The following is a 57,671-nucleotide window of genomic DNA, read 5'->3' on the forward strand; positions in this document are numbered from 1 at the left end:
TCATTTCACCTTGCGCAAAAAGAGCGCTCTCACTTCGTTCGCTGTCGCTAACCTTTTGCACGATAAGCGCAAGGTGAGGGGAGCAACCTTCACAGTGTTAATTCTTTACTCCTTTTAAATATAGTCCCTCATCAGCGGTCAAAACGGCTCGTTTCACCTTGCGCGAAAAGAATGCCAGCGCTTCGCGCTGTGTCATAAACCTTTCGCACGATATTCACCTTGCGCAAAAGAACCGTACTCACTTCGTTCGCTGTCGCTAACCTTTTGCACAATAGACCCTGAAGCAAGTTCAGGGTGACGAGAAGGGGGCTTGCAGAAATAGCGGCCTTAGCAACTGTAAAATTAGTTCATTTCACCTTGCACAAATTACTTACCCAATCCACACCGGTTTATCTTCTTATTGTGTTTTATGCAATGTATAGAGCGGAAACTTTAAAATGCTTTGATATTAAGGAAAATTCAACAGCTGTTGAAAAGCGCTGTCCACTTGTTTTTGATGATGGTTTATATGAATAAAATCATATTTATAGAGGGTAAAAAGCACAATCTGTATGATTGTAAATGGATGTAACATTGAGCGGCAGATTGTTCTTTTTTTGATAGAATGTTTGTTGGTTTTGATGTATTATCCCCGCCTTGTGAACAGTGGGGCTGTTCAGATATGAAGTATTTAAGTGGAGCGTCAGATGCAGTTTGAATTAGCAATCGACGATTATTTTTTTCTTACTCCTGCGACGATAGGGACTATCGAGCTCAAGCAATTGCTTGGTGATCTTAAGCCTATGCAAAAAAGGCGTTTAAGTCATTATGCCAAATTAGCCATGGGAAGTTTGTTACAATTAGAAGAAACTTCCTTTGACTGCAATGAAGGTCAAGGTACTCCTGTGTGTGAGTTGGTATTTGCGAGTAGGCATGGTGATTTTCATAAAACCAGTGAATTGCTCGATACATTAGCTTCTAAACAAGAGATATCTCCAACAGCTTTTAGTCTGTCAGTACACAATGCGGTATCTGGTCTTTACTCAATTTTTAAAAATAAAAAAATTCCAATAACGGCTATTTCTGCTGGCAGAGACACTTTTTTATCTGCACTAATAGAAGCATATATACGGATCCATACTAAACGTTTGGATAAGGTTATTCTTATTTACGTGGACCAACCGCTTCCGGATCACTATCAGTGTTTTGCTGATGAAAATCAGCAAGGACATGCAGCTGCACTGGTGCTATCTGCAAATTCAAATAGGGCTGAAGGCAAGGTAAGGTTGTCATTCGACAATACAACAGATGCAGAAACAAGTGCTGAACAAAATACTAATCATTGCCTTATGTTTTGTGAGTGGTTTACATCTGCTGAATCACATCTTGTGCTGTCAAACCAAAGAGCAAACTGGGTTGTTAAAAAGTTATGATTAAACGTATGAGTTACCTACGTCGATTAATTTTGACTGGTGCATCATTTACTCTTTTTGGGGTTGGTGGTATTTTTCTGTCGTTTGTGGTTTTCCCTATTCAGGCATTACTTTATCGCAATGCAGAAAAACGCAAGCAAGTTGCCAGATATAGCGTACACCTCGGTTTTAAATTTTTCCTAAAAGTGATGATGGCATTCGGGTTGTGTAAAGTTGAAGCCGACATCGGAAAGAAACTACAAAATTTAGAGGGAAGTATCATCTTGGCCAATCATCCTTCATTGATTGACGTTGTTGTACTTATCTCTATGGTTCCAAATGCAGATTGTGTAGTGAAAGCACATTTACTAAAAAACCCATTTATGCGCAGAGTTATATTGGGTACTGGCTATATCAGTAACAGTGAGCCAGAGCTGTTGATCACAGACTGCCAGAGCTCTCTTAAACAGGGCAACAATCTAATCATCTTCCCTGAAGGTACGAGAACAAATAAAGATAGCAAACTCGATAGTTTCCAGCGAGGTGCTGCAAATATCGCCCTACGTTGTAATGCTTCACTGACCTTATTAAAAATTCAGGTAACGCCCACGACATTAACTAAAAAAGAAAAGTGGTACCAGATCCCAGAACAGAAAGTTAAATTCTCTCTAACGGAGCTAAATAGAGAGTTATGTATCAAAAAGTACAATCATACTTCCCTGAGCGTAGCTTCTAGAGCAATGACTAAAGATCTGTGGAATATGTATGAACAGGAGTTAAATATAAATGGCTGATGAAAACTTAAAGGCTGTGGTAAAGAAGCTAATAATCGATAGTCTCGATTTAGAAGATATCACACCTGAAGAAATTGTTGATGATGAACCTCTATTCATAGACGGTTTAGGGCTAGATAGTATAGATGCGCTTGAACTTGGACTAGCCGTTAAAAAGCAGTTCGGCGTTAAGATAGATGCAAACAGTGAAGATACAAAGCAGCACTTTGCGTCTGTTAATAGTTTATGTGATTTTATTTCGAGTAATACCGAAGGTTAAAAATGAGTTCTAGAGAAGATTTATTTAAGAAGCTAAGCGAAATTTTGGTTGAAGAATTTGAAATTGAAGAGGACTCAATCAAGCCCGATGCTAATCTTTACGATGAATTGGATTTAGACAGCATCGATGCTGTCGATTTAGTCGTGAAATTACGTGAAATGACGGGTAAGAAAATTGACCCTGAAGCATTCAAGCAAGTTAGAACAGTGAATGACGTAATTGACGAAATGGAAAAGCTATTAAGTAAGTAAGTCACTTGAAAGTTTTTGTTGGAATCATTCTCGCGATTGTAACCCTTGGTTATCCGATAATTGTTTATCAGGGGTTGAAGCACTTTGATTTTCAAGCGTTGGCGCTGTTTCTGGCAAGTGTTCTTACAGTAAAGTTAGTTCTGCAACGTAGAGCGACCTCGAAAGTATTCAATTATATTTTGGGGGTCGGGATTAGCTTCTTAGTTCTGTCATCTGTATTGAATTTACAGGTTGGAATGCTGCTTTACCCAGTCGTGATTAATGCTTGCATGTTGTTTGTATTTGGTGCGTCATTGAAATGGAAACCTTGCATCATTGAACGCTTGGCGAGGATCCGCGAACCTGATTTACCCCCTAAGGGTGTTCAATACACAGAAAAAGTAACCAAGGTATGGTGTGCTTTTTTTGTGATTAATATGCTAGTTTCTTTGTATACTGCCCTATTAGCCCCCATAGAAGTATGGACTTTATACAATGGCTTAATTGCGTACATTGCTATGGGCTTGCTGTTTTTAGGCGAGTGGTTGGTTAGAATTAAAGTCAGAAAACACCATGAATGATCTTTCCCATCTTAAACTCGCTAAGTTTTCCTTTGTGCTGGACACTGGGGAAGTTAAAACAGCTGAGTCTTTTTGGCATGACAGTTATCTTTATAGTAAAAAGCTGGGCGCAGCAATAAATAAATTAGGTATAAGAGCAACACCTAAGGCCGTTTTATTCGATAGTGATCCATATACCTTTGGCTATAAGTTATTTGCATTGCTTGCACGCGGATGTGAAATTGCACTGCCGAATAATCAACAACCCAGTACACTGGAAGATGCTGTTTCAGTTGCGGATGTTGTATGTGGAAGTGCATTTTTAGGTGTTAAGGAAACCTCGACTTGGATAGACGGCATGTCCGAAGTTGAGCTGGGTGAGCAACAAGACGAAGTTTATTGGCCAACAACCGGCACGATCGTCTTTTTTACGTCAGGTTCTACTGGCAAAAGTAAGCAAATTAGAAAAGCCTGGCAGTCTTTGCAACTGGAATTAGATATACTAGCATCGACATTTGAGTTGTCACCAGTGAGGGAGTTTGTTTCCACTGTACCTCATTATCATATTTACGGCTTGCTGTTTAGGTTGCTATTACCTATGAAATTGGGCGTGAAAATTCACCCCACAAAGGAATACCCTGAGCATGTACTACCCCTGCTAAAAACGGCTGAAAAAAATCAATTTGCGATGATTTCGAGTCCGGCATTTTTAAAACGCTTATGCAATGACAATGTACTTGCATCTAACGCTCATGCCTTCAATTGTATATTTTCTTCTGGTGGTGAGTTAAAAAGCGAAATTGCAACTAAGCTGTATTCGCAGATGCAGCTTCCCATAAGAGAGATATATGGAAGTACTGAATCTGGCGGAATTGCGCATCGACAACAAACTCAGGTGTCCGATTCTGTTTGGACGCTGTTTGAAGGGATGTCGATATCCGTAAATCCTGATAGTCAACAGTTAGTACTCTCTTCTCCATATTTAAACTTTGAGCCTCTACTAATGGGCGACAAAGTAAAGGTTTGTTCAAACGGTCAATTTAAGTTACTAGGGCGTATCGATCGAACGGTAAAGATAGAAGAAAAACGCGTGAATTTAAGTGCTTTGGAACGCACTCTAGAGGAACATGCGTGGATACAGTCTAGCAAAGTGATTTTACTTGAAGGTAAGCGAAGTACATTAGCAGCCGTCGTGGTTTTGAACATTGGAAATGCAACCTTTGAATCGAAGCACCAGCTAAACCAGACTTTACGCCAACATCTTGCTAACAAGTTTGAATTGATATGTATACCCAAAAAATGGCGGTATGTGGAAGAGTTTCCTATAAACAACCAAGGAAAAACTACGGCAGCAGCATTGGAGAAGCTTTTTGAATAATCTAACTACCCATCCTGAGATGCTTAACGTCACAAAAGACGAGGACACGGTAACTTTATTACTGAATGTAACCGAAAATATCAGCTATTTTCAGGGACATTTTCCCGACGCGCCAATTTTGGCTGGCGTGGTACAACTCGATTGGGCCGTAAATTATGCTCGAGAGCATTTTGTACTGACTTCTGCTGAAGTGGAAGAGGTTCAGGTCTTAAAGTTTCAAAATGTCATTGTACCTAATAGCCTTATTACTCTGCGGTTGATACAAAAATCACCAACAAAAGTTGTTTTTGAGTATGAATCTGATAAGGGCAGTCACGCTTCAGGGCGCATTGTTTTTGAGGGGGCTTAGGTGAGTTATTGTTTCATTATACCTAACTACAATCATATTCATGGTTTTGTTGACCTTATCAGTCAGTTAAGTGAATACTCTCTGCCTATTATCATTGTGAATGACGCCAGTACAGAATCAATTAAATCTCAACTCGTAACAATCTCACAGCAATATCCGAAGGTGGTCTTATGTCATCATCGCTTTAATCAAGGAAAAGGTGGTGCTGTGCAAACAGGGTTAAATAAGGCAATTGAGTTAGGGTTTTCGCATGCACTTCAAGTTGATGCCGATGGTCAGCACAATTTGCAGGATATAGATACATTTTTATCTCTATCCAAAGCAAACCCTGAAGCGCTTATTTCAGGGTGTCCTGTATATGATGAATCAGTGCCTAAGCACCGCTATTATGCTCGTTATATCACTCATTTTTGGGTGTGTGTCGAAACCCTTTCTAAGGAGTTAAAAGATACCATGTGTGGTTATCGAGTATACCCTCTGACGGCGTACGACCAATTGGCGAGTGGCTCATCACTAGGTAAGAGAATGGATTTTGATATTGAAGTTATGGTCAAACTCTACTGGCAAAAAACACCATTTAAATTTGTGCCTACGAAAGTTCACTACCCAGAAAACGGCATTTCTCATTTCAAAGCGTTAGATGACAATATTAGAATATCTTGGATGCACACTCGTTTGTGTTTTGGCATGTTATGGAGAAGCCCAGAACTAGTGGCTCGTTTTTTTAGAAGAAGTTTTAACTAATTATGAGTGAAAAGCACTGGTCTCAAATTGGCGAGAGAGGTTCCCTTTTAGGGTTGCGCTTTTTACTAGGTGTTTATCAAATCCTAGGTAAGTATCCCCTTTGGTTATTCCTATTCCCCGTGGTTTTTTATTTCTATTTGACAGATAAAAATGGCAGGAATGCGTCCAAACAGTTTTTGTCGAAAGTAGCTGCGGATCAAGAGCAGGGTAAGATTTCTGACAGCCAGCTCTCTGTATTAAAACACTATTGCACATTTGCAGATGCCGCTTTTGATAAGTTAGATGCTTGGCTTGGCAATATTAGCAACAAGCAAATTATTTATAGCTGCCCAGAGGCGATGGAGAATATTGCAAGAAGCGGTAAAGGTGCCATTTTTATCGGCTCACACTTAGGCAATTTAGAAGTGTGTAGAGCGATGAACCAAGATCGCTACGGAACAAAAATAAATGTACTGGTATTCACTCAGCATGCAATTAAGTTTAATCAGTTGCTCAAAGATGTTGCCGATGATGTGGACCTTAATATGATCCAAGTATCAGATGTCGGTCCCGATACTGCTATGCTCCTAAAAGATAAAGTTGAACAGGGAGAAATAGTAGTCATTGTTGGGGATAGGACCAGTCAGTCGGTTGCGGGAAGAGTGATTTATTCGCCATTTCTAGGGCAGGATGCTCCTTTTTCTCAAGGGCCATTTATTTTGGCTGCGTTGCTAGAATGTCCAATATATTGGCTGTTTTGTTTCAAAGAGGGGCGTAATTTCAAAGTTTGTATCGAGCATGTTACTGACAAATTGAAATTACCCCGCAAGCAACGCCAAGAAGTGCTTTCTGAGCTAATTGCTTGTTATGCAAAAAGGCTTGAGCACTACGCTATAAAGTACCCATACCAATGGTTTAATTTTTACGATTTCTGGCAGCGGGATAATAATGCTCAACGTGTCAGCTCTAAAGAGGATAAATAAGTGAGTACAAGTACCATCACTTTTGGTAACAACAAACTTACCATACAAAACATAGTTGATATTGCCAAAGGCAGATCGGCAGTCGCATTGAGCGGCAATGAGCAATTTGCTGAGAAGATTGACTCTGCAGTTGCCTTTTTAGAGAGCTTGCTAGATGAGGAAGGTGTAATCTATGGTGTTACAACTGGGTATGGTGATTCGGTTACGGTTGATATTCCGTTAGATTTAGTGAATGAGCTACCATTACACTTAACTCGATTTCATGGCTGTGGGCTGGGAGATTATTTTGATGAACAGCAAGGTAAAGCGATTCTAGCAGCACGTTTGGCTTCTCTTTCTCAAGGCTTTTCTGGTGTCGATTGGCCTATGTTGAAGTTGCTTTGCGAATTTATTAATCAAGATGTGACTCCTCGCATTCCTCAGGAAGGTTCTGTTGGTGCAAGTGGTGATTTGACTCCGCTTTCATACATCGCTGGGGCTTTGGTTGGAGAGCGGGATGTCCTTTATAAAGGTGAAGTAAAAAATAGTAAAGTTGTGATGCAAGAGCTTGGCTTGAAGCCTATCTCGCTTAGGCCTAAAGAAGGTTTGGCCATAATGAATGGTACTGCAGTAATGACGGCCCTTGCTTGCCTTGCTCATGACCGAGCTAGGTATTTGAGCGAGCTTGCGACAAGAGTAACATCGTTGGCAAGCATTGCTTTGCAGGGGAATTCACATCATTTCGACGAAATTCTGTTTAGTGTGAAGCCTCATCAAGGGCAACAAAAGGTTGCCGCGCGGATTCGCTCAGACCTGCGTCATGTTGAGCATCCTAGAAATTCACCACGACTTCAGGACAGGTACTCTATTCGCTGTGCCCCTCATGTAATTGGCGTGTTAGAAGATAGCCTGCCATTTTTTGAAACTACCATAGAAAATGAACTTAATTCGGCAAACGACAATCCAATCATTGATGGCAGAGGCCAACACGTCTTGCATGGCGGTCATTTCTATGGTGGCCACATCGCAATGGTGATGGACTCATTAAAAACTGCCGTGGCTAATTTAGCTGATCTAGCAGATAGACAGCTAGCTTCTTTGGTTGATACTCGATATAACAATGGGTTGCCTTCCAATTTATCAGCCAGTAGTGAGGAGCGAAAGTATATCAATCATGGATTTAAGGCTGTACAAATTGGTGCATCAGCATATACAGCTGAAGCACTGAAGCTAACTATGCCTGCGAGTGTATTTTCCCGTTCAACAGAGTGCCACAACCAAGATAAAGTGAGTATGGGGACTATCTCAGCACGAGATGCTCTGAGAGTCTTGCAACTTACAGAACAAGTAATCGCCAGTACTTTACTTGCATCAGTTCAAGGGGTAAGGCTAAGGATTGCTCAGGGGCAGTTGAGTCGTGAAGATTTAGAGGACAATGTAGGAAAGATGTTCGATGACATTGATGCGTCATTCCCTTTATTGGTCGAAGACAGGCCATTAGAGCAAACGCTTAGAGAAACAATTGCATCGATCCAAGGACAAAAATGGGAGCTCTATGAGAAATAAAAAGGTATTGCTAGAAGCACGTGTCGAAATTGAAATTCCTTTTCACGACTGTGATCCGATGAATGTCGTTTGGCATGGCAACTATGCGCGTTATTTTGAAATAGCGCGTTGCAAGTTGTTAGACAAATTCAATTTTGGATATAACAACATGGAAAAGCTAGGTTATGTGTGGCCCATTATAGACATGCAAACTAAGTTTGTTGGCGCATGTGTTTTTGGTCAAAAAATCAGTGTGGTTGCTCAGCTGATTGAATATGAGACTCGGCTCAAAATCAATTATTTAATTACGGATGTTGAGACTGGTAGCAAATTGACCAAAGGGTCAACAACACAAGTGGCTGTGGATAAGGCGACAAATGAAATGCAGTTTGGTACGCCACAGAAATTAGTAGATAAATTAAAGGCTGCGATAGATACGTGATTAAAGCAATACTCACAATTTTAATGATGCTGCTTAGCTTGAACGCTTTTGGTCAGGCTTTGACAGCGCAACAAGCCACAGATAAGTTGAACCTGGTTGCCCCAAGTTTGCCTTTTTCGGGCACTTTTGAGCAGCTGAAGTACTTCAAGGTGTTGAAGCACCCTCTAAAGTCTCACGGAACGTTTGATGTAAATAAACAGCGTTTGTTATGGCAGACACTGGCACCAGTAAAAAGTGCAGTGCTCTACGAAAATGATATGCTTTACACCATAAATAGCCGCGGAGATAAAAAGCCAACACCTCAAGGAAGCGACATGTCTACATTGATATTTGCGCTTTTACAGGGAAAGTTTAAAGAATTGGAAAAGGTCTTTAATTTATCCACTGATAAACGTCGTAATTGTATTTCAATGACGCCCACCAGTGAGCCGTTGAGTATGGCTTTGAATAATGTTGTTTTATGTGGTCAGGGTGGAATAGATAAAATCGAACTCTTTGATAGCAAGAATAACAAGACAATTATTCACTTACAGTTTGCTTCTCAAAAATGACGAAATGAGTTTGTCGTAATCTATGTTATATCTGCCAAAAAAACAGTATTTGCCACTCGGCCTTACGCAGTTAATTGTTGCATTGTCACTACTGATTTATTTATTGCTTCAAGGGAAAGTAAACCTTGAAGCAGATATTCTCTCGCTATTGCCAAATGAGGATATTGAGTTTGTAAGTGAAGCAGAAAATGCATTTTTTCAACGTTACAAAAATAATGCAATAATCGCCTTTAGTGGGGAAGATGCCCTTACAGCTCACGATAAGGTGCAAAAATACTATGCGGATAAGGGGTGGTTGCATAGAAGTGTCGGTTTTCCAGAGCTAGATGCAGTCGCAGGACTGTACGGCTCCTATCATGGTTATTTATTAGATCAGGAAGCTCGTCAAGCCCTCAAAGGGGGAAGTTCGCTGGGTGAAGCTGCACTGGCTAAATTAAACAATGCATTTGATCCCTTGACGCCATTATTTTTCCCCTTAGATCCGACGCTGACAACCGCTGCGTTTGTACAAGCGGCTTTGATGCAACAAGCGAATAGCTTGGCCATTGAAGATGGCCGTTTAGTCGTTAATGACGACGCTAAGCATTATGTGTTAATGCTGTCTCTGCCGTTAGATGAATTAAACAGCATGGATGCAGTCACACAGCTAGTGCATGCGGTTAAAGACACACTTACGAATACTCAGTTTGTATATCCAAATCTTACCATTAGCTATTCTGGGATCCCATTTCACAGTGCAGAAAATATGCATCAGGCAAACAAAGAAATGCGTTGGTTGGGCGGGTTGAGTGCCTTTTTAATTGTATTAATCGTGTTGTGGTCTTTTAAGAGTATTCGCGCTTTGCTAGCTGTGTTGGTAACTCAATTGAATGCTGTGTGTTTTGGTTTATTGGCGTTGTCACTTTTGTATGACAGTACGCATGTCATCACTTTGGTTTTTTCAATTACGTTAATTGGCATTGCAATAGACTATAGCTTTCATGTGATGTCGACAGATCAAAAAGATGCAATGGCTTACAGCAAGGTGCGTAGTGCTGTTAAGTTAGGGTGTATTTCTACTGTAAGTGGTTATTGTGCATTTATGCTATTGCCTATGGAAGCACTAGAACAAGTGGGTATATTTATTGCGTTTGGATTGGTTGGTGCACTATGTAGTGCGTTATTTATCATCCCCTATTTGTTTTCTCAGTGTACTAGTCAATCTCGTTTGAACCAGCTTGGAGAGAGAGTTAGCGTTTTTTTAGATTCGGTAAGGCGTCCTACAACAGTAATAATTTCTTTGCTTGGTTTACTGTCCACCTTGTTTATCTTGACCAATAAACAAGTATTTAATGATGATATTGCGCTGCTTAACGCAAGTAGTGAAGCACTGAGAAAAAATGAAGCAATGCATCAGCAGTGGTTTTTTGGCACCCAAAGCCAGCGATTAATATTATGGGATTCAAATTTAGAGTTGTTATTAGAAAAAGAGGAAAAATTGATTGCTGCACTTAAGTCGCAATCGCCACACATCTCAGTTCAAGCATTGAGCAATTGGCTTCCTTCTAAATCTAGACAGCAGGAAAACCTTGTACTGTTGACTGAAGCATTAAGCCGTGGTGATTTTGACATTCTAGCTGGGCTGTTAGGCCAACCGATTGAAGTCGGCGCAACTTCAAATTTAACACTAGACGTTTTATTAAAGTCTGAACTAAGTGAATTATATTCCAGCCAATACCTCGAATTAAACGGTCAACACGCCAGTTTGATTTATGTCAATGGTGCTGAAACACAGTATATCGATACTGTGTTAAAAAACTTTGCAAAGGTTGCTCGAGTGGATAAAGCTGAACAACTTTCTCGAGTGCTATTTGAAATGCGGCATAGTTTACTGATTTGGTTTGCTATTGCGTTAAGTGTGTTCTTATTGGTGTTATGCGTGCGCTTTGATCTCGTATCTGCTGTCAAGAGTGGTATTTGGCTACTCTTATCATGTCTAATTGGATTAGCTGGCGCGCTACTGCTTCAGGGGAGCTTGAATTTATTTAATTTCTTAGCCTTGGTTTTATTAGTTGCGTTGGCCATAGATTATTTTATTTTTTACCTTAAATGTGGTCAGGAACGCAGTACAGCGCTGGCAATATCTCTGTCAGCCCTTTCATCAGTATTCGTATTTGGAATGCTGTCATTTAGTCAAACACCAGCCATTTATAGTTTTGGCTATACCATCATGATAGGTATTGTAAGTATTTATTTTGTAGCGCCTTTAGTTGTAAAGAGGAAAGCATGAATCGAGAAGTATCAGACGTAATAATTATTGGCGCAGGACCTGCTGGCGCTGCGGCCGGAGCGATGTTGGCGCGTAATGGCTATCAAGTCACAATCATAGAAAAACAACATTTCCCGCGATTTTCAATCGGCGAAAGCCTTTTGCCTCAATGTATGTCGTTTCTTAAAGAAGCTGGCCTTGAGCCTCTGATCCATGATGCAGCTGAGCAACTTGGCTTTCAGTATAAAGATGGCGCAACCTTCCAAAAGTTAGATAGTTATACCAGCTTTGATTTTGAAAAAAAATTCAGTGCAGGGCCGTTCGAAACATATCAAGTAAAACGCGCTGACTTTGACCATTTACTGGCAAAAGGAGCTGCACAATTTGGCGCTGATATTCGTTTCGGCCACACAGTAGAAAAGGTTGATGTGGAATCTGAAATGCCAATATTGGACGTACGCAATGAGCAAGGTGAATTGTATCAATTACAAGGCAAGTTTTTGTTAGATGCAAGTGGCTTTGCTAGAGTGTTGCCGCGTTTGCTCGATTTAGAAAGGCCTTCTTGTTTTCCCTCAAGAAAGTCGTTTTTCACACACATCAAAGACAACATTCAATGTGAACAATTTGATCGCAACAAAATTCTAATCACCGTTCATCCAGATTCACCAGATATTTGGTTGTGGTTAATTCCCTTTTCAGATGGCACGGCAAGTATAGGTGTAGTGGGCAAAGAAGCGCAATTTTGTGAAAACTTGTCCGAACGAGAGACGCTTAAAAAGTTTGTATACTCAGCACCCAATTTAGCGTATTTGCTGAAAAATGCTGAATGGCTTAATGATGTGAATAGCATTAAGGGCTACAGCGCTGATGTAACCCATTTATCCGGTAAAAATTATGCGTTGCTTGGTAACGCTGGGGAGTTTTTGGATCCGGTATTTTCTTCTGGCGTTACAATCGCATTAAAGTCGGCGAGTCTTATTTCACCTCTTGTTGTAAAGCACTTAGAGGGTGAGCATGTGGATTTTGAAAACGAATTCGAAGTGCCGCTGCGAAAAGGCGTAGATTGCTTTAAGACATTTGTTACCGCGTGGTACAGTGCTGAGTTTCAAGATATCATTTTTTATGATGAACAAGACCCATCTGTGAAAAGTATGATTTGTTCGATTTTGGCGGGCTATGCTTGGGATGAAAAGAATCCTTATGTAGCACAGAGTGAGCGCCGTTTGAAAGTGCTGGTGGATTTATGTCGCATGTAAGCTTATTGGTTAAGAGTTTTAGCTTAGTGCTCATGATCTCAATTGTGAGTGCATGTGCTTTAATTAAGGTTCATGAGCAAGGTACTGTTCACTTAACGGGGCATGTAACCATGTCTTTAGGATCTGTAGCTAAAGAGCTTCAAGGAAAGCATTTTGCCCAGTTACTGCAGTTTAAAGTCAACGATCAGGTTAATGAATTGATTGTGCAACTAGAGTTTAAACAGCGGGAAATGTCGATGGTTGCAATGACAACAACAGGTTTGCCTATTTTTGAACAGACTTTTCGCGATGATGGCACACATCACCTACATAGTTATATTGAGCTTCCAGAGGTGAAACCAGAATATGTCATTGCTGACATTCAATTGGTGCATTGGCCTATTGAGCTGCTTCAACAAAACCTACACGGTGCTAGAATTACCGAAGAATATGTGGGCAGCGAACTAAAGCGAGTTGTCTTGGTAGATGAGCGACCAATCATTGAAATCAGCAAGTCTCCTGAAAAAACCATCTATGTCAATTTAGAACGCAATTATAAAATAGAGCTTAGCGGCTTAGACTAATGAGTTGAGATTATGACTTCATTTATAAATGATTTGGGTATTGTTTGCTCATTGGGTTGTGGCCAGAGTGAAATTAAACAAGCGTTGAAAAATCCTGAGCAAGAATATTTGAGCTTAGACTCTGAATTACACACCTCAGGAAGGCCGGTTTATGTTGGTAAAGTGCGAGGCAAGTTGCCGTCATTGGAGCCATTTCCTAGCCACTATCAGACTAGAAACAACGCCTTGGCCAAGCTGGCTTATTCTCAAATTGAAAGTGCTTTTCTGACGTTAAGTCAGGGGGTAGAAAAAAAGCGCATCGCTGTTGTGATAGGTACTAGTACATCAGGCGTTGCGACTGGTGAAGAAGCCGCTTTGCATTTTAAAGAGCAAGGTGGCTTCCCTAAAGAATATGATTACCAGTGCCAAGAGCTTGTAGCGCCAGCACAGTTTATTGCAGACCTTGCAGGTGCTTTAGGCCCTGTATATGCGATATCAACAGCATGTAGCTCTAGTGCAAAAGCAATGATGACCGCTCATATGTTACTAGACAGCGACTTAGCCGATATTGTGATATGTGGTGGTGTAGATTCTTTGTGTCGACTCACCGTGAATGGATTTGACGCTTTAGAATCGGTATCAGCTTCTTTATGTGAACCGTTTGCACAGGAGCGTGACGGGATTAATATTGGAGAAGCGGCAGCGTTATTTATCATGTCCAACCAAGTGAGCAAAATTGCATTGTTTGGTGTTGGTGAAAGCTCCGATGCCTATCATATATCAGCGCCCGATCCCTGCGGGGCTGGAGCTATATCTGCGATGCAGCAAGCTTTAGAGATGGCTGGGTGCGATGTATCTGACATAGATTATGTAAACTTGCATGGCACGGGTACTGTGAAAAATGATGAGATGGAATCAAAAGCGGTGTTTGATGTGTTTGCTGATAACGTTAATGCGAGTTCAACTAAGCGTTTTACCGGTCATACACTTGGAGCTGCGGGCGCTTTGGAAGCTGGGCTTTGCTGGCTACTTCTCGATGATCACCAAACACCTTTGCCAATGCATAAAATGACAAAACCAAGAGATATGAGTTTACCCCAAATTTCATTGGTAAATGCCACAAATTATACTAAGCCTAAGCTATGTTTGAGTAATTCTTTTGCATTTGGTGGAAACAATATCAGCCTTATTCTAGGAACTAGAAATGAAGAAGAATAGCTATGGCATTGAGCAGCTAATCGCACATCGCGATCCGATGATACTTATCACTGAGTTGACTGCATACGATGACAACCACGCCCAAGGAACAGTGTGTGTTACGGCGGAATCCCCGTTTATGTCTGAAAAAGGTGTACCGAGTTACGTCGGGATTGAGTACATGGCACAGATGGTCGCGGCTTATGCTGGTGCTAAGGCATTGGATAATGGTGGCACTATTGATATTGGCTTTTTATTAGGCTCGAGAAAATATAAGACGCACACCCCTTACTTCAAAGCCGCTCAAAACCTCGTTGTAAGTGTAGAGGAATTGCACAAAGAAGAAAGTGGTCTTGGTGTATTTGATTGTAAAATTAAGTACAATGACGAATTGTTGGCTGAAGCTAAAGTAAATGTCTTTCAGCCTGACGATCCACAAGGTTTTATCAAGGGGCAATAATGCAAAAAAGAATTTTAGTTACGGGCTCTAGCCGAGGTATTGGCAAGGCTATCGCATTTGAATTAGCACAGCAAGGGTATGATATTGCACTACATTGTCGTAGCAACGTGGCCATGGCTGAGGCGTTCAAAAGTGAGCTAGAAGCGTTGGGGCGCCATGTAACTGTATTGCAATTTGATGTGTGCGATCGTCAAGCCGCCAAAGAAGCGTTGTTAAACGATATCGAAGAGTTTGGTGCTTACTATGGTGTTGTTTGTAATGCAGGCATAACTCGCGATGGTGCTTTTCCTGCATTGACTGATGATGATTGGGACAGCGTGATCCGTACGGGGCTAGACGGTTTCTATAATGTCGTTCATCCCGTCTTGATGCCAATGATCCAAATGCGAAAAGGTGGTCGAATTATCACCGTAACCTCTGTTTCGGGTATTGCTGGCAATCGAGGACAGGTTAACTATAGTGCTGCAAAAGGCGGTGTTATTAGTGCAACAAAGGCGCTGTCTTTAGAGCTTGCAAAAAGAAAGATAACCGTCAATAGCGTTGCTCCAGGGTTGATTGAAACAGATATGACGGAAGGGGCGGAGATCGATGAAATTAAAAAGCTGATCCCTATGCGTAGAGCGGGGCAACCCAAAGAAGTCGCAGCGACAGTGGCCTTTTTGATGTCTGATGGAGCTGGTTACATTACTCGTCAAGTTATTTCTGTAAATGGTGGGTTGGTATAATGAAGCGTGTTGTTGTTACAGGCATGTCTGCGATCACTGCTCTAGGTCAAGATTGGGAAAGTTTTAAAGCCAATCTGCAAAATGGCCAAAGTGCGATTAAGCAGATGCCTGAATGGGCAGATGTTGCTGAATTAAACACTCAAGTTGCAGCTCCTGTTGAAGACTTTGAAAAGCCAAAACACTATAAACGTAAAATGATCCGTTCTATGGGCCGTGTTGCATTGATGTCAACGGTTGCCACAGAAAAGGCGCTGGCACAAGCTGGGTTGTTGCAACACGAAAGCTTGACCAATGGCGACACAGGTGTTTCTTATGGTTCATCTTCTGGCTCGACTGCTCCGACCGTTGAATTTGGCAAGTTATTGAGTAACAAAGACATGTCAGGTATTACCGCGACAAGCTATATTCAAATGATGGCACATACAACAGCGGTTAACATCGGAGTATTCTTTGGTGCTAAAGGCCGAGTTGTGACAACAAGTTCGGCATGTACATCCGGTTCACAGGGAATTGGTTATGCTTACGAAGCAATACAGTCTGGACGTCAAAAGGTTATGATTGCTGGTGGTGCAGAGGAGTTATGTGTCTCTGGTGCCGCTGTATTTGACACTTTATATGCAACTTCAACAAAACTTGCGCCAGAAAATACACCTCGACCATTTGACAAAGCCAGAGACGGTTTAGTGATAGGTGAAGGGGCAGGTACGCTTATTCTTGAAGAGCTAGAGTTTGCCAAAGCAAGGGGGGCCACTATACTCGCTGAAGTAGTTGGTTTTGGTACTAATTCAGATGGTCAGCATATTACTCAACCGACGTCGGTGACAATGGAAGAGGCGATGCGTTTAGCTTTGCGGGATGCACAATTACAACCAGAACAGATCAGCTATGTGAATGCCCATGGTACAGCAACAGATCGCGGAGATATTGCAGAGTCACATGCGACATTTTCAGTATTTGGTGAAAAGCCAATTAGCTCGTTAAAGAGCTACCTAGGGCATACTCTAGGAGCGTGTGGAGCGATAGAAGCGTGGGCATGTATTAATATGCTTAATTCAAATTGGTGTGCACCCACACTGAACCTCACCGAAGTAGATCCAGAGTGTGCGCCACTGCACTATGTAACCGGTCAAGGTGAGCAAAGAAATATGGATTATGTTATGTCGAATAATTTTGCTTTTGGTGGAATTAATACTTCTTTGATCTTTAAAAAATACAACGCCTAGTTAGTCAGCACCTCTCAGGTATAGCCCGTGCAATCGCATTTATACACGGGCTCTTCAATGTAGAACCACAATTGTTATGTCAGCGCTTTTACAGCTTGAGCAATACCTTCCAATGTCAGTGGGTACATCCTTCTCTCCATGAGCCCATCAATTTGCTCAATAGACTGATAATAATTCCAATAGTTTTTTGGCTGCGGGTTTAGCCAAGCGACTTTGTCAAAGTGGTCGGTAAGGCGTTGCAACCAAACACGGCCAGGCTCTTGATTCCAATGCTCGACACTTCCACCTGGGTAGGTGATTTCATACGGGCCCATCGTTGCATCACCAACAAATATTAAGCGGTAATCTTTGCCGAATTTATTAATGAGCTGGTAGGTGTCAAGCAGTGAGTCGTTTAATCGTTCATTATCTTTCCAAACATGCTCATATACACAGTTGTGAAAATAGAAAAACTCTAAGTGTTTAAACTCGCTGTGAGCAGCACTAAAAAGCTGTTCGCAAATTTGGATATGATCGTCCATCGAACCGCCAATATCAAACAACATGAGAACGCTGATGGCATTGTGTCTTTGCGGTGCCATCTTAACATCTAAGAGTCCGCCTTGTTTTGCTGTCGCTTCAATCGTATTGTTTAAATCAAGCTCCTCCCCCTCATGACTGCGAGCAAACTTTCTCAGTTGTTTAATTGCTAGCTTCATATTTCGGGTACTGAGATCTGCATCTTTATCGAGGTTTTTGTATTGTCGTTTGTCCCACACTTTCACCGCTTTTCGGTGGCGGCTCTCATGTTGACCAATACGAACTCCTTCGGGGTTATATCCGTATGCCCCAAATGGAGACGTGCCACCAGTACCAACCCATTTGTTGCCACCAGCGTGTCTTTTTTGCTGCTTTTCAAGGCGGTTCTTAAGTGCTTCCATAAGCTTATCTAAACCACCTAAGGCTTTGAGCTTGGCTTTTTCTTCATCGCTAAGGTGTTTCTCGAACTCTTTTCTCAACCAGTCTGCGGGCAAGGCTTGTTGTTGAAGTGCATTGGCAATATTTACTTGTTCTACACCTTGGAAGTAGTCAGCAAACGCGCGATCGAACTTATCAAATAAGGTTTCGTCCTTTACGAAGATGACCTTACTAAGTGTATAAAAGTCATCGAGACTGCCAAAACATAGCCCTTTCTCAAGCGCGGCTAAGCAATCTAACAACTCTCTTAGACTTGCTTTAATACCGTGCCGTCTCAGAGTAAACAGGAACTCGATGAGCATTATCTTTTACTCATAAATGCGAGTTTTTCAATTAAGGTGACATCTTGCTCATTTTTCAACAAAGCACCAAATAAAGGCATCAGGCCACCTTGATGTGTCTTATCATGCAGTGTTGCTGCGTCAATATCTTCAGCAAGGAGTAACTTTAGCCAGTCTAATAGCTCACTGGTGCTGGGCTTTTTCTTTAGGCCTCTAATGTCTCGTAAATTGAAGAATACTTCCAATGCTTGATTTAACAACGTTGTTTTTAAATTTGGAAAATGGACATCCACAATGGCTTTCATTTCTTCAAGTGATGGAAAATCGATGTAATGGAAGAAGCATCTGCGCAAAAACGCGTCGGGCAGCTCTTTTTCGTTATTTGACGTAATGATGACGATAGGTCGAATATCTGCTTTTACCTGCTGCTGTGTTTCATAGACATGAAACTCCATTTTATCGAGTTCGAGCAGGAGGTCATTTGGAAACTCGATGTCGGCTTTGTCTATTTCATCGATGAGAAGAACTGGGCGTTTTTTTGCCGAAAATGCCTGCCACAATTTCCCCTTTATGATGTAGTTATTGACATCATGAACACGTTCATCGCCCAATTGGCTATCGCGCAGACGCGAGACCGCGTCGTATTCATAGAGGCCCTGCTGAGCTTTGGTTGTAGACTTGATGTGCCATTGAATCAATTCGGTGTCTAAACTTTGTGCTAGCTCTTCTGCTAACAGAGTTTTACCTGTACCAGGTTCACCTTTGATAAGCAGTGGTTTCTCCAAAAGAATGGCGGCATTAACCGCCTGCTGTAGTGCCGCTGTCGCGATATATGTACTTGTGCCTTTGAACATTATTTATTGTGGTCTGAGGAGATCATGGTATCAGTTTGCCACACTTCTATTTTCACTATCAAATTTCATTCTTCACGTACAAATTGAAATCTAGGCTGTGTTTCGCCATCGACAATGACATTTTCAATAAACATGCTAAGTGGCCTTGCCCAGTGGTCATAGTTTCCATATAGAGTTTGATAGATCACAAGGGGTTCTTCGCTTTCACTGTGGGTTGCAACAAACAACACTTGGTATTCTTTACCCTTGTAATGTCGGTATATCCCTTTTTTAACTTGGTTAGGCATTGTTGAGTCCTCATATGACTGGGTATAATTGGCTTATTCAATAGCGAGAGAGTATGCTCGTTTATCTATGAAATAAGGTTTTAATACATGAATTATATTGCGCTTGGCGATTTCAAGAAAGCATGGGTTTTTAGACATAAGGACCTCCCGATTGACGAGTTGGATTTGGCCCAAATAAAACCTATGACGGCACAGCGCGCTGCTGTTCTTTGGAGCACAATGGTTAGCCGGGAGCAAGATCATCCTGACTTTTTTACCCCCACTGATTGGGCTGGTAAAGAAGATAATTGGGAGGAGGTTGTCGATTGGGAGGGCAAGTGGGAGGAAGGTGAGCCACTATTACCTTCTGAGATCACAGAATATTTGCAGTGGGAAGACAATACAACCGTTTATTTTTGCTTGTCGAGAGATCATGTTATTGAGACACAGTTTGGAGTGTTCAAACGCTGCTGGCAAAACTTTATGTTTTTAGTCGATGGCAGTTTGTTACTCGGTAAAAAACGTGATGCGGCTGTACAGTTTTTAGAGTCAGGTGAAGCAAAGCTTGGGCAGCGACCTAAAGGAAATTAAATCATCGCCTTGTTATTTTGCTGGATTGGCTGTATTTAGAAGTGATGCCATGATATAAAATCCTCATATAGGAGGGGCTTTGGAAGAGTGTAACACTAGCAAGCAGCAAACAACGATCTGGCAAGATGAGGCTTCACGGCTTGTCTTTGCAGAGCTTGTTAATGTGTTTTATACAAGAGAAATCAACACTCTGTCCAATGAGTCTGATCCGGGAAGGCTAAAAAGATTGCTTGCAAGCTTACCCTACTATGTAGAGCGGGCTGCAACGCACATTGTATTGGGTGAAGTTCCATTGCAATTAGACAGCCACAATGGTTGCTGGGTTGCGTCCCAGAAAAAAATACCATCACAAGAGCAAACCGTGGTGCAACGGTACTATGAGCAGCATGCAGAAGTTGGGCTGGTTGTACCTGTGATGTTGACGGTAGAACATGAGACGCGACTCTGCATTGACATGATTGATCAAATAAAGCCTTCGCAAATTCACTGCAATCAGTATGGATGGTTTGAGCTTTCAGGGAGTGGTGAAGAGGATAAAAACGCCTCTTTATTGAAGCCAAGTAAAGCTTTAATGACGGCAGCCTGTTGTGGTCACCGTTGGCAATATCATAAAATAGCAACTCCGAGATTACTTGGCCTAAGAGAGATGCTACTGGCTAGCAGCATTAATTGGCGCAATGTAACGAAAAAGAAAATAGTATCTAGTTAACACTCTCGCAATTGGCGACATGACTACAGCGTTTATATATTAGGGTATGTTTTATGCGTTTATTTCAATTAGCGCTGTTTTGCCTATGTGCTTACATTCAATATAAGCTATGGTTTGGTCATCATGGCTTGCAAGACTATAGAAGAATAACTGAGACAGTAAGTACTCACCAACAGATGAACGCTGAACTACTCAAAAGAAATAAATTACTGAAAGCGGATATTGAGGATCTCAAGTTGGGTTTGGAGGGTGTGGAAGAGCGCGCGCGCCATGAGTTGGGTATGATCAAACCTGATGAAACTTTTATCCGTGTATTACCAAAGAAGCACTATGAATAAAGCAATATCATTAGCGGCAGTTGTCCCTGCGGCCGGTGTAGGCTCCAGAATGGGGCTAAACCATCCAAAACAGTATTTGAAAATCGGTGACAAGACCATCTTAGAGCATACATTGAGCAAGTTGTCGCAAGTCGACACTATTAATCAAATAATTGTTGCTGTTAGTGATGAAGATGGTTATTTCGAGAATTTAAACTTGGATAATTTGAATGTTACTCGAGTATCTGGGGGAAAAGAGCGTGCTGATTCTGTGCTCAATGCTCTCAAATCGTTGCGAAGTAACCCACCAGAGTGGGTGTTGGTGCATGATGCAGCCAGACCACTAGTTGATATTGCCGATATCGACAACTTGATTTCTAGCTGCATTAATGCGGGAGAAGGTGGCATATTAGCCTGTCGGGTTAAGGACACAATTAAAAAAGGTAACACACACAGTGAACACACAGTACCAAGAGATCAGCTGTGGCAGGCCTTGACACCCCAGTTATTTCCTTATCAGGTACTGTTACAGTCATTGGAAAGTGCCCTAGAAGACGGTGCGTTGATAACTGATGAAGCGTCTGCAATGGAAAGAGCAAATCAGCCTGTCCAGTTAGTCTGCGGGCGCTCCGACAATATAAAAATTACCACTCCAGAAGATCATGCGCTGGCATGTTTCTTAATGGAACAACAGCAAAAGAGTATTTAGTATGTTTAGAATCGGTCATGGCTTTGATGTACACAAATTTGGCGGTCAGGGGCCTCTGGTAATTTGTGGAGAAAAAATAGAGTTTGAACAAGGCTTTATTGCACACTCTGATGGTGATGTAGCAGTACACGCCCTGTGTGATGCATTGTTGGGGGCACTTGCCCTTGGTGATATCGGCAAGCATTTTCCTGATACTGACGATGAGTTTGAAAATATTGATAGTCGTATTCTTTTACGAAGAGTGATTGAGCAAGTGGCGACTAAAGGTTATAAAGTGGGAAATTTGGATGTAACCATTGTTGCTCAAGCCCCTAAAATGCGACCCCATATTGACGCCATGAGAGCCAATTTGGCTTCAGACTGTCAAATTGAATTAGAACAAGTCAATGTTAAGGCAACCACAACTGAAAAGCTCGGTTTTGAGGGGCGCAAAGAAGGTATTTCAAGCCACGCCGTTGTGTTACTTTTTAAGGTGTAGATAAGTGGTTGATGTTATTGCTTCTTTAAACTACCTCTACGGTAAGCCGCAATCTCAAGGCGACTTCAAACAAAATCCAGAGGATTTTGTCGTAGAAGAAGTACTTGATATTGAATTTACAGGTGAGGGCGAGCACGTATGCTTGCAAATCATCAAACGTGGTGAAAATACAGCTTATCTAGCTAAGCAAATTGCTAAGTTTGCAAGCGTTGCACCTCGGGACGTCAGTTATGCAGGGTTAAAAGATCGTCACGGAGTATGCACACAGTGGTTTAGTGTGCCTGTACCAATTAAAAAGCATATAGACTTTTCGCAGCTAAACTCTGACTCCATGGTGGTCATCAATCAAATACGACACAATCGGAAATTGAAAACAGGCTGCCACAAAGGCAACCGGTTCGTGATCACCTTGCGAAACGTCACCAATCATTTAGACGTATTATCTCGCATTAATGCCGTTAGACAAGGCGTGCCAAATTATTTTGCCGAGCAACGTTTTGGGCATGATGGTCATAATTTGACTATGGCTGAGCGTCTTTTTTCAGGCGAGCAGATTAGAGATAAAAAACTGCGTGGTATTGTGATTTCAGCTGCTAGATCATACATTTTTAATCAGATTGTCTCTAATAGAGTTAAAGAGCATGGCCTCGCTAAAACTTGGCAAAGAGAAGTTTTCTTACTCTCTGGGAGTAATGCTTTTTTTGAGGACGATCTAAATGACGAAATTGTAGAACGATTGAGCCAAGGCGATATTTTATTGTCTGCTCCCCTAGTTGGTAAAGGTGAAAAAGGGCTGACAGAGGTTGAGCGAATTTGGCTTGAAAAATTTGCAGATTGGCACCAAGGTCTTGCGTCACTAGGTTTGAAAAATGAACGCCGAAGCTTGAGAGTCGTACCTAAAGATTTGCAAGTCAAAACAATCGACCCTAAAACACTGCAATTGAACTTTGAGCTGCCAAAAGGGTGTTACGCTACATCGGTACTCAGGGAGCTTATCGAACACAAAGATGTAAGTTTGATTGAAAAGCCACAGAATGGAGAACTAGAAACGTGAAAATACTGCTGAGCAATGATGACGGCGTAAGTGCTAAAGGTATTGAAGTGCTTTTCAGAGCATTAAGTGAACTTGCGGACGTAACTGTAGTAGCACCAGATCGAAATTGTAGTGGTGCAAGTAACTCGCTGACTCTTTTGAATCCGTTACGTACAACGACATTAGACAATGGTTTTATTTCTGTGAATGGAACACCAACAGATTGTGTTCATTTGGGTGTCAATCAGTTACTTACAGATCCCCCTGATCTTGTCGTAGCTGGCATTAACAATGGTGCAAACTTGGGAGATGACACCTTGTACTCTGGAACTGTTGCCGCTGCCGCCGAAGGGCGACATTTAGGTTTACCAGCGATTGCTGTATCCCTTTGCTCAAAACAGGAGGCTCACTACGAAACAGCAGCTGCTGTGACCTTGAAAATCATTAAAGCTTTGGGCAGCCATCCCTTACCCAAGGATCAAATTATTAATATCAATGTACCAGATATTCCATTGTCTGAACTGAAAGGCTTTAAGGTGACGCGTTTAGGCTCGCGACACAAAGCGGATACCATGACCAAACAAAGAGATCCATGGAACCGAGATATTTATTGGTATGGAACACTTGGAACTGAAAGTGATGCAGGGGAGGGGACTGATTTTTATGCTGTTAAACAAGGTTATGCGGCGATAACGCCTTTGACGGTTGATATGACGGCACATGAGAGTCTTGAACGCCTAGCAACTTGGCTGTCTTCTCAGGAGTAACGGTTTTGCTGAACAACTACCAACGCAGTGCCAGTAAGCTCATTGAAAGCTTGAGATCGCAAGGTATACAAGATGATGCGGTTTTAAACATCATGGCTAATACTCCTAGGCATATATTTATCGACGATGTGCTAAAGCATAAATCGTACGAAAATACCGCACTACCGATAGGGCAAGGGCAGACTATTTCTCAACCCTATATAGTGGCCAAAATGACGGAAGTATTACGTCAACTCGGAATCCACGATAAAATTCTCGAAGTGGGCACGGGATCTGGATATCAAACGGCGATTCTTGCACAGTTGTTCGACACCGTGTGCAGTATAGAGAGAATTAAAGCGTTACAGTGGCAGGCGAAAAGACGCCTACATCAACTTGATTTGTACAATGTTTCTATGAAACATGGGGACGGCTGGCAGGGGTGGGAATCTAAGGCGCCTTTCAGCGGTATTATTGTCACTGCGGCTGCTGCAGTTGTTCCTGAGTCCTTGTTAGCCCAACTTGCAGAGGGAGGTGCAATGGTAATTCCGTTGGGAGTTGAAGAGCAAGTGTTAACCTTATTTACAAAGCAAAAAGGTCAAATAAAGCATCAGGCAATCGCCCCTGTTAGGTTTGTACCGCTTGTGGCTGGACCGATTACGTAAATAAATGAGGAAAATTATTGGTAACCCTGATAAATTGATTTTTATTAGTGCTTTTAAGTACACATGCATGTAAGTAATGGAATTTAATGGAATGTGGGTGAGACGTTCGAACTTTTTAATAGTAGGTCTACTTTGTAGTTCACTCGTAGCTTGTTCATCTGTTCATACGCCAGCGCCTGTGGTCAACCTGAGTAAAGGTAAGACCACATCGTCAAAAAAAATTCACATTAAAAATAACCGCTACAAGGTGAAAAAAGGTGATACATTATTTTCCATTGCATTTAGTGCAAATAAAGATATAAGAACAGTTGCCAAAATCAACAAAATTAAGCCTCCCTACACCATTTATCCCGGTCAAACTATTTTACTAACCTATCCTAAAAAATCTAACAAAACGGCTAAAAAAACGCCGCTTAAAACCAAAAAATATACAACTAATAAACCTTTAAATAACAAACCCTCAAAAAAAGAGCTTGATCCCCCTAAGCAACGAGAGTATGTTCAAAGTCAAGCCAGTAAAAAAACCAATGACACCAGTACTTTGTTGAATAAAAAGGTACGGTGGAATTGGCCCGCAGTAGGTAAAGTGACAAGACGCTTTTCTATTAAAGAAAATGGCTACAAGGGAATACAGATCACAAACAAAACAGGGACATCGATAAAAGCTGCGGCAAGTGGCATTGTTGTTTATGCAGGGAGTGCATTACGAGGCTATGGCAATTTAATTATCTTAAAACACACAGATGATTATCTTAGTGCCTATGCCCACAATTCCAAATTGCTAGTAAGAGAGCAGCAGCAGGTTAAAGTGGGGCAGAAGATTGCCGAAATGGGGAGTTCGGATGCAAGCTCGGTAGCTTTGAGGTTTGAAGTAAGGTACAGAGGAAAATCCGTAGACCCAATAAGGTATCTGCCTAAAAAATAGCGTATCGACGTATTGATGGAACACTATCACTTATTCGCTTGGGAGGATGCTTATGGCTCAAACAGCAAAACAGAAAAGTAAAGTGAACCCGGAATTAGACGATAAGTTTGACGGGGATAATGAAGATGGTCCAAATGAAGAGCTTTTGGAAGATATCGATAGTGAAGAAGAGATATTTGCCAAAGATGATTCAGTTAAGAACTTAGATGCAACTCAGCTATATCTCGGAGAGATTGGTTTTTCACCGCTGCTTAGTGCTGAAGAAGAAGTATATTTTGCGAGAAAGGCTCTTAAGGGCTGTGAAGCTTCTCGTAAGAGAATGATTGAAAGTAATTTAAGGTTGGTTGTGAAGATTGCTCGCCGTTACAACAACCGTGGTCTTGCATTGCTTGATTTAATTGAAGAAGGCAATTTAGGCCTGATAAGAGCCGTAGAAAAGTTTGATCCTGAAAGGGGTTTTAGATTTTCTACATACGCGACTTGGTGGATTAGACAAACCATTGAACGCGCTATCATGAACCAAACCCGCACTATTCGCCTACCAATTCATGTTGTCAAAGAATTGAACGTATATTTGAGAACAGCAAGAGAGCTTACTCAAAAGCTTGATCATGAACCAACAGCTGAAGAGATAGCTGAGTGCCTTGACAGACCTGTTGAGGATGTCAGTAAAATGCTGCGCTTGAATGAAAAGATCACATCCGTAGACACGCCAATTGGCGGTGATAACGATAAGGCACTGTTAGATATCATTGCGGATGAAAGGGGTTATGAACCTGAAAGTGAAGTGCAGAATAAAGACATTAATCGACATATTGTTGATTGGCTTGGGGAGCTTAATCCAAAGCAGCGCGAAGTGCTTGCTCGTCGTTTTGGTTTATTGGGCTACGAACCGTCGACACTTGAAGATGTTGGCCGGGAAATTGGCTTAACTCGTGAGCGGGTCAGACAGATCCAAGTGGAGGCACTGCGTCGGTTGAAAGATATTTTGCAACATGAAGGGCTGAGTACGGATAGCCTATTTGAGCAATTGTAATATTAGATACCATTATTAATAATTTGATTTTAAAAATACACAACAACGTAAAGATCACGTCTCTGTGTGCTTAATACAAGGTATTAATTGCAATTATCAAAACTTACTTTTGAAGTAGAATAATAAAAAACCACGCTAGATAGCGTGGTTTTTTATTGAGCCATAAGTAAAGATTAAAGAGTTTCTATCTTTGTCTTTTGCTCTAGTAGTTTTGCTTTCGCATCACTAAACTCAGCGAGTTTTGCTTTCTCTTTTTCAAGCACTGCGGCAGGAGCATTATTAACAAACTTCTCGTTCGCTAGCTTTTTCTCTACTTGTGATAAGCCTTTCTCCGCTTTTTCAAGCTGTTTAGCAATACGAGCCAATTCAGCTTCCACGTCAATCAGGCCAGCCATTGGGATCATAATTTCTAGATCACCAATAAACGCTGTTGCTGATGCTGGTGCATCATCTTTGCTTGCTAGTACCGTAAACGCTTCTAACTTGGCCAGCGAACTCAAGAAGGCTTGGTTTTCATCTAGGCGACGCTGATCTTGTTCGCTTACATTTGCCAATAGTACACTCAGAGGTTTATTTGGACTGATGTCCATTTCACCACGGATATTACGGATAGCAAGGATAAACTGTTTAACCCATTCAAGGTCGGCCATAGCCTGCTCATCAACGATATCGGCATTAAACTCTGGGAATGCTTGAAGCATAATTGTATTGGCTTCAATACCAGCCAGTGGAGCAACACGTTTCCAAATCGTTTCTGTAATGTATGGCATTAATGGGTGCATTAAACGCAGTAAGCCTTCCAATACGGTGATCAAAGTGTGACGAGTGCCGCGCTGTTGTTCTTCATTGCCTTTGAATAGTACAGGCTTCGTTAGTTCTAGATACCAGTCACAGAACTGGTTCCAAGTGAACTCATAGATAGTAGTAGAAGCCAAATCAAAACGGTAGTTGTCCAGGTGTTCAGTAAATGTTTGAACAGTATTTTGGAATTGGCCGAGGATCCAACGATCTGCTAGTGAGTATTGCTTTGGTGCATCATTAAAACCGCAATCTTGCTCTTCGGTATTCATCAGGACATAGCGGCTTGCATTCCATAATTTATTACAGAAGTTACGGTAGCCTTCTAATCGGTTCATATCCCAGTTGATATCTCGACCAGTAGACGCCATCGCAGCAAGCGTAAAGCGCAGCGCATCTGTACCATGTGCTTCTATACCATCAGCAAAGGTTTTACGTGTATTTTTCTCAATCTTTTTCGCTAATTGAGGTTGCATCATGTTACCTGTACGTTTGGTAACTAAGCTTTCTAGATCAATACCGTCAATCATATCAAGAGGGTCAAGTACGTTACCTTTTGACTTTGACATTTTATCGCCGTTCTCATCACGGATAAGACCGGTAACGTACACTGTTTTGAATGGCACTTGTGGCGTACCGTCGTCATTCTTCACGAAGTGCATAGTCATCATTATCATACGGGCAACCCAGAAGAAAATGATGTCAAAACCAGTCACTAGTACGTCAGATGGATGGAAGACTTTAAGGTCTTCGGTATTTTCTGGCCAGCCCTGCGTTGAGAATGTCCAAAGAGCAGAAGAGAACCAAGTATCCAATACATCGTCGTCCTGAGATAAAACAACGTCATCAGCGAGGTTATTTTCTTTGCGCACTTCGGCTTCATCACGGCCTACGTATACATTACCCTCTGCATCATACCAAGCTGGGATCCTATGACCCCACCAAAGTTGGCGAGAGATACACCAATCTTGAATGTCACGCATCCAAGAGAAGTACATGTTTTCATACTGTTTAGGTACAAACTGAATATCACCGTCTTCAACGGCTTTAATTGCAGGCTCTGCAAGTGGCGCAACACGAACATACCACTGGTCAGTTAATAGCGGCTCAATAACGACACCTGAGCGGTCGCCATAAGGCACTGTTAAACTGTGATCGTCAATTTTTTCTAATAGACCTGCTTGCTCAAATTCTTCGATGATCAGCTTTCGTGCATCGAAACGGTCAAGGCCGTGGAAACGATCCGGAATTGGCGCATCTAGAGAAAGCTCTTTGCCATCAAAAGTATAGCTTTCGCCCTCTGCAAGGACTGCTGCGTCTTTATTGAAGACGTTGATCATTGGAAGCTGATGGCGCTTGCCAACTTCGTTGTCGTTAAAGTCGTGTGCTGGCGTGATCTTTACACAACCAGTGCCTTTTTCCATATCTGCATGCTCATCAGCAACAATTGGAATGCGGCGATTAACGATAGGCAACAAAATCTCTTTGCCAATTAAGTCTTGATAGCGTTCATCTTCAGGGTTAACTGCAACACCTGTGTCGCCTAGCATGGTTTCTGGTCGTGTGGTTGCTACGATAATGTAGTCTTTGCCATCTTTCGTTTTTATACCATCAGCTAGCGGGTAGCGAAGATTCCACATGTGACCTTGTTTGTCTTTATTTTCAACTTCAAGGTCAGAAATCGCAGTATGTAGTTTTGGATCCCAGTTAACAAGGCGCTTTCCGCGGTAAATTAGGTCTTCTTTGTATAATCGAACAAAGACTTCTTTAACTGCTTCAGACAAGCCTTCATCCATGGTGAAACGCTCACGTTCCCAATCCACAGAAGCACCTAAACGACGCAACTGTTTAGTGATGGTGCCGCCAGACTCATTTTTCCATTTCCAGATGCGATCTATAAATTCTTCACGGCCAAGGTCATGCCTCGTTTTACCTTCTTCAGCTGCCAGTTTACGCTCAACAACCATTTGCGTTGCAATACCTGCGTGATCGGTACCCACTTGCCATAAAGTATTTTTCCCCTTCATACGCTGATAACGCGTTAAGGTGTCCATTATGGTATCTTGGAACGCATGGCCCATGTGTAGGCTACCCGTGACGTTTGGCGGCGGGATCATGATTGAGTATGCGTCGCCTTCCCCTGAAGGCTTAAAGTAGCCGTTTTCTTCCCAGTCTTGGTATAAAGACTGTTCAATATCTTGTGGGTTATAGGTTTTATCCATTACACAGAACCTTTAAAAATACTTTAGTTATCAATTTCTTTTGTTGAAATATTTGCGCCAATGGTGCGCAGCTGTTTGAACCTTTCCCGGGCAGCCTGTTTGGCCATCGGCTCGACAGGGACAAAGTCGTATACTTGCTCAAATCGTCGGATAAAATCCGGGATATGTGTGGCAAGGTTAATGAGTATCGCACGTCGCCCTACAGGGGGCATCTGGCCAATTTCTACAGGAGCGCCACCTTTAGGGCCTTCTCCTTGTAGGTTGTGTGGTACGAAACTATCAGCGTCGAACTGCCACAAATGTTCGTCAATTGCATGGGCGTCTTCTACCGTATCTACGTAAATGAAAACACGTTGCCCTGCACGGTACAGTTTTGCAGCACTTCGCGCTGCAAGATCAAAATGAGCCGGGATTTGCGTACTAGGCTCTTGATCATGCTTTAACACCAAAAAGTGTGCGTTGATTGACATGGCATGTGACTTATCTTCAGTACTGATTGAGATACACAGAGTAAAAATACTTGGTGTCTGATCAGCGTTCAAAATAAAGCCGCATTCTGACACAGAATACGGCTCTCATCAATCTACAGTAGACTTTGAAGTGAGTTATTTAACACCGCTTCAAAAATCTGTACATATTTGCATAGGGTGTTTAATCTTGCAGGCCTTCGGTTATATTTGCACGATTAAGTAAATACTGCATGAGCATTGGTACTGGTCGTCCTGTTGCACCTTTATTGGCACCACTTCGCCAAGCCGTGCCGGCTACATCAATATGTGCCCAATTGTACTTTTTGGTGAACTTCGATAGGAAGCAAGCTGCCGTGATAGTACCAGCTGGACGTCCACCTAAATTGGTGAAGTCTGCAAATGGGCTTTTCAGTTGTTCTTGATAATCATCCCAAAGAGGTAGTTGCCATGCTCTATCACCGCTTTGCTCGGATGCTTTTAATAAATCATGTGCAAGCGGGTTATGATTCGATAGCAACCCTGATGCATGATGACCCAATGCGATAATGCAAGCTCCAGTCAGTGTGGCAACATCAACGACTGTATCTGGCTCGAACGCCTCAACGTATGTTAATGCGTCACATAATACCAAGCGGCCCTCAGCATCGGTATTTAGTACTTCTACCGTTTGTCCAGACATAGTGGTGAGAATATCACCAGGTCGGTATGCTCGGCTACTAGGCATATTTTCACAGCCAGCTAATACACCGATCACGTTAAGAGGTAGCTGCATTTCAACGACTGCGCGCATTAAACCTAACACGCCCGCTGCGCCGCCCATATCGTACTTCATCTCATCCATGCCTTCGCCTGGCTTGATTGAAATACCACCTGAGTCGAAAGTCAGACCCTTACCAACAAAGACAATTGGTGCTTGTTTATCTGAAGCGCCGTTATAGTGAATAACTGACATGACAGACTCGTTGTCACTGCCTCGTCCTACAGCTAAGTATGAATGCATACCGAGCTCTTCCATTTCTTTTTCGCCAACTAAATTGACCTTAACATTGTCAAACTCTTTGGCTAGTAACTCCGCTTGCTCACCTAAATAGCGAGGATTACAAATATTGGGCGGCATGTTGGCAACGTCTTTACACAGTTTAGCACCAGCGGCAATTGCTAGGCCGTGTTCAATGGCGTTTTCGCCAATTGTTAACTCTCTGCGAGTAGGGACATTGAAGACGATTTTACGCAGTGGTCGTCTAGCTTCGCTCTTTTTACTTTTTAGCTGATTAAAGGTGTATAAGCAGTCTTGTGTGGTTTCAACTGCTTGTCTTACCTTCCAATATGTATCTCGACCTTTAACATGTTGCTCAGTTAAAAAGCACACAGCTTCCATCGAGCCTGTCTCATTTAAGGTATTGATGGTTTTTGAAATAATTTGTTTGTACTGCTTGTCGTCAAGCTCTCGCTCTTTACCACAACCAACTAATAAAACGCGTTCACTCAATACATTTGGTACATGGTGTAACAACAGTACTTGCCCTGGTTTACCTTCTAGGTCACCACGGCGCAATAAATTGGAAATATAGCCTTCGCTGATTTTATCCAGCTGCTCACCAACCGGCGATAAACGTCGTGGCTCATACACCCCAACAACAATACAAGCACTGCGTTGCTTTTCTGGACTACCACTTTTAACGCTGAATTCCATTGCGACTCCTAAGTCTAAGTTATGCCATTTCAAACTTTAAATGCCACATTACATCAAGTTAACTAAGTTACTTTAGTGCTGCTGCACTAGTAGGATATTTGATTTTGATGGCATATAATAAAGTGACTAAAATAACCAGTTTACTCAAAATTTCCTACTATTCCAGTGAAATGAGACGTTTTATAGGGGCGAACATTGCTAATTTTTCGATATTTGACTGCTGAAGTTTTAAAATCGCAGGTCGCCGTTTTCCTTACTCTAATGACGATTTTTCTCTCGCAAAAATTTGTCAAAATTTTAGCCGAAGCTTCAGGCGGAGGAATACCAGGAAAACTCGTGTTGTCATTTTTAGCGCTTAATTTACCTAAATTAGCTGTGTATATACTGCCACTCAGTGTATTTTTGGGCATTATTTTGGCGTACAGCCGTATTTATGCTGACAGTGAAATGACCGTGCTAAAAGCCTGTGGTGTTAGTGAGTGGTATGTTGTTCGTGTAACACTCATTTCCAGTTTCTTTGTCGCATTAATTGCAGGGGCGGTAAGCTTACATATAGCGCCTTGGGCTGGAGAAAAGCAGAATCAACTCAGAGAGCAAGCTAATGCTGAGTCAGGGTTAACTCAATTGCGGGCAGGGCGATTCCAACAAACTGGCAATGAAAAAGCGGTTGTGTTTATTCATAATACCAGCGAACAAGGCTCTGTATTAAATAAGGTGTTTGTTGCGCAATTGCCAGAAAAAGAATCGAATAATGCAGCAAGGATCGTTTATGCACAACAGGGTGAAGTTGCAGAAGGTGAGTCCGGAGAGCAGCAGCTGATTTTGAAAGATGGTAAGCGCTATGAAACCGACGGGTTTAGTCAAGCGTTGAACAAAACTGAATTCGGCAGTTATCAAGTTCAGATCCAAGAACAAGAAATTGAACGTAGAAGGCGAGAACTAGAGGATTTACCTTCAAGTAGATTGTTGGAACTAAATACCCCCGAGGCTGCTGCACAGTTTCAATTGCGGATCGCAACACCTATTTCAATCATTTTATTAACGCTACTTGCAGTACCTTTGAGTGTGGTTAACCCAAGACAGGGGAAGTTTGCAAAGTTGGTTCCAGCAATAGGTATATATTTGGGGTATTTTATTTTACTCAATGCCGGTAAATACCTCGTGGCAGAAGGTAAAATACCGCCCTCTATTGGATTGTGGTGGATCCACTTATCTGTGTTATTTATTGGGGCTTATCTGATAGTGAAAGGGAGACCTTTTGGCGTGTGGCTGAGATCTATCCTTAAAAGTAAGGAGGCAGCGGCATGATGAAAATGCTTGATTGGTATTTGGGCCGTAGTATTTTACAAACTACCAGCTTTGCTTTGTTGGTGTTTGTGGGTATCAATACCTTAATCAAATTTATTGAACAGCTGCGCTCTGTGGGACGAGGTACTTATGAAGTATCGGATGCATTGCTGTTCACGTTATACAGCGTGCCAAGCGATATAGTGGTGTTTTTTCCGATGGCAGCCTTGATCGGCGGGTTAACGGGATTGGGGGCTTTGGCCTCCAGTAGTGAGCTAGTGGTTATGCAAGCCGCAGGTATGTCGAGATTGCAAATCATAGGCTCAGTAATGAAAACCGCTATTATTTTGGCGATATGCATGATGGCACTTGGCGAGTGGGGGGCTCCTGAGGCTGAGCGCACAGCCAAACAGCTACGAAATCAAGCGATATACGGCGGGGATGTCTACGATGCACAAAAAGGGTTGTGGGCCAAAGATGGCAATAACTTTATCAATATTGCCAATGTTGAGAAGTCAGGCGAACTGACAGACATCAATATATATCATTTTGAGGATGATCTAACCTTAGGCCAAATTACAAGAGCGCAATCAGCGATGACTACTGAGCAAGGTTGGGAGCTCAAAGCTGTAGAAGAAATTCATATCACTGAGCAGCAAGTGAGCACCTATTATGCACAATCAAAGGTCTATGACTCGCAGCTCACCATAGACCGATTAGGGGTATCTTCGTTTGAGCCTGAGTCTTTATCATTCAGCGGGCTAGTATCTTATCTAAATTATCTGGAACAAAACGAGCAAGATACCAGTAACTATGAGCTGGCTTTATGGCGCAAAGTGATGCAGCCGGTGACGATAGCTGTCATGTTGTTAGTGGCGCTGTCTTTTATTTTTGGTCCTCTACGTTCGGTAAGTATGGGCGCGAGGATTATTATGGGTGTTGTCACGGGCTTAACTTTCCACCTTAGCAACGAAGTGTTTGGTCCCATTGTGATGGTATATCAGATCCCTCCTTTAGTTGGTGCAGTAATGCCGAGTATTATTTTTACTTTGCTAGCGATGTACTTTTTACAAAGAAGGCAATAAAAAAGGCGCCTTTGGCGCCTTTTTTAGCGACAACTAATCTAAGCTGTCGTACACTTTTTTATTCTCTTCTTTACTTAGCAATAATACTTCACTGCCACTCAACATATCTTGCAAAGCACGTTTTTGCTTCCTGTCTACTAATACGAGTAAGTTTCCTAACCCCAATAACGCAGCGAAACTGCGAGCAATGGCTTGTGGCCAAGTTAGTAATTCACCTTTTGTGCTCTGAACTTTTAACCGCCATGCTCGCATGCCAATGGTCTGCCCACTTTTAGTCCAAAAGTAAGCAAAAAAGGCAACAGAGACCAAAACCAACAACACAGTACGGCTGTAATAGAGTGCCGGTGTTGCTTGAATGAGAGCGGAGACATCTTCATGGTTTTGGAGTGTGTACCAACCCATTGAAAGCATGCCTTGTACTAAGCCCAAAAAAACAATTGTCGTGAGCATCGCAAAGGCTATGACGACTAACGCGTCGTATATTAATGATGCAACCCTTCTAATAAAACCTGCGCGAGGAAATGATGACATGTAAAAACCCATATAAAACGATATGACAATATTCTACACACAATATAGGCGCTTATTTATCAAACCTCGATATTTTATGATTTTGGTCAAATACTCAGCACTTGAACACATTAATTAAAAAAACTGCTTGCGGGGCTGTCACATATTTGTATAATGCAGGGCATAGAGACGAGGGCAAATAAAAAAAGCCTAAGCTCAAAGTGGTTTTTCTTTATCTTCTCGAAGTTAGAAGATTAAAGAAAAATGATGCCAGTGTGATGGAATTGGTAGACATGACGGATTCAAAATCCGTTGCCTTCGGGCGTGGCGGTTCAAGTCCGCCCACTGGTACCACTTTTTATAGCCCCAGAATGCTTTCTGGGGCTTTTTTATTTCTGCCTTTATCCTTCTTGCGACTTCTGTGTGAACCGCACCCAGTGTTTATTTCCAGACAAACGAATTCTAATCTGCAGTATATTTAGAGGTTTTGGCTTTACTTGTGAAGCTTTACAGGGGCTTTATACACGTTAAGCAGGTAGCTTTTCTCTTTTGGTGAGAGCTTTAATCCTTCCAATATTTCCATATCTATATTGACCGGTTCGTCATGTTTTATCATATAAATAATTGAATCAGCTAGGCGCACTTTATTGCGAGTCGACATTTGAATATAGATAATGTAAATCGCAGCTAGCACAATTGGTATTAATAATACGAATATTGTAATGAAAATTTCCATTTTGACTCTCACAGATTGAATTCAATAGGGATGATGACAATAGTTGGCATAAAATAGTTCATAAAAAGTGCTTTATACCTTTATTGCTGGGGTTATGAATCTAAACTAACTATCCGCAGAGGGGATACCATAATACTTATCTTCGACTAGACTTTAGTTGGGGCGAAATACATTATTGGGTAACTTTGTGCAGTTAAAGCAGTCACTTTTACTTTTTAAAACAGCCGCAGTGGGTTCTGCGATTGTGATTATGGTTGCAAGTTGGTTCTTGTACGTTCAGCTACAGCAAACCCGAACTCTGAATGATCACCTTTTTCAACTTCAGACTCAGATTCAGCGTTTGCTGGATCAGGAAGAGCGCTTTTTAATAGAGCGTCAACGCGAGAGTCTAGCATCGATTGAAGATGATAGAGCTTCCTATCGCAAGAGTTATAGTCAATTGTTAAATATGCTGGTGGTTCAACAGAGGGATCTTACTTTACTCTTTAAACTAGACGAGGAAGTTAAGCGGTTTACTCTCAAGTACGAGCAGCTAGCATCTATGCAGGCGTTGTTGGGCTATAATAAAGAAGAGGGGGTCTATGGTAACTTTCGGCGTCAGGCTCATGCCCTACAGGATATTGCCAAACAAACCCAACACCCCCGCTTAGAGATTTTGCTGCTGGAGCTGCGACGCAGGGAGAAAGATTTTTTACTACGGCTCGAACCAAACTATTTGCTTATTCATCAAGATTTATTGAGCAGAACAGAGCAGTTGATCACAGTACAGTTCCCTGAAAAATCGCACGAGTTACTTTCCATCCTCAACCAGTACCAACACGGCTTTAAAACTTATATCAGCGTATTGCAAAAACAAGGGTTAGATCACAGCCAAGGTGTGAGATCAGAGTTACATCAGTTGAAGATTTCCATTAGAAGTCACTTTGAAGTGGTGTCAAAGCAGCTTTTTAATGAAGCATTGAATGAAAAACAAAGCTTAATTTTGACCTGCTTAGTGATCATCGTTTCGATCAGTTGTTTCAGTTTATTGTTACTGTTTGTGCTGAACACTCGTATCTCTGAGCATATTATATCAATTAGCCGAGTACTAAAAAATGTTGCGCAACACGAAGACTTCTCAATGCGGGTAAACATTGAAGGTGAAGATGAAATTGCACAGATAGCACACCATTTGGATAGTTTACTGGCGTTTATTGAGACCTTGCTTGAAAGGCTTACAGCAGCACAACAAAGGTTGATCGAAGAGGCCAAAATGGCCAGCTTAGGCAATATGGTGAGTGGGTTTGCACATGAATTAAATACACCTCTTGGTGTTGCAATTACCAGTCAATCGCACTTAAAAGAACAAGTTGAAGTACTTAAAAAAGACTTAGAATCTGGGCAGTTGCAAAAGCAAACTTTAACTAATCTGATTGCTGAAGCCGAGTCTGCACTCTCTTTGTTGGAGAATAACTTACTAAGAACTGCCTCTTTGATTGATGATTTTAAAAAGGTGTCAGTTCAGCAAGAGTATGATGAAGTTCAAGAGTTTAGTCTCAATGCATTGGTGAATGGGGTTTTAGATTGTTATCAACATGAATTAAAACAACCTGACTACCATATCGAAGTAGAAATACCTGAGCAATTAATGCTAAACAGCTACCCGAACGTCTTTGTACAAATTTTAACTTATAGCTTCAACAATTGTATTCAGCATGCAAAACAAGAAGGTAAGTTACTGAATATCGTCGTTTCGGCATTGATCGTGAATAATTATATTCATTTGTATATCAAAGATGATGGTAGAGGCATAGATAAGGAGCTATTACCTGTTATTTTTGAGCCTTTTATTACCACACAGAGAAATAAAGGCGGCATCGGGCTCGGTTTGAGTATTATCTATAACTTAGTGACTCAGAAGTTAGCTGGGGAAGTAAAAATACAAAGCCCCGCACATGGCGGGGCTTGTTTACATATCATTTTAGCGAATACGGTGTTTCGCTTAGACGCGGATTAGCTTTGTTTGCTTGCAACCCACTGATCAACGAACTGCTCTAATACATTTAAAGGAACAGGGCCGTTTTTAAGTACTACGTCGTGGAATTCACGAATATCGAACTTATCGCCAAGCTCTTTCTTAGCCGCTTCGCGAAGTTCAACAATTTTGATCATACCAATTTTGTATGCAGTCGCTTGGCTTGGCATCACAATATGGCGCTCTACCATTTTGACAGCATCCGATTTCGCGTTAGGCGTGTTATTTACGTAGTAATCGATACCTTCTTGGCGTGTCCATTTCATTGCGTGGATACCAGTATCAACCACTAAACGACATGCACGCCAGAGCTCCATTGCTAGACGGCCAAAGTCTGAATATGGGTCTTCATACAAACCCATTTCTTTAGGTACTAGCTCAGAGTATAAGCCCCAACCTTCGGTGTAAGCTGTGTAGCGACCAAACTTACGGAACTTAGGCATATTTTCAAGCTCTTGGGCAATGGCAATTTGCATATGGTGACCAGGTACACCTTCGTGATAGGCTAAAGCTTCCATTTGGTAGGTCGGCATCGCTTCCATATCATAAAGGTTTGCATAGTAAATGCCCGGGCGAGAACCGTCAGGCGTTGGCTGCTGATAGAATGCTTTACCAGCTGCTTTTTCACGGAAAGCCTCAACACGCTTAACTATCATGTCAGCCTTTGGCTTAACGATGAATAGTTCGTCTAAGCGAGACTTCATATTGTCAATCATCGCTGTCGCATCAGCTAGATATTTTGCTTTGCCTTCTTCTGTATTTGGTAGATAGAACTGCTTATCGGTTCTCATGAACTCCATAAATGCTTTTAAGTCACCTTTGAAACCAACTTTGTCCTTGATTTCACGCATTTCGTCATGAATACGAGCAACTTCTTGCAAGCCAATCTTATGAATCTCTGCTGCAGAAAGCTTGGTTGTTGTTGTACGCTCAAGTGCAACGTTGAAGAACTTTTCACCCTCAGGGAATTTCCAAACACCGTCGCGGTTGTCCGCACGCTTTTCCAACTTATTTAGATAGTTGATTAACTTGCTATAAGATGGTTTTACAGCAGATGTCAGGGCGTTGTTAGCCTCTGTGATAAGTGCGTCTTTTTCATTTTGTGCGATCTCTAACTTGGCAACTTTTCTCTTGAAGTCAGCCAAAAGTGTAGAGTCTTCACCTTTGGAGAAAGGTGCGCCTTGAATAATATTTTTGCTCGACTCAATAACATGAGGGAATACAAATTTAGGTGCAATAATGCCTGCTTCCGCACGTTTCTCTAGATCTTCGACTAATTGGTCGAACACGGTTGTTACGCCATTAAGGCGAGAGATATACGCTTTTGCATCTTTAACGTCGGCGATTTGGTGTTGGTTAATCAAAAATGCAGGGATCATTGAGTGCGTGCCAAACATTTGATTAACTGGGTAAGAATAACGACGCCATTTGAAATCTTCGATCTCTTCAACAAGACCCTGTTTAAACAAGTCGTAGCTTACCTGAGTTTGAGGGTCTAATTTACTGCGGTCAATGGCATTGATAGCAGCAAGATCTTGTTTAGTTAATTCAAGGTCTTCTAATTGACGTGCTTCTGAGCCGTCGTCCCACTTGTCATAGTCTTTTTTAATACCCAAATAAGTTTGGTAAATAGGACTACGCATGACACTGCGATTAAATGACTCTTCGAATAGAGCATTTGCTTTTTCTACTTCACTTTGAACAACTTGTTGCACAGGAGCTACAGGCTTTGGTTGTTCAGCTGTTTGCTGGCAGCCTGCCAATAACGTCGCTGAGATTGCAGCAGCGATAATGGTAAGTTTACGCATGTTTTACCCTTCTTATTTTATATATTCAGATATATGAGCCCACAAGAGATTACCTCTCTTAGTGTAGGATATTATATGGCACGCAACGACTAGCAACCAAATTCTTTGGTTGAAAGCAAAGTCGCAATAGATGTACCCCAATTTAGACAAACAATTCTAACAGGTCATTAAGGTATCTGTGCCCTTTATTTGTTACAAACCATGAATCACCGAGATCTTCCAACAAACCTAGTTTAATTGCTTGGTTTAGCTGTGTTTGTATATCTGTTTCCTGTAAACCTGTGTAGGCTTCAAAATGAGCCTTTGGAGTTGCTTCTAGCAGGCGAAACGTATTCATGAAAAACTCAAACGCTTGGTCTTCTAAGTTGACTTGCCAGCTGTCGTATATGTATGGTTTGGTCAAGTCCATATACCCTCTAGGGTGCTTCACTTTGACGGTACGCAAAATTTGTTGCTGTTCGGGTTGTGTGATCTTGCCATGAGCGCCACAGCCTATGCCAAGGTAGTCACCAAAGCGCCAATAATTGAGATTATGTTTGCATTTAAAACCTGATTTTGAATAACCGGATATCTCATATTGCTGATATCCGTGCTGCGCCAGCAGCGCTTGTCCTGCTTCTTGTATTGCCCACAAAGTTTCGTCTTCGGGCAATTTAGGGGGCTTTGATGCAAATTGGGTGTTTGGTTCAATGGTTAATTGATACCAAGAGATATGCGGAGGATTCAGTTCAATTACGCGTCTTAAATCGCTCAGAGCATCATCTAAAGACTGATTGGGTAGACCGTGCATCAAATCCATATTAAAGCTATTTAACCCTGCATCATGTGCTTCAGCGGCAGCATTGAGGGCTTCATGTTCACCGTGAATGCGACCCAGTGCCTTAAGTTTATCGCTTTGTAAACTTTGCACACCAATTGAGATTCGATTTATGCCAGCCTGTACATAATGTTTAAAGCGATCACTCTCAACAGTGCCAGGGTTGGCCTCTAAGGTAATTTCAATATCGTCTTCAAAGCCAATTAGAGCTTCTATTTGCTGTAAAAGGTCAACGTAAGCATCGCCAGAAAGCAAGCTCGGTGTGCCGCCGCCGACGAATATGCTATGCAGTTTTCTACCTTGTACAAGGTGTAGATCTGCTTTGAGGTCATCAATTAAATGACCAATGTATTCTTGCTCAGGGATGGTGCCTTTTTGACTATGGCTGTTGAAATCACAGTAAGGGCATTTTTGCACGCACCAAGGTACGTGCACATATAAACTTAAAGGAGGAAGGTTCACTGGATGCTCTTAAAATGTGTCATGAGTTGTTGGAGTGCCTGTCCTCTGTGACTAACGGTGTTTTTCTCTTCCTTACTCAATTCAGCGGCCATGCGCTGCAGACTATTAACCCAAAAAACTGGGTCGTAACCAAACCCGCCGTCACCGTGCTGCGTTGTAGCGATGGCGCCCTCCCAGCTTGCTTGGCAAATAACAGGTGTGGGGTCATTGGCATGTCGCATATAAACTAACACACACCAAAAGCGGGCCGTACGGTTTGTTACACCATCTAAATCAACCAGTAATTTATCGATGTTTTGCTGGTCACTTGCATCACTACCAGCAAAGCGCGCCGAGTACACACCTGGTGCCCCATCGAGTGCATCAACTTCTAAACCCGAATCATCAGCAATGGCTGGTAGGCCAGTCTCTTTTGCTGCGTGTCGAGCCTTAATAATGGCATTTTCTACAAAAGTAGTGCCAGTTTCTTCCACATCAGAGACTTCAAATTGGCTCTGTGGCAGCACTTCAATTTGCAAGCTTTCAAGCATACCGCCTAGCTCTCTGACTTTGCCTTGGTTTCCTGTGGCAAGCACGATTTGTTTTGTCATATCTTTAATCTACGTAGAACTTTTGTTGAAATTTTAATAATTGATGATTATTACCTTGCTGGATGTTTAACTCGAAACGGTAAACATCTTCATTGTAATAATCGAGTTGTGCGAGGTAATAAATGGCATCGCCTTCAATCACTTGTTTAAATGTAAGGGACTTTTTATTGCCCAGTAAGTTTTTTGCGAAACCAGATATTTGCACTTCTTGCGCGGTTTTTGATTGGTCTTTTGCCAGCACCGAAATATTGATCAAGGCTTTATTTTCGCTGCGAACTACACCATACACTTTGGCGACGCTGGGTTGAATAAAAGTTGATGGAAAGGCGATGTAGTGCACTTCCCAATTACCTAAATTTTTATACTGCCCACCTGACTCTGAATTATTCGCCTGAGTATGAAAAGCGGCCAATACCAGTAAAATTACGGAAAGATAGAATCGCATAGTACCTCACTTTCATATGCTTAGTGCATGAAGTCCATCACCAAATGTTGTAAGAACATCATGCCAATCAACACCACCATAATGGACAAATCGAGTCCACCAAGCGGTGGGATAATTTTTCTAATTGGGCGCAGTAGTGGTTCAGTTAACTGTTCAAAAACAGCTGCTGCTGGGTTGTAACCCTGTACCACCCAACTCAATAGAGCGCGGATCACTAAAATCCAAAAAACCAAGCTAAATGCTTCTCGTAGTACGGTTAACAGCCCACCAATAGCTGCTTTAGCGGCATCCCAATGACCGCTAAACACTAACATCAACACAGATACCTTGGTGCCTGCGACGATAAAAGCAAGCACCAGTGATGCTACGTCAATACCTGCAAAACCAGGAATAACTTTTCGTAAAGGGTTAACAGCAAAAGAGGTCGCTTTTACAACAGCCTGACTCACCGGGTTATAAAAATCAACACGCGCCCACTGCATCCAAAAGCGCAGCAGCACTACCATTAAGAATAGATTAAAAATGGTTTCAATTAAAAAATACATTGCATTCATTTTAGGTCCTTAAATTTGTTTTTCCATTTCCTCAGCGCGTGCAATACATGCATCCATTGCATTTGCGACGGTTAGGGGAAGTTGATTATCTTTCATTGACTCAATAGCGGCATGGGTGGTTCCACCCTTTGAAGTAACATTAGCGCGGAGCTGCTCAAGGCTGATATCTGGTTGAGAGATGGCCATTTGTGCTGCACCAAGGGCTGTTTGTTGCACCAGTTGCCGTGCTTGTTGCTCATTGAATCCAAGTGCTTTTGCTTTTTCTTCTATGGCTTGCATAAAGAGAAAAAAGTAGGCCGGGGAAGAGCCTGTCACTGCGATAATATCATTTATCTGGCTTTCTGAATGCAGCCAAACGGTCATGCCAGTGGCACTGAAAATTTGGTCAATAAACCTTTGTTCTTGTTCATTAATATCTTGGCTAAATAAACCGGATACACCAAGCCCAACTAGCGATGGTGTGTTTGGCATACAGCGCACAAGTTTGGCGTCACTTTGCAGCATTTCTTTCAAACGGGCAAGGGTAATACCCGCTGCGACGGAAATCACCACTTTGTCAGTCAAGTCGATATTTGCCAAGCGAAAGGTTTCACACAAGGCTTCCATCATTTGTGGTTTGACAGATAGCACAATGACATCAGCTCGTTTAATGGCGTCTATGTTGTCACTAGTTGTTTGAACAGTAAAATCTTGTGCAACTTTATCTAGCTTTTCTTGATTGCGATTGGTAGCAATAATATTGCGGGCGCTGAAACCGTTTTTAAGCATGCCGCCAATGATGGCATAGCTCATGTTTCCAGTGCCAATAAATGCGATTGTTTTATTAGACATATTATCTGTGTGGCCTTTATTGTCTTTTACCAAAAATATCGGTACCAATTCTTACCATAGTGGCACCAGCTGAAACGGCGGGTTCTAAATCGCCACTCATGCCCATTGAAAGGGTATCGATATGTGGATATTGGGTCTTTAGTTTATCAAAGCAATGTTTCATTTGCTGAAAATATTGCAGTTGCTGGTCAACATCATCTGTTTGTGCGGTTATCGTCATTAAACCTCTCAAAGTGAGCTGCTTTGTTTCACTGATAAATTGAGCAAGGTCTGACAGCTCCTCTAGGGGGCATCCTGATTTTTTTTCGTCTTGGCTAATGTTAACTTGAATAAGAACATTGAGCGGTTTTAGATTTGTTGGTCGCTGTTCACTTAAACGTCTCGCTATTTTGATTCGATCGACGCTTTGCACCCAGTTGAAGTGTTCAGCGATATGTCGCGACTTATTCGATTGAATAGGACCAATAAAGTGCCACTCAATGTCTTTGTACTGTTTGAAGTGCATGACTTTATCGACGGCTTCTTGTACATAAGATTCGCCAAATAGACGCTGGCCTGCGTCATATGCTTGCTGGATAAGTTCGATTGGTTTGGTTTTAGATACAGCCAAAAGTTGCACAGGGTCAGAAATATGACAATTTTGCTCTGCTTTTGTAATGCGATCGTAGGCGTTATTTAGCCGTTCTGCTATTGTAACCATATTATTGTTTGCTCGTTGTGGAGTCATAGATGGATATTACTGAATTATTAGCCTTTAGTGTGCAGCATAAAGCGTCGGATCTACACCTTTCTTCGGAAGTTTCTCCAATGATCCGTGTTGACGGTGACGTACGCCGCATAAATATTCCCGCTTTAGAAGCGAAGGATGTAAATAGTTTAATTTACGATATTATGAATGATAACCAGCGCAAGGACTATGAGCAAAACCTTGAGGTGGATTTTTCGTTTGAAGTACCTAATTTAGCACGTTTTCGTGTTAATGCGTTTAACACGAGTCGCGGGCCTGCCGCAGTATTTCGTACTATTCCAAGTACCGTATTGACCCTAGATGAATTAGGTGCGCCAGATATTTTTAAAAAAATAGCAGAAAACCAGCGCGGACTGGTGCTTGTAACTGGGCCCACAGGCTCGGGTAAGTCAACGACGCTTGCGGCCATGGTCGACTATATCAATAGCAGCAAGCATCACCATATTTTGACGATAGAAGACCCCATTGAATTTGTTCATCAAAATCAATTGAGTTTGATTAATCAACGTGAGGTGCACCGCGATACTCATAGCTTCAATGCTGCACTACGCAGTGCGCTGCGTGAAGACCCCGATGTTATTTTAGTGGGTGAGTTACGTGACTTGGAAACGATTCGTTTAGCCATGACAGCGGCAGAAACGGGTCACCTTGTATTTGGCACATTGCACACCACATCGGCACCTAAAACCATCGACCGTATTATTGATGTATTCCCTGGTGAAGAAAAAGATATGGTTCGCTCTATGTTATCAGAGTCGCTACAGGCGGTGATTTCACAAACACTGATTAAAAAAGTCGGTGGAGGACGCGTTGCGGCACATGAAATCATGTTAGGTGTGCCTGCAATACGTAATTTGATCCGTGAAGATAAGATAGCTCAAATGTACTCAGCTATTCAAACAGGCGCCCTGCATGGAATGCAGACCATGGACCAGTGTTTAATGAACTTGGTGAACCACGGTTTGATCACAACCCAAGATGCGCATACAAAAGCACATGATAAAAACCAATTTGGTGCCGCAGGATTTTAATACAAGGTTTTAAACAATGGCATTGATAGATTATTTACAATTGATGGTAGACAAAGAAGCATCTGACTTATTTGTCTCATCAGGCTTGGCGGTCAGCGCCAAAATTGATGGTGAGTTGCGAGCACTAGACGAAGAAGTATTGGATAGTGACAGTGCGTTGAATATGGTTGAGTCGGCAATGACGGATAGGCAAAAGCAACAGTTTCACGCTGAAAAGGAGTGTAACTTTGCTGTCGCTAATGATGTTGGTCGATTCCGGGTTTCTGCATTTTGGCAGCGAGATTGTGCAGGCATGGTGATCAGGAGAATTGTGACGGATATTCCTGATGTTACTCAACTTGGTTTACCTTCGGTACTGACCGATGTGATCATGTCAAAGCGTGGTCTAGTATTATTTGTTGGTGGTACAGGTACCGGTAAGTCGACGTCGTTGGCTGCATTATTGGGCTACCGTAATCGCAATCAGCGCGGTCATATCCTGACGATTGAAGATCCAATTGAGTTTGTGCACGAACATCGCAAGAGCATCATAACACAAAGAGAAGTTGGTCTAGATACCGAGAGCTTTGAAGCAGCGCTGAAAAGCTCATTGCGACAAGCCCCTGATGTTATTTTAATTGGTGAAATTCGCTCCCAAGAAACCATGGAGTATGCCCTGAGCTTTGCAGAGACGGGGCACTTATGTGTCGCGACATTGCACGCAAACAATGCTAACCAAGCGATTGACCGTATCATGCATTTGGTACCCAAAGAAAAGCATGACAAACTGAAATACGATTTGGCACTAAATCTCAGAGCAATAGTGGCACAGCAATTGGTGCCTACGTCAAAAGGTGAGGGGCGTGTTGCCGCGATTGAGATACTGCTTAATTCCCCGATGGTTTCTGAATTGATCAAGAAAGGAGACATAGGCTCTATAAAAGAGACAATGGCCAAATCGAAAGAGATGGGCATGCAAACTTTCGATCAAGCTTTATTTGAACTCTACAAAGCCCAGCGGGTGAATTACGCAGATGCTTTGCATCATGCTGACTCGCCTAATGATTTACGTCTGATGATTAAATTGCAAAACAACGAACAAAAAGGTGCAGGGTTTTTGCAAGGGGTCACCATTGATGGCTTGGACAGCAAGAAAAACTAACCTGTTTTGCTTGCTTATATGTTGTCGTCTGAGCCTGACAACACTTTGTTGGGCTCAGCCTAGTTATGTCGATATTTATATCAGAGATGACGTCTATTCAAACTACAAAGCTTTATTATCAGGCCGCTCCCCGCTGGAAGTAGATAACTTTGGTGGACAGTTTGTGCGGCGTGATGTTGTCGACATGGTGCTGCTACATCAAGCTTTAATTTTAGGCGGCTTTGACAAGCCGTTTAAATACCGACCTGGAAACGTAAACTTCAGAGACTCTAATTTACTAGATCAAGGTAAGCAGTTGCTAAGCTTCGATACATTTTGGTTTGAAGAAGCACAGCAAAAAGCAGATAAGTTGTATATTAGTGAACCTGTGATCCGAAAGGGAGAGTTTTTTGCAGGTTTATATTTTGCCAAAGAGAATAAACGGGTTGCGAATATTCAGTCCCTTGAAGATTTGAGCACGCTGAGTGCGGTGTCTTCAAGTCGCTGGTTAGTGGATTGGCAGACTTTAAGTCGTTTGCCTCTCAAACGCTTGGTAGATGAACAAACTTGGTCAGCGCAAGCGCAGATTGTGAACAAGCAATGGGTTGATTTTATGTTGATCCATTTAATGCCTGTGATGGGGAATGACTTTAAACTGGCAAACATAAATCTGGTTTCTCATCCCAAATGGGTGGTTTTATTGGACAGTAGCCGCCATTTTGTGGTGTCTAAACTACACCCTGAGGGTGAGCGCGCTTTTGCAGCATTGCAAAAAGGTCTGGAAAAGCTGAGGCGTCAGGGAAAAATCGAACAGGCTTACCGCCAAGCAGGACTGTTCCCTGATATGAGGGTTTACAAGCAGCTCAATGCTGCCACAGGTGGAGACAAATAGTAATTACTCAGTTTCCCACAGTTGCTCAAAGAAGCTCTCCAGAATAATCACAGCAGACATTCCATCAACATTGTCTTTTGCCAAAGAGCGATACCCACCTTGATCAAACAATCTGGCTTTGGCATCAGTTGTGGTCAAACGTTCATCTTGAGTTTCGACGGGCAGGCGGTAATTATTGTGTAGGCGATTGGCAAACTTTTTGGCAGCGAATGTAACCTGTTGATTAGTCCCATCCATATTCAGAGGCAGGCCGACCACAAGTAAATCTGGTTTCCATTCACTCACATGCTGTTCTATATCGGACCAGTTGGGAATGCCATCTCGCGCTTTAACAGCCCCTAAGCTGGTGGCTGTCCCTGTTACTTCCTGGCCAATGGCCATGCCAATACTACGTGTACCAAAATCAAACCCCATCACGGTACGTTGACCTTTAGGGGTCTTTGGTTTTTTATTGCTCATACTTCTATGCGTGTCCTGCTTGATTACTGAGTTGCGAGATGTCGATACCTAACATACTTACGGCCTTTTCCCAGCGTTTTTCTGGTGGTGTACTAAATATAATCTCTGGATCCGCCTGAATTATCAGCCAAGAGTTTTCCAAGATTTCTTGTTCGAGCTGGCCTTTTTCCCACCCTGAATAGCCAAGCGTTATGATAAATGCATCAGGACTATCGTGATAAGTAAGAGAGGCAAGTACATCTTTTGAAGTCGTTATCATGATGTCAGAACTGAGCTCTTTGCTCGAGGCATAACCAATCTTGGGTGTATGTAACACAAACCCTCTGTCCGTATGCACCGGCCCGCCAGCAAAAACAGTTTGATCCGCAGCACTGCTGTCTTTGTCGTTGTCGATTTCGATCTGATCGAGTAACTCGCCTACAGTGACATCAATGGGGTGATTGACTATCAACCCCATTGCGCCTTCTTCATTGTGCTCGCAGATGTAGGTGACGGAGCGTTTGAACATCGGGTCCTGCAAGTTCGGCATTGCGATAAGAAAGTGATTAGCTAATGATTGCATGCGAGACCCCTTCTATAATTTAACTTTCAGTATGGTTGAGTTTTGCTTCAATCGCATCAAAAAACTTGTCCATAATAGATATATCGTACGCTGCTTCAATTTCCTTAACGCAAGTTGGTGCAGTCACGTTTATTTCTGTCAGTTTGTCGCCAATGATATCTAAGCCAACAAACAGCAACCCTTTCTCTTTTAAAGTTGGTGCGACCGCTTCTGCAATCTTCCTGTCACTGTCACTAATTGGTCTCGCTTCACCGCGGCCACCAGCTGCGAGATTGCCGCGTGTTTCACCGCCTTGAGGAATGCGCGCTAGACAATAAGGGATCACTTCACCGTCCACAACTAAAACGCGTTTGTCACCTTGCTTTATTTCAGGAATATAATTTTGTGCCATGGCAAAGCGGCTACCATGCTCGGTGAGCGTTTCGCAGATAACACCTATGTTAGGATCGTCATGTTGTACTCTAAAGATTGACGCCCCGCCCATACCATCGAGAGGCTTCAATATGATATCTTGGTGTTTGTCTAAAAAAGCTCTAATTTGACCTGCATTTCTTGTCACTAGGGTATCAGGCGTATGTTCACTAAACCATGCTGTAAATAACTTCTCGTTGGCATCTCTGAGGCTTTGAGGCTTATTTACGACTAGGGTACCGGCCAGTTCGGCACGTTCCAGTATATAGGTTGCGTAAATATACTCAGTGTCAAAAGGCGGATCTTTTCGCATCAGAATGACATCCAGATCACTGAGCGCAATATCTTGTTTGTCAGCCAATTCATACCAGTGATTTTCATCATCAAATACACGTGCTTTGGCCGCTGTTGCTCTGCCTTCACCTTGGTATAGATATAAATCGTCCATTTCCATGTAATACAATTCAAAGCCACGCTGTTGCGCTGCCATCATCATGGCAAAGCCGGTATCTTTTTTAATGTTAAAACCACTAATTGGATCTGAGATAATCCCAAGTTTGACTGCCATCGCCTTTACCTTATGTGTTATTTTGGATGAGTATGCCTAATGTGGTCAGCACAATGTGTCGCTAACCACAGTTTATATGTGGCCTAGTGGTTCGATTTTAAAGAGCTAAATCGCCAAACTGCAATTGTAGTGCACTTAAAACTGTCAATGCAGCTGTTTCGGTACGAAGTACCCTTGGCCCAATTTTGATATCAATAAAACCCTGTCCTGTGGTATTGGCCATTTCTTCGTCAGTAAAGCCGCCTTCCGGGCCCACTAAAAAGCGCACTCCCTGATCTGGTTTAGGTAGCGTCTTTATAGAGTGATCTGCTCTGGGGTGTAATGTTAATTTTAATTCGTTGCTCTGTTGGCTAAGCCACTCTTCTAATGAAATTGGAGGGTGTACCTTGGTAACGAAGTTTCTACCTGATTGTTCAGCTGCGGATATTGCGATTTTCTGCCATTGGTGGTGCTTTTTCGCCAATCGATCTCCGCTGAGTTTTACGCCACATCGAGTGGTAAATAAAGGAGTGATTTCACTGACGCCCAGTTCAACCGATTTTTGAATAGTGAAATCCATTTTGTCACCCCGAGAAATACCTTGTCCTAGGTGCACATTTAATGGAGATTCAACACATCTATCAACAAATTCAAAAGGGGTCACTTCTACCGCTTTTTTGGAAATGGCAGTAATTTTTGCGAGATATTCGCCACCTTGTCCGTTGAACAAACTAACTTGCTCACCTTCTTTCATTCTCAGTACGCGAGCGATATGCCCGGCAGCGTCATCATTTAAAGTGGTTGGTTGATTCACGACCAATTCTGAAGGTTGGTAAATATGTGGAATTCGCATAGTGTTGAAAGTCTAAATTGGATATGCGGTCATGTTAAGGTTTTCAAGGCGGTGAGTCTATAAAATGCGACATATCATGACCAATGTGTACTGTCTAATCTGCGGTATCTGTTTTTAACACCACAAATTCGCTGAAGGTGTCATGTTTTGTTGCCGCCAAGCTTGAATTACAGGTTAGGTGGTTGTTGTTAAATGGATCACTAATACGATGATAGTCATACCCATTTGCCAACTGTTCGATGGTAAATCTTTCTGCATGTAGGGAATTGAAGATAAACTTTTGTTTTTCGTCAGCGAGGTTGTAGTCAAGCGCGTAGATAAGAACACCTTGAATTTTATGGTGTTCATGCAGGTAGGTTGCCAGCTCAGAGACGCTTATTTCATTGTCAAAGTCACAGTAACTGTAATCTTTGATTTGGTCTTTAAACATCATTTTGAGCATTTGCTTTGTATTGTCTCCAGCAATTATTAGTTGACTGGGGGTGTCAGGAGAGAGAGATTTTACAAACTCGACAAATTCCTGACTGAACTCCCAGTTGCTGTCAACAAGTAAAAAGTTATCTAATTTCAAAGATATAATTCTCCAGAGCTAAGGTGTCCATGTGTTAGCTCGGCGTTTAAATTGAAAACATGTTTATTAGTAAATAGCCCATGCTACAAAAAACAGCAAATTCTAAGCAGGCAATACCAATATTATCTTGGTGATCAACCTCCAGACCTATGTCTACTTTAGGTAACACGATATGGATCATTAGACGGCTAAATACGTATAAAAGAAACCACATGAACACCGAGTGCACGACCACAGTTAGCAAGTTATCAACCATTTTACTCGGGTAGCTTGGCGCACTATGTAAGCCTGCATAGATAGCGAGTGCGAGCCCAATTGTTTTCCCAGCATAACGGATCCCAATTGAGGTGTTTGCCAAGCTGAAGTTATATTGCAAGGAGGCACCTTGGTTCTTTTTCGCAAAGCGAGATTCTCGGAGCTTGCTATCTAAAGCAAATACACCTTGTAAAAAAATAAAACAAATACTGACGATCAGTAAAGCTTGCCATGTTTTTGGTTCAAGCCAGTGATAAAGGCCAAGTACTAAGATGCTATTGCCAACTAACATACCTGAATCGACCAGCGCAGCGCAGACATTCTGTTTGAGTATTGCCTGAGTTTCGTTAAAGCGATATAAAATCCATTTTCTATGTATTGCCTGACCTAGGCAAATGTAAAGCCATATCAAAGCGATGGGCAATAAAACTTGGGTGTGTATGGTGGTGGGATCAAAGGTATTTAATTGGCCAAAAAAATATCCGATGCTGCCGCATAAGACGGCGACTTTTGCGGCATAGTTAATGCCCAATGCAAAGTTGTCATGTTGAGCCAATTCTTTTTGCAATAGTTTTTTTGCTCTGATCTGCACAATTAAACGCAGTGACATCAAAGCTATAAAGGCAATTGTTAAACCACTTAGTAGGACGAAAAAATTACTGTTTTCTAAAGACAAATAACTCATGCTCGGTGTAAGGTTGTTGTTATTTAGCGTTACTATAACACTGCACAACAAATGAGCCACAAAGCACTGGAGGTTTTTCATGGAACAAAGCCAATTAAGTCCCGAATTATCAGCGTTAGCCGAGCAGCGCTTTGCTGAACTTTTTCCTGGGCAAGCTATAAATGCACAAGCATTACGGTTGTTGGCACTCAGTGACTTTGCGTACCGCATACTTGCTCAGCATCCGCAGTGGATCCACTGGTTGTTAGATGAACAAGCCATGGCGCTTCGGGATATAGAGCCTGCACTAACCGGAAATATTGACGCATTAAGTGACGTTGAGTGCTTTGCCAAATTGCGTCTATATCGCAAGCGATACTGGCTCAAGCTCATGTGGCTAGATCTTGTGTTGGGTAATGACATTGCTGACAGTGTGGCGTATCAATCAAACCTCAGTGAGCAGTTAATAGAAAGCGCAAATGAATGGGCATTTGTACAGGTTGCAAAGAGCAATGGTGTCCCCGTCAACGAATCATTAGAACCGCTGCCAATGTTAGTATTGGGGATGGGAAAGCTTGGCGGTCATGAGCTCAATTTTTCTTCCGACATCGACCTTATATTTACTTACCCGCTCAGTGTCAAAACGTCAGGAGGCAGGCGTAGTATTGATGCACAAGTTTTTTATACTAAGGTGGCGCAAAAGCTTATTGCGGCACTTGATCAGCGCACAGCCGATGGTCAAGTTTTTCGTGTTGACATGAGGTTGAGACCATTTGGGGAAAGTGGCCCGTTGGTTATGAGCTTTTCCGCAATGGAAGATTATTATCAAGATCAAGGCAGGGAGTGGGAGCGTTACGCAATGCTTAAAGCTCGATTACTCGGCCAAAAAAATCAGTACTGGGACGAGTTTAAAGCATTGATACGTCCTTTTGTGTTCCGTCGATATATCGACTTTTCTGTGATTGAATCCCTGCGCAAAATGAAGCACATGATCGCCCAAGAAGTGAGAAGAAAAGGGCTTAAAAACAACATAAAGCTGGGCGCTGGTGGAATACGTGAAGTCGAGTTTATTGTGCAAGCATTACAAATGATCCGTGGTGGCCGAGAACCTGATTTACAAACCCCGTCGTTGTTAAACGCGTTACGTGTATTAGCAAGCCAAGAGGTGATCCCTGCAAGTGCTGCATCTGCGCTACAGGCGCAATATTTATATTTACGTCGTGTAGAGCAGTATCTGCAAGCATTTAATGATGAACAAACGCAAACTCTACCTGAAGATAAACTAAATCAATTGAGATTGCAGACACTCTTAGGATTTTCAGAATACGATGGGTTAACTAGTCACATAGAGCAAGTGCAAAGAGAAATTCGTCATGAGTTTTCTCAAGTGATCGGTGAAGAAGCACACGACACGCAAAGTTTAAAGGCATGTTTTATTTCAGCTTGGGAATATCAAGATATTAGTTATCTTGATATGACTCTCAGCGAGGAGTTGCAAATTAGATGGCAAGAAACACTGACAATATTTTATGCTGATATTACTAAAAAACAAATTGGGGTGCGTGGCCGAGATGTACTCGATAAATTGATGCCACTGGTGTTAAGTGAAGTAACTCCACTCAAGGCACCTGAAGTTTTGCAGCGTGTTTTTGATATCATTGCAAAAGTGGCGTCACGTACTGCATACCTTGAACTGCTATACGAAAATTTAGGTGCCTTAAAACAGCTGATCAAACTGTGCTCTCACAGTGTGTGGATCGCACAACAAATTGCAAGGTATCCGATTTTATTGGATGAGTTAATTGATCCGGCTGTTCTGTATCGACCGCTACCACTCAATGCCTATTACAATGAAATACAGCAGTACTTTTTACGCATAGATCCTGAAGACTTAGAGCTGCAAATGGAGGCGCTTCGTCAGTTCAAACAAACTCAGCAGCTGCGAATTGCAGCTGCTGATGCTACTGGTGTATTGGATATAATGAAAGTGAGCGATCACCTGACTGCACTCGCAGAGTCCATAGTGGCTAAAGCCGTTGATATTGCTTGGGGGCAAATGATATCTAGGTATGGTGCGCCACAAGGCACGTCCAATGAAGCAAAAGGGTTTGCCGTTATTGCGTATGGAAAAGCGGGTGGATTCGAATTGGGTTATGACTCGGATTTAGACCTTGTTTTTGTACATAACAGTGATGGACAGAGTAAAACAACGGGAGAAAGAACCATTGCGTCAAGGCAGTTTTATCTAAAACTCGCCCAACGGTTAATGCACTTGTTCAATACGCGCACGTTGTCAGGTATCTTGTATGAATTGGATACACGGCTCAGGCCTGAGGGGAATTCAGGGTTGTTGGCAATCAACATCGAAAGTTATTATCAATATTTGCAACAGCAAGCGTGGACATGGGAGCACCAAGCACTGGTAAGAGCTAGGCTGATTGTTGGCGAAGAGGTGCTGGTCAAGCGCTTTCATACAATACGCCATGACATTTTATGCCAACAGCGATCAACCAATGAGTTACAAGATGATATTGTCAAGATGCGAGAAAAAATGCGTCAGCATTTATCTAAGGACTCGAACTCAGAGTTTGATTTGAAGCAGGGAGCTGGTGGCATGACTGACATCGAGTTTTTAGCCCAGTACTTGGTGCTGGCTTGCGCGTCTGATTATCCAGCATTAACGCGTTATTCGGACAATATCCGCATTTTTGAACTCGCGAGTAAAGAGTCTGTCATCAGCGCACAGTCACAAAGTACTCTGACTCAAGCTTATTGCCAACTGAGAGAGCATTACCATCTAAATAGCTTAAATGGAAAGGGGAAAACTGTGGATGCCAAGTTATTGGCAGAGCAAAGCAATAGCGTTAGGAAAATCTGGCAGGCCTACTTTGAGTAGGCCTTGCAGACGTGTTTAATTAGTGAGTCGTCGACAGTTTTCACGTACGAAGGTAGAAGGGTTTTCAGTTATCACGGCAGCGCGTTGGCGGTGACAAAAGAAGGTATATACTTCAAATTCAAAGTCATCGTTAATCGCACGGCCAACCTGATAAAGGGCACTGACAAAATCGGAGTCGACGCGAAAGTTTTGTTTAACGACATAGTCTTTACTTAAATACCAGAACAACTCAATGTCTTCTTGTTTCGCATAATTGGTTAGCACACTTTTTAGGGTATTCCCCATTTCAAAGCGTCTTGGTTGACTTTCACCCGTCCACCTTTGGTGTGTCGGTTTAACCACGAGCTCGCGTTGTGCCAAGGCATCATCCAGCGGGAAGGTTGGCTTGCCGATTTCCATAACAAACTTTTCTCGTTCGGTATCACGCTCATTGACACGATTTCTAAAGTTTGCGTAAAACTGAGAAAGACCTTGAGCTGCCGCATTTGTTGTTTCTCTGAACTCCATTTTAGGAATATTACCATATAAGAAATAATAGGCTGCCCACACCAGAATCGCACCTAAAGACAGGTGTCTGGTCCAAAACCACATTGCCGATAATCGTTTTTTATTTTTTCTAGCCATTTTTTTTACGATGTCAGTTAATTAAACTACGAATAATGTGAAGGTGCGTTTTCATCCGGCCTTGTTTTAAAACGTCTATGAAGCCACATATACTGCTCAGGCGCATGCATAATTGAGTCTTCCATGCGTTTGTTTACGCGGGTGACATCATGATTTTCGTTGTCACTGGGGAACTCTGTCATAGCTGGTTCAATGGTAATATGATATTTACCTTGCTTATCACGCACACCTACTAAACTTAATGTCTCACACTTTTCACTCGATGCAAATAATAAAGTGCCAGTAGTGGTTGCTGCGTCTGGTACGGCAAAAAACGGCGCAAATTCGCAGCGTTTTCTACCATAGTCTTGGTCTGGTAAGTAGTAACACACTTTTTTATTGTGTAAGGCTTTTAGTAGCCCTTTAACATCACGTTTGCCGATTAGGAATTCATTGGAACGCAAACGACCTTTGGTCATGAAATATTCCATTAGTGGATTATTGTGAGGGCGATAAAACCCGATCCCTTGAGTATGAGTGCCAAGTACTCGACCTAACATTTCTAGGTGCAACATGTGTGGAACCAGCAGCAATACACCTCGGCCATTTTGACGTGCAGTCTCAAAGTGCTCTACACCTTTTATGGAACCAATGGCGCGCTTAACTCGCCATTCAGGCCACCACCAAGCCATCCCGGTTTCAAAAGTTGCAATGCCAGTGTTTTCCATATTCTGCAGCACCATTGCATCGCGCTGTGATTCATCCATATCAGGAAAGCATAGCTTTAAATTAACTTCGGCAATCTTGCGGCGTTTCTTTAAAAAGCGGTGAACTATTCTGCCCAGCAACCTACCTAGCATTAACTGCATACTTTGTGGTAACCAAGATAAAGAATATAAAACGATAACACCTAACCAAGTTAACCAAAACTTAGGCGCCAAAAATTGCAGTTGAAATTTGGGATTGTGAACCAAGTGAGATGCTCTCGTACAGCTATAAAAGAGCGTAGTTTATCTAGAACGACTTAGATGCTCAAGTGGCGGTGCGTTTTGATGCAATAATATCAGACCAGCGAAGTGTTGCTGGTCTGAAAAGTGCGATTTAGCGTGCGGCTTGAAGGCCTTTATTGATTGCTTCTAAATCAGCTCGGCTCAAATCACCAGACGCCTGTTTTAGTTGTAGCGTAGAAATGATGTACTGATAGCGTAAATCGGCTAAGTTTCTTTTCGCGCTATACAAGTTACGTGTACTAACTAGCACGTCCACAATGGTACGAGTACCTACTTCAAAGCCTGCTTCAGTCGCCTGAAGAGCACTTTCCGCAGAGACAACTGCCTGCTCAAGGGCACGGAAAGTTGCCACATTTGACATGACTTGATTGTATGACGTAATGACTGAGCGTGTGACGTTACGCATTGATGCTTCAAGGTCTTCGCTTGCAGCAACGTAAAGTGCTCTAGCTTGGTCAGTTGCAGCTACAGTGCGGCCACCAGAATAAATTGGTACGTTTAAGTTTAAACCAATTGTCGTTGTATCACCGCGTGGTGCAAGTTCTCTGCCGTCGCTATTGACGAGTGAATCTTCATGAGTCGCTCTAAGCGATAGCGTAGGGTAGTGTCCAGCTTTTGCTTGGTCAATTTGATCTTGAGCAATTTCAAGCGCAGACTGTGCAACTTGTAGAGCTAGGTTTTTCTCTTTGGCGATATCAATAAAATCATCAGCTTTTTTACTAGGCTTAACCGTTGAAAACGTCTCAGTATTTAGCTTATTGAGTTTTGAGTGGTATTTACCTGTGATAGTACGCAGTGTTTCACGGGCTGTTTCAACGTCGTTTTGAGCAACAATTTCGTTCGCTACTGAGCGGTCAAATTGTGCTTGCGCTTCGTGTACGTCTGTAATTGCCGTTAAACCTACTTCATATCGCTGTTTTGTTTGTTCAAGTTGGCGCTCGATTGCACGTTTTTCTGCTTGTACAAACTCAAGGTTATCCAATTGACTCAAAACATCAAAGTAGCCTTGTGCAATACGAACGATTAAGTTTTGTTTTTCTTGTTCATACTGTGTCAAAGACTGCATTGCACGCTTTTCTGCAATGGACAAGCTTTCCCAAACACTCATGTTGAAGATTGTTTGGTTTAGTGTCAGTGTACGTGTGAAAGAGTCTCTATAGCTATCAGCTAATTGATAACCTGTTGCATCAGTCTGAAAAGCTGGTGCACCCGTAGAGTCTGAGTCAGCGTAGCTAAATGTTAAGCCCAGAGACGGTAATAATTCACCGAGCGCGCTGTCTTGCGCATATTTTTGAGCATCGGCACTTGCCTTAGCACGCAAAACAGTGGGATCATTAGCTGTTGCAATATCATATACTTGCAGTAAGTCTTCTGCGTGAGAGCTATTACTTGACAAAGCACACGTCAAGCCAACCAGCATAGATAGAATGGTTTTTTTCATTATTTGTGCAGTCCTTAGACAATTTTGATGTCAGCATGTTACCTTGTTTTAAAACAAAATCCCAATGACTAGCTAGAGATAAAACAAAACAAGTGTAACAGAATATAAAACTTAGTGAGTTCACACACTAAGAGGGTTCACGTTAGTTAAAAGCAATATGGGGATAAAATAACCTAGATTAAACCCCGTATAATGAATGTAGGATGAAATATGAAAGAAATTAACCAGTTCGAGCGCCGCCATGTGAAGTTCAAAAAGTCTCCAAACAAGGTGCTGTACAATGGTTTCTTCAAAATTGAGGAGTATATTTTTGAGCACGCATTGTTTGCTGGCGGGAACAGTGAACCGATCTGTAGAGAAATTTTAGAGCGTGGTCATGCTGTGGCGGTGCTTCCGTTTGATCCTGTCACAGATCAAGTTTTACTTATTGAACAGATCCGCATTGGTGCGCTTGCAACCAAAGAATCCCCGTGGTTGCTGGAGTGTATTGCCGGTATGGCGGATGGCTGTGAGGATTTAGAAGCAGTTGCAAGAAAAGAAGCTCAAGAGGAAGCGGGGTTAGAGTTAACTAATCTACATTATATGCGTTCCTACCTTTCGAGCCCTGGAGGCACCACCGAACGACTTTATTTGTACCTTGCGGAAGTTGATTTGAGTGATTATCAGGGGGGCACTTTTGGTTTGCCAGAGGAAGGTGAAGATATTAAAGCGCATGTCATGCCGCTTACAGAAGCCATGCAAAGATTAGAATCTGAGGAAATAGATAACGCTGCGACAGTGATTAGTCTACAATGGTTAGCGCTAAATAAATCGAAACTTTCTTTTAAGCTGTGAACAGGAATCATTTTGTCTGACTTGATGCATCATACTAAGCACGGTGGCAA

62 protein-coding genes and 1 tRNA gene (1 of these 63 running past the window's edge) are annotated in these 57,671 nt (G+C 42.2%); 39 read left to right on the forward strand and 24 right to left on the reverse strand.

Features of this window, described 5'->3' with window-relative positions; genetic code table 11:
- Positions 1–686: 686 nt before the first annotated feature.
- From QNM18_RS25955 to QNM18_RS26045, 19 genes are read left to right on the forward strand one after another with little or no spacing between them, the layout of a single operon-like run.
- Positions 687–1,412 carry a beta-ketoacyl synthase chain length factor gene (locus QNM18_RS25955; protein ID WP_284138831.1) on the forward strand — a complete coding sequence of 242 codons (726 nt, stop codon included), beginning with the start codon at positions 687–689 and terminating at the stop codon, positions 1,410–1,412.
- Positions 1,409–2,185: a lysophospholipid acyltransferase family protein gene (locus tag QNM18_RS25960; RefSeq protein WP_211012645.1), complete on the forward strand. Its 777-nt coding sequence runs from the start codon at positions 1,409–1,411 to the stop codon at positions 2,183–2,185. Before QNM18_RS25955 ends, QNM18_RS25960 begins: the two co-directional genes overlap by 4 nt.
- Positions 2,178–2,444 (forward strand): phosphopantetheine-binding protein, encoded by a 267-nt coding sequence (locus QNM18_RS25965; protein WP_211012646.1) that lies wholly within the window; start codon positions 2,178–2,180, stop codon positions 2,442–2,444. The genes QNM18_RS25960 and QNM18_RS25965 overlap by 8 nt, the downstream gene beginning before the upstream one ends.
- Before the next feature lie 2 nt (positions 2,445–2,446).
- Positions 2,447–2,695 carry an acyl carrier protein gene (locus tag QNM18_RS25970; protein WP_211012647.1) on the forward strand — a complete coding sequence of 83 codons (249 nt, stop codon included), beginning with the start codon at positions 2,447–2,449 and terminating at the stop codon, positions 2,693–2,695.
- Positions 2,696–2,700: 5 nt separating this feature from the next.
- Complete coding sequence (locus QNM18_RS25975) at positions 2,701–3,255, forward strand: COG4648 family protein (protein ID WP_211012648.1); 555 nt, start codon at positions 2,701–2,703, stop codon at positions 3,253–3,255.
- Positions 3,248–4,612 (forward strand): AMP-binding protein, encoded by a 1,365-nt coding sequence (locus QNM18_RS25980; RefSeq protein WP_284138832.1) that lies wholly within the window; start codon positions 3,248–3,250, stop codon positions 4,610–4,612. Before QNM18_RS25975 ends, QNM18_RS25980 begins: the two co-directional genes overlap by 8 nt.
- On the forward strand, positions 4,605–4,961 hold the full coding sequence (locus QNM18_RS25985; protein ID WP_211012650.1) for an ApeI family dehydratase: 357 nt from the start codon (positions 4,605–4,607) through the stop codon (positions 4,959–4,961). Before QNM18_RS25980 ends, QNM18_RS25985 begins: the two co-directional genes overlap by 8 nt.
- Positions 4,962–5,705 carry a glycosyltransferase family 2 protein gene (locus QNM18_RS25990; protein ID WP_284138833.1) on the forward strand — a complete coding sequence of 248 codons (744 nt, stop codon included), beginning with the start codon at positions 4,962–4,964 and terminating at the stop codon, positions 5,703–5,705.
- Between the two features lie 2 nt (positions 5,706–5,707).
- Positions 5,708–6,667, forward strand: a complete 960-nt coding sequence (locus QNM18_RS25995; RefSeq protein WP_211012652.1) for an LpxL/LpxP family acyltransferase — start codon at positions 5,708–5,710, stop codon at positions 6,665–6,667.
- The gene (locus tag QNM18_RS26000) at positions 6,668–8,212 is read left to right on the forward strand and encodes an HAL/PAL/TAL family ammonia-lyase (protein ID WP_284138834.1); all 1,545 of its coding nucleotides are present in this window, start codon (positions 6,668–6,670) and stop codon (positions 8,210–8,212) included. It begins immediately after the preceding gene.
- Positions 8,202–8,633: an acyl-CoA thioesterase gene (locus QNM18_RS26005; protein WP_284138835.1), complete on the forward strand. Its 432-nt coding sequence runs from the start codon at positions 8,202–8,204 to the stop codon at positions 8,631–8,633. Before QNM18_RS26000 ends, QNM18_RS26005 begins: the two co-directional genes overlap by 11 nt.
- Positions 8,630–9,184 carry a LolA family protein gene (locus QNM18_RS26010; RefSeq protein WP_284138836.1) on the forward strand — a complete coding sequence of 185 codons (555 nt, stop codon included), beginning with the start codon at positions 8,630–8,632 and terminating at the stop codon, positions 9,182–9,184. Before QNM18_RS26005 ends, QNM18_RS26010 begins: the two co-directional genes overlap by 4 nt.
- A 22-nt stretch (positions 9,185–9,206) precedes the next feature.
- Positions 9,207–11,453, forward strand: coding sequence for an MMPL family transporter (locus QNM18_RS26015; RefSeq protein ID WP_284138837.1), 2,247 nt, complete (start codon positions 9,207–9,209; stop codon positions 11,451–11,453).
- Positions 11,450–12,688, forward strand: a complete 1,239-nt coding sequence (locus QNM18_RS26020; RefSeq protein ID WP_211012657.1) for an NAD(P)/FAD-dependent oxidoreductase — start codon at positions 11,450–11,452, stop codon at positions 12,686–12,688. The genes QNM18_RS26015 and QNM18_RS26020 overlap by 4 nt, the downstream gene beginning before the upstream one ends.
- On the forward strand, positions 12,676–13,251 hold the full coding sequence (locus QNM18_RS26025; protein WP_284138838.1) for a DUF3261 domain-containing protein: 576 nt from the start codon (positions 12,676–12,678) through the stop codon (positions 13,249–13,251). Before QNM18_RS26020 ends, QNM18_RS26025 begins: the two co-directional genes overlap by 13 nt.
- 12 nt (positions 13,252–13,263) lie before the next feature.
- Positions 13,264–14,448 (forward strand): beta-ketoacyl-ACP synthase, encoded by a 1,185-nt coding sequence (locus QNM18_RS26030; protein ID WP_284138839.1) that lies wholly within the window; start codon positions 13,264–13,266, stop codon positions 14,446–14,448.
- Entirely contained in the window at positions 14,435–14,887 is a 453-nt protein-coding gene (locus QNM18_RS26035) for a hotdog family protein (RefSeq protein WP_284138840.1), read from the forward strand. Before QNM18_RS26030 ends, QNM18_RS26035 begins: the two co-directional genes overlap by 14 nt.
- Positions 14,887–15,612, forward strand: a complete 726-nt coding sequence (gene fabG, locus QNM18_RS26040; protein ID WP_211012661.1) for a 3-oxoacyl-ACP reductase FabG — start codon at positions 14,887–14,889, stop codon at positions 15,610–15,612. Before QNM18_RS26035 ends, fabG begins: the two co-directional genes overlap by 1 nt.
- Positions 15,612–16,835 (forward strand): beta-ketoacyl-ACP synthase, encoded by a 1,224-nt coding sequence (locus QNM18_RS26045; RefSeq protein WP_284138841.1) that lies wholly within the window; start codon positions 15,612–15,614, stop codon positions 16,833–16,835. The genes fabG and QNM18_RS26045 overlap by 1 nt, the downstream gene beginning before the upstream one ends.
- A gap of 74 nt (positions 16,836–16,909) precedes the next feature.
- Here the strand turns inward: QNM18_RS26045 and QNM18_RS26050 are convergent, their stop codons facing one another.
- From QNM18_RS26050 to QNM18_RS26060, 3 genes are all read right to left on the reverse strand, one after another.
- Positions 16,910–18,094 (reverse strand): vWA domain-containing protein, encoded by a 1,185-nt coding sequence (locus QNM18_RS26050; RefSeq protein WP_284138842.1) that lies wholly within the window; start codon positions 18,092–18,094, stop codon positions 16,910–16,912.
- Positions 18,094–18,927, reverse strand: coding sequence for an AAA family ATPase (locus tag QNM18_RS26055; protein WP_211012664.1), 834 nt, complete (start codon positions 18,925–18,927; stop codon positions 18,094–18,096). Before QNM18_RS26055 ends, QNM18_RS26050 begins: the two co-directional genes overlap by 1 nt.
- A 65-nt stretch (positions 18,928–18,992) precedes the next feature.
- Complete coding sequence (locus tag QNM18_RS26060) at positions 18,993–19,214, reverse strand: DUF1653 domain-containing protein (RefSeq protein WP_211012665.1); 222 nt, start codon at positions 19,212–19,214, stop codon at positions 18,993–18,995.
- Positions 19,215–19,301: 87 nt separating this feature from the next.
- On the opposite strand from QNM18_RS26060, the gene QNM18_RS26065 reads away from it, so the two are divergent.
- The 10 genes from QNM18_RS26065 (at position 19,302) to rpoS (ending at position 26,402) form a co-directional block, all read left to right on the forward strand.
- Entirely contained in the window at positions 19,302–19,784 is a 483-nt protein-coding gene (locus QNM18_RS26065) for a DUF2947 family protein (RefSeq protein WP_211012666.1), read from the forward strand.
- A gap of 79 nt (positions 19,785–19,863) precedes the next feature.
- Positions 19,864–20,493 carry a hypothetical protein gene (locus tag QNM18_RS26070; protein WP_211012667.1) on the forward strand — a complete coding sequence of 210 codons (630 nt, stop codon included), beginning with the start codon at positions 19,864–19,866 and terminating at the stop codon, positions 20,491–20,493.
- 53 nt (positions 20,494–20,546) lie between these two features.
- Entirely contained in the window at positions 20,547–20,831 is a 285-nt protein-coding gene (gene ftsB, locus QNM18_RS26075; protein WP_023399451.1) for a cell division protein FtsB, read from the forward strand.
- Positions 20,824–21,519 carry a 2-C-methyl-D-erythritol 4-phosphate cytidylyltransferase gene (gene ispD, locus QNM18_RS26080; RefSeq protein WP_284138843.1) on the forward strand — a complete coding sequence of 232 codons (696 nt, stop codon included), beginning with the start codon at positions 20,824–20,826 and terminating at the stop codon, positions 21,517–21,519. The genes ftsB and ispD overlap by 8 nt, the downstream gene beginning before the upstream one ends.
- A gap of 1 nt (position 21,520) precedes the next feature.
- Positions 21,521–21,997, forward strand: coding sequence for a 2-C-methyl-D-erythritol 2,4-cyclodiphosphate synthase (gene ispF, locus QNM18_RS26085; protein WP_211012669.1), 477 nt, complete (start codon positions 21,521–21,523; stop codon positions 21,995–21,997).
- A 16-nt stretch (positions 21,998–22,013) separates the two neighbouring features.
- Positions 22,014–23,051, forward strand: coding sequence for a tRNA pseudouridine(13) synthase TruD (gene truD, locus QNM18_RS26090; protein ID WP_284138857.1), 1,038 nt, complete (start codon positions 22,014–22,016; stop codon positions 23,049–23,051).
- Positions 23,048–23,797, forward strand: a complete 750-nt coding sequence (surE, locus tag QNM18_RS26095) for a 5'/3'-nucleotidase SurE (RefSeq protein ID WP_211012670.1) — start codon at positions 23,048–23,050, stop codon at positions 23,795–23,797. The genes truD and surE overlap by 4 nt, the downstream gene beginning before the upstream one ends.
- Before the next feature lie 5 nt (positions 23,798–23,802).
- Entirely contained in the window at positions 23,803–24,441 is a 639-nt protein-coding gene (locus tag QNM18_RS26100; RefSeq protein ID WP_211012671.1) for a protein-L-isoaspartate(D-aspartate) O-methyltransferase, read from the forward strand.
- Positions 24,442–24,538: 97 nt separating this feature from the next.
- Positions 24,539–25,366, forward strand: a complete 828-nt coding sequence (locus tag QNM18_RS26105) for a peptidoglycan DD-metalloendopeptidase family protein (protein WP_417714871.1) — start codon at positions 24,539–24,541, stop codon at positions 25,364–25,366.
- Between the two features lie 52 nt (positions 25,367–25,418).
- Positions 25,419–26,402 carry an RNA polymerase sigma factor RpoS gene (rpoS, locus tag QNM18_RS26110; RefSeq protein ID WP_023399458.1) on the forward strand — a complete coding sequence of 328 codons (984 nt, stop codon included), beginning with the start codon at positions 25,419–25,421 and terminating at the stop codon, positions 26,400–26,402.
- Between the two features lie 173 nt (positions 26,403–26,575).
- Here rpoS and QNM18_RS26115 read toward each other — a convergent pair whose 3' ends face one another.
- The 3 genes from QNM18_RS26115 to pepA all read right to left on the reverse strand — a co-directional run bounded on the left by QNM18_RS26115 (position 26,576) and on the right by pepA (position 31,585).
- Positions 26,576–29,422, reverse strand: a complete 2,847-nt coding sequence (locus QNM18_RS26115) for a valine--tRNA ligase (protein WP_284138844.1) — start codon at positions 29,420–29,422, stop codon at positions 26,576–26,578.
- 23 nt (positions 29,423–29,445) lie between these two features.
- On the reverse strand, positions 29,446–29,892 hold the full coding sequence (locus QNM18_RS26120; protein ID WP_036976329.1) for a DNA polymerase III subunit chi: 447 nt from the start codon (positions 29,890–29,892) through the stop codon (positions 29,446–29,448).
- A 181-nt stretch (positions 29,893–30,073) separates the two neighbouring features.
- Complete coding sequence (gene pepA, locus QNM18_RS26125) at positions 30,074–31,585, reverse strand: leucyl aminopeptidase (RefSeq protein WP_211012673.1); 1,512 nt, start codon at positions 31,583–31,585, stop codon at positions 30,074–30,076.
- A 195-nt stretch (positions 31,586–31,780) separates the two neighbouring features.
- On the opposite strand from pepA, the gene lptF reads away from it, so the two are divergent.
- Together lptF and lptG are read left to right on the forward strand one after the other, a co-directional pair.
- The gene (lptF, locus tag QNM18_RS26130; RefSeq protein WP_211012674.1) at positions 31,781–32,893 is read left to right on the forward strand and encodes an LPS export ABC transporter permease LptF; all 1,113 of its coding nucleotides are present in this window, start codon (positions 31,781–31,783) and stop codon (positions 32,891–32,893) included.
- Complete coding sequence (gene lptG, locus QNM18_RS26135) at positions 32,890–33,957, forward strand: LPS export ABC transporter permease LptG (RefSeq protein ID WP_023399463.1); 1,068 nt, start codon at positions 32,890–32,892, stop codon at positions 33,955–33,957. Before lptF ends, lptG begins: the two co-directional genes overlap by 4 nt.
- A 33-nt stretch (positions 33,958–33,990) precedes the next feature.
- Here the strand turns inward: lptG and QNM18_RS26140 are convergent, their stop codons facing one another.
- On the reverse strand, positions 33,991–34,488 hold the full coding sequence (locus QNM18_RS26140; protein WP_211012675.1) for an RDD family protein: 498 nt from the start codon (positions 34,486–34,488) through the stop codon (positions 33,991–33,993).
- A 248-nt stretch (positions 34,489–34,736) separates the two neighbouring features.
- Here QNM18_RS26140 and QNM18_RS26145 point away from each other — a divergent pair.
- A tRNA-Leu gene (locus QNM18_RS26145) sits at positions 34,737–34,821 on the forward strand.
- A gap of 139 nt (positions 34,822–34,960) precedes the next feature.
- Here the strand turns inward: QNM18_RS26145 and QNM18_RS26150 are convergent.
- Complete coding sequence (locus QNM18_RS26150) at positions 34,961–35,203, reverse strand: hypothetical protein (RefSeq protein WP_211012676.1); 243 nt, start codon at positions 35,201–35,203, stop codon at positions 34,961–34,963.
- A 187-nt stretch (positions 35,204–35,390) separates the two neighbouring features.
- On the opposite strand from QNM18_RS26150, the gene QNM18_RS26155 reads away from it, so the two are divergent.
- Complete coding sequence (locus QNM18_RS26155; RefSeq protein WP_284138845.1) at positions 35,391–37,199, forward strand: sensor histidine kinase; 1,809 nt, start codon at positions 35,391–35,393, stop codon at positions 37,197–37,199.
- On the opposite strand, the gene QNM18_RS26160 is transcribed toward QNM18_RS26155, so the two are convergent.
- From QNM18_RS26160 to QNM18_RS26190, 7 genes are all read right to left on the reverse strand, one after another.
- The gene (locus QNM18_RS26160; RefSeq protein ID WP_211012678.1) at positions 37,196–39,025 is read right to left on the reverse strand and encodes a DUF885 domain-containing protein; all 1,830 of its coding nucleotides are present in this window, start codon (positions 39,023–39,025) and stop codon (positions 37,196–37,198) included. The two genes, QNM18_RS26155 and QNM18_RS26160, sit on opposite strands and share 4 nt — an antisense overlap.
- A 142-nt stretch (positions 39,026–39,167) precedes the next feature.
- Positions 39,168–40,304 (reverse strand): radical SAM family heme chaperone HemW, encoded by a 1,137-nt coding sequence (gene hemW, locus QNM18_RS26165; protein ID WP_211012679.1) that lies wholly within the window; start codon positions 40,302–40,304, stop codon positions 39,168–39,170.
- Positions 40,301–40,894, reverse strand: coding sequence for an XTP/dITP diphosphatase (locus tag QNM18_RS26170; protein ID WP_284138846.1), 594 nt, complete (start codon positions 40,892–40,894; stop codon positions 40,301–40,303). The genes hemW and QNM18_RS26170 overlap by 4 nt, the downstream gene beginning before the upstream one ends.
- A gap of 4 nt (positions 40,895–40,898) precedes the next feature.
- Positions 40,899–41,339, reverse strand: a complete 441-nt coding sequence (locus QNM18_RS26175) for a DUF4426 domain-containing protein (protein ID WP_211012681.1) — start codon at positions 41,337–41,339, stop codon at positions 40,899–40,901.
- Positions 41,340–41,359: 20 nt separating this feature from the next.
- Positions 41,360–41,893: a YggT family protein gene (locus QNM18_RS26180; protein WP_284138847.1), complete on the reverse strand. Its 534-nt coding sequence runs from the start codon at positions 41,891–41,893 to the stop codon at positions 41,360–41,362.
- Positions 41,894–41,902: 9 nt separating this feature from the next.
- Positions 41,903–42,724, reverse strand: coding sequence for a pyrroline-5-carboxylate reductase (gene proC, locus QNM18_RS26185; protein ID WP_284138848.1), 822 nt, complete (start codon positions 42,722–42,724; stop codon positions 41,903–41,905).
- 16 nt (positions 42,725–42,740) lie between these two features.
- The gene (locus tag QNM18_RS26190; RefSeq protein WP_284138849.1) at positions 42,741–43,451 is read right to left on the reverse strand and encodes a YggS family pyridoxal phosphate-dependent enzyme; all 711 of its coding nucleotides are present in this window, start codon (positions 43,449–43,451) and stop codon (positions 42,741–42,743) included.
- Between the two features lie 2 nt (positions 43,452–43,453).
- Here QNM18_RS26190 and QNM18_RS26195 point away from each other — a divergent pair, with 2 nt between their 5' ends.
- The 3 genes from QNM18_RS26195 to QNM18_RS26205 are packed head-to-tail and all read left to right on the forward strand — an operon-like array spanning position 43,454 to position 46,515.
- Positions 43,454–44,503, forward strand: coding sequence for a type IV pilus twitching motility protein PilT (locus QNM18_RS26195; protein ID WP_023399475.1), 1,050 nt, complete (start codon positions 43,454–43,456; stop codon positions 44,501–44,503).
- A 16-nt stretch (positions 44,504–44,519) separates the two neighbouring features.
- Positions 44,520–45,644 carry a PilT/PilU family type 4a pilus ATPase gene (locus QNM18_RS26200; RefSeq protein WP_211012685.1) on the forward strand — a complete coding sequence of 375 codons (1,125 nt, stop codon included), beginning with the start codon at positions 44,520–44,522 and terminating at the stop codon, positions 45,642–45,644.
- Positions 45,619–46,515, forward strand: a complete 897-nt coding sequence (locus QNM18_RS26205) for a hypothetical protein (RefSeq protein ID WP_284138850.1) — start codon at positions 45,619–45,621, stop codon at positions 46,513–46,515. Before QNM18_RS26200 ends, QNM18_RS26205 begins: the two co-directional genes overlap by 26 nt.
- 3 nt (positions 46,516–46,518) lie before the next feature.
- Here the strand turns inward: QNM18_RS26205 and ruvX are convergent, their stop codons facing one another.
- The 6 genes from ruvX to QNM18_RS26235 form a co-directional block, all read right to left on the reverse strand.
- Complete coding sequence (ruvX, locus tag QNM18_RS26210; RefSeq protein ID WP_211012686.1) at positions 46,519–46,974, reverse strand: Holliday junction resolvase RuvX; 456 nt, start codon at positions 46,972–46,974, stop codon at positions 46,519–46,521.
- Positions 46,975–46,978: 4 nt separating this feature from the next.
- Positions 46,979–47,536 (reverse strand): YqgE/AlgH family protein, encoded by a 558-nt coding sequence (locus QNM18_RS26215; RefSeq protein WP_211012687.1) that lies wholly within the window; start codon positions 47,534–47,536, stop codon positions 46,979–46,981.
- Between the two features lie 19 nt (positions 47,537–47,555).
- Positions 47,556–48,515 (reverse strand): glutathione synthase, encoded by a 960-nt coding sequence (gene gshB / locus QNM18_RS26220; protein WP_211012688.1) that lies wholly within the window; start codon positions 48,513–48,515, stop codon positions 47,556–47,558.
- A 97-nt stretch (positions 48,516–48,612) separates the two neighbouring features.
- Entirely contained in the window at positions 48,613–49,347 is a 735-nt protein-coding gene (gene rsmE, locus QNM18_RS26225; protein WP_284138851.1) for a 16S rRNA (uracil(1498)-N(3))-methyltransferase, read from the reverse strand.
- Positions 49,348–49,441: 94 nt separating this feature from the next.
- Entirely contained in the window at positions 49,442–49,924 is a 483-nt protein-coding gene (locus QNM18_RS26230) for a hypothetical protein (protein WP_211012791.1), read from the reverse strand.
- Positions 49,925–49,964: 40 nt separating this feature from the next.
- Positions 49,965–50,858, reverse strand: coding sequence for a DUF350 domain-containing protein (locus QNM18_RS26235; RefSeq protein ID WP_211012792.1), 894 nt, complete (start codon positions 50,856–50,858; stop codon positions 49,965–49,967).
- A 79-nt stretch (positions 50,859–50,937) separates the two neighbouring features.
- On the opposite strand from QNM18_RS26235, the gene glnE reads away from it, so the two are divergent.
- On the forward strand, positions 50,938–53,733 hold the full coding sequence (gene glnE / locus QNM18_RS26240) for a bifunctional [glutamate--ammonia ligase]-adenylyl-L-tyrosine phosphorylase/[glutamate--ammonia-ligase] adenylyltransferase (RefSeq protein ID WP_284138852.1): 2,796 nt from the start codon (positions 50,938–50,940) through the stop codon (positions 53,731–53,733).
- 15 nt (positions 53,734–53,748) lie between these two features.
- Here the strand turns inward: glnE and QNM18_RS26245 are convergent, their stop codons facing one another.
- The 3 genes from QNM18_RS26245 to tolC all read right to left on the reverse strand — a co-directional run bounded on the left by QNM18_RS26245 (position 53,749) and on the right by tolC (position 56,787).
- Positions 53,749–54,357, reverse strand: coding sequence for a TcpQ domain-containing protein (locus QNM18_RS26245; RefSeq protein WP_211012691.1), 609 nt, complete (start codon positions 54,355–54,357; stop codon positions 53,749–53,751).
- Positions 54,358–54,383: 26 nt separating this feature from the next.
- Entirely contained in the window at positions 54,384–55,310 is a 927-nt protein-coding gene (gene lpxL, locus QNM18_RS26250; RefSeq protein ID WP_211012692.1) for an LpxL/LpxP family Kdo(2)-lipid IV(A) lauroyl/palmitoleoyl acyltransferase, read from the reverse strand.
- A 127-nt stretch (positions 55,311–55,437) separates the two neighbouring features.
- Positions 55,438–56,787 carry an outer membrane channel protein TolC gene (gene tolC, locus QNM18_RS26255; protein WP_211012693.1) on the reverse strand — a complete coding sequence of 450 codons (1,350 nt, stop codon included), beginning with the start codon at positions 56,785–56,787 and terminating at the stop codon, positions 55,438–55,440.
- A gap of 210 nt (positions 56,788–56,997) precedes the next feature.
- On the opposite strand from tolC, the gene QNM18_RS26260 reads away from it, so the two are divergent.
- Positions 56,998–57,621: an NUDIX domain-containing protein gene (locus QNM18_RS26260; protein ID WP_211012694.1), complete on the forward strand. Its 624-nt coding sequence runs from the start codon at positions 56,998–57,000 to the stop codon at positions 57,619–57,621.
- 24 nt (positions 57,622–57,645) lie between these two features.
- Positions 57,646–57,671, forward strand: partial view of a DUF1249 domain-containing protein gene (locus tag QNM18_RS26265; protein ID WP_284138858.1) — the 5' portion only. Its footprint extends 445 nt past the window's final position; only the first 26 of its 471 coding nucleotides appear in the window; the start codon lies at positions 57,646–57,648; its stop codon lies off the right edge, out of view.

It is taken from the genome of Pseudoalteromonas obscura (assembly GCF_030135505.1).
GTDB classification, from domain to species: Bacteria; Pseudomonadota; Gammaproteobacteria; order Enterobacterales; family Alteromonadaceae; genus Pseudoalteromonas; species Pseudoalteromonas obscura.

Coding starts and splice junctions, on each gene's coding strand:
- QNM18_RS25955 (WP_284138831.1), top strand. CDS start 687: ATGCAGTTTGAATTAGCAATCGACGATTATTTTTTTCTTACTCCTGCG.
- QNM18_RS25960 (WP_211012645.1), top strand. CDS start 1,409: ATGATTAAACGTATGAGTTACCTACGTCGATTAATTTTGACTGGTGCA.
- QNM18_RS25965 (WP_211012646.1), top strand. CDS start 2,178: ATGGCTGATGAAAACTTAAAGGCTGTGGTAAAGAAGCTAATAATCGAT.
- QNM18_RS25970 (WP_211012647.1), top strand. CDS start 2,447: ATGAGTTCTAGAGAAGATTTATTTAAGAAGCTAAGCGAAATTTTGGTT.
- QNM18_RS25980 (WP_284138832.1), top strand. CDS start 3,248: ATGAATGATCTTTCCCATCTTAAACTCGCTAAGTTTTCCTTTGTGCTG.
- QNM18_RS25995 (WP_211012652.1), top strand. CDS start 5,708: ATGAGTGAAAAGCACTGGTCTCAAATTGGCGAGAGAGGTTCCCTTTTA.
- QNM18_RS26005 (WP_284138835.1), top strand. CDS start 8,202: ATGAGAAATAAAAAGGTATTGCTAGAAGCACGTGTCGAAATTGAAATT.
- QNM18_RS26015 (WP_284138837.1), top strand. CDS start 9,207: ATGTTATATCTGCCAAAAAAACAGTATTTGCCACTCGGCCTTACGCAG.
- QNM18_RS26020 (WP_211012657.1), top strand. CDS start 11,450: ATGAATCGAGAAGTATCAGACGTAATAATTATTGGCGCAGGACCTGCT.
- QNM18_RS26025 (WP_284138838.1), top strand. CDS start 12,676: ATGTCGCATGTAAGCTTATTGGTTAAGAGTTTTAGCTTAGTGCTCATG.
- QNM18_RS26030 (WP_284138839.1), top strand. CDS start 13,264: ATGACTTCATTTATAAATGATTTGGGTATTGTTTGCTCATTGGGTTGT.
- QNM18_RS26035 (WP_284138840.1), top strand. CDS start 14,435: ATGAAGAAGAATAGCTATGGCATTGAGCAGCTAATCGCACATCGCGAT.
- fabG (WP_211012661.1), top strand. CDS start 14,887: ATGCAAAAAAGAATTTTAGTTACGGGCTCTAGCCGAGGTATTGGCAAG.
- QNM18_RS26045 (WP_284138841.1), top strand. CDS start 15,612: ATGAAGCGTGTTGTTGTTACAGGCATGTCTGCGATCACTGCTCTAGGT.
- QNM18_RS26050 (WP_284138842.1), bottom strand. CDS start 18,094: ATGCTCATCGAGTTCCTGTTTACTCTGAGACGGCACGGTATTAAAGCA.
- QNM18_RS26055 (WP_211012664.1), bottom strand. CDS start 18,927: ATGTTCAAAGGCACAAGTACATATATCGCGACAGCGGCACTACAGCAG.
- QNM18_RS26060 (WP_211012665.1), bottom strand. CDS start 19,214: ATGCCTAACCAAGTTAAAAAAGGGATATACCGACATTACAAGGGTAAA.
- QNM18_RS26065 (WP_211012666.1), top strand. CDS start 19,302: ATGAATTATATTGCGCTTGGCGATTTCAAGAAAGCATGGGTTTTTAGA.
- ftsB (WP_023399451.1), top strand. CDS start 20,547: ATGCGTTTATTTCAATTAGCGCTGTTTTGCCTATGTGCTTACATTCAA.
- ispD (WP_284138843.1), top strand. CDS start 20,824: ATGAATAAAGCAATATCATTAGCGGCAGTTGTCCCTGCGGCCGGTGTA.
- ispF (WP_211012669.1), top strand. CDS start 21,521: ATGTTTAGAATCGGTCATGGCTTTGATGTACACAAATTTGGCGGTCAG.
- rpoS (WP_023399458.1), top strand. CDS start 25,419: ATGGCTCAAACAGCAAAACAGAAAAGTAAAGTGAACCCGGAATTAGAC.
- QNM18_RS26115 (WP_284138844.1), bottom strand. CDS start 29,422: ATGGATAAAACCTATAACCCACAAGATATTGAACAGTCTTTATACCAA.
- QNM18_RS26120 (WP_036976329.1), bottom strand. CDS start 29,892: ATGTCAATCAACGCACACTTTTTGGTGTTAAAGCATGATCAAGAGCCT.
- pepA (WP_211012673.1), bottom strand. CDS start 31,585: ATGGAATTCAGCGTTAAAAGTGGTAGTCCAGAAAAGCAACGCAGTGCT.
- lptG (WP_023399463.1), top strand. CDS start 32,890: ATGATGAAAATGCTTGATTGGTATTTGGGCCGTAGTATTTTACAAACT.
- QNM18_RS26140 (WP_211012675.1), bottom strand. CDS start 34,488: ATGTCATCATTTCCTCGCGCAGGTTTTATTAGAAGGGTTGCATCATTA.
- QNM18_RS26150 (WP_211012676.1), bottom strand. CDS start 35,203: ATGGAAATTTTCATTACAATATTCGTATTATTAATACCAATTGTGCTA.
- QNM18_RS26160 (WP_211012678.1), bottom strand. CDS start 39,025: ATGCGTAAACTTACCATTATCGCTGCTGCAATCTCAGCGACGTTATTG.
- QNM18_RS26170 (WP_284138846.1), bottom strand. CDS start 40,894: ATGACAAAACAAATCGTGCTTGCCACAGGAAACCAAGGCAAAGTCAGA.
- QNM18_RS26175 (WP_211012681.1), bottom strand. CDS start 41,339: ATGCGATTCTATCTTTCCGTAATTTTACTGGTATTGGCCGCTTTTCAT.
- QNM18_RS26180 (WP_284138847.1), bottom strand. CDS start 41,893: ATGAATGCAATGTATTTTTTAATTGAAACCATTTTTAATCTATTCTTA.
- proC (WP_284138848.1), bottom strand. CDS start 42,724: ATGTCTAATAAAACAATCGCATTTATTGGCACTGGAAACATGAGCTAT.
- QNM18_RS26190 (WP_284138849.1), bottom strand. CDS start 43,451: ATGACTCCACAACGAGCAAACAATAATATGGTTACAATAGCAGAACGG.
- QNM18_RS26195 (WP_023399475.1), top strand. CDS start 43,454: ATGGATATTACTGAATTATTAGCCTTTAGTGTGCAGCATAAAGCGTCG.
- QNM18_RS26200 (WP_211012685.1), top strand. CDS start 44,520: ATGGCATTGATAGATTATTTACAATTGATGGTAGACAAAGAAGCATCT.
- QNM18_RS26205 (WP_284138850.1), top strand. CDS start 45,619: ATGGCTTGGACAGCAAGAAAAACTAACCTGTTTTGCTTGCTTATATGT.
- ruvX (WP_211012686.1), bottom strand. CDS start 46,974: ATGAGCAATAAAAAACCAAAGACCCCTAAAGGTCAACGTACCGTGATG.
- QNM18_RS26215 (WP_211012687.1), bottom strand. CDS start 47,536: ATGCAATCATTAGCTAATCACTTTCTTATCGCAATGCCGAACTTGCAG.
- gshB (WP_211012688.1), bottom strand. CDS start 48,515: ATGGCAGTCAAACTTGGGATTATCTCAGATCCAATTAGTGGTTTTAAC.
- rsmE (WP_284138851.1), bottom strand. CDS start 49,347: ATGCGAATTCCACATATTTACCAACCTTCAGAATTGGTCGTGAATCAA.
- QNM18_RS26235 (WP_211012792.1), bottom strand. CDS start 50,858: ATGAGTTATTTGTCTTTAGAAAACAGTAATTTTTTCGTCCTACTAAGT.
- glnE (WP_284138852.1), top strand. CDS start 50,938: ATGGAACAAAGCCAATTAAGTCCCGAATTATCAGCGTTAGCCGAGCAG.
- QNM18_RS26245 (WP_211012691.1), bottom strand. CDS start 54,357: ATGGCTAGAAAAAATAAAAAACGATTATCGGCAATGTGGTTTTGGACC.
- tolC (WP_211012693.1), bottom strand. CDS start 56,787: ATGAAAAAAACCATTCTATCTATGCTGGTTGGCTTGACGTGTGCTTTG.
- QNM18_RS26260 (WP_211012694.1), top strand. CDS start 56,998: ATGAAAGAAATTAACCAGTTCGAGCGCCGCCATGTGAAGTTCAAAAAG.